Genomic DNA, 57,671 nt, shown 5'->3' on the forward strand with positions numbered 1-57,671 from the left:
GCGCAAAGCGAATCAAATTGCGATAGCTTTGCATCATTGCATCTAATAACTCGTTATGCGCTTCACGCACACGTTCAATCTTCCAGTTCGCGCGGTTATCCAACACGGCCAAATTCTCGTCACTCCATCCCCACTCGCTGACCAGTTGACTAAGAATTTCACGCCGCCACCCCACGCTCGCTGGAGTACGGGATAATTTCTCACACACTTTCAGATAGAAACAACGGCGCACCAAGTTCAACCGGGTTGTGTCGTTGATCTGGGTAAGATAACGGGTAACGCGATCGAGCATCATGCAGTAAGCATCTAGACCAAACGCCACGATTTCACCGGCATGCAGACGCTGCTTGATTTCCATCGCTAACAATTGAGAGTTTGGGTACTCCCAAGAGTAGGCTTCGAGCAATACAGTTTTCAATACCGCCTTATAAGGCGAATCGATACTCTTGTACAACTGCCACAAACTGGCACCGAAATACTCTTCGGCTGACAGGGTGCTCAAACCACCCAGATCCAGCCACTCATTCGGTGTTAATACGCCCTGCGCATAGAGCGACAGCACGTAATCATCGTAATTATCTTCTTCTTCAACGGGCACCATATTCCACAGAATACGTTTTCCCGCTAGGCGAACCGCACTACGGTAAAATTCATCCAGCAATAGAATATGTTGGGTTGAACCACAATCTTCACCGCCCAGACTGCCGCTGGCATTGTGACGAAAACGGTTTTCATCTATTAAGAAGAAGCTGACCTCAACACCCATCGATGCAGCCCATTTTTCCAACAGGCTACATTTTTTTTGCAAGCGGTTACGCTCTTCTGAATCCAGCCAGGCTTGGTGACATACCCAGATGTCCAGATCGGATGTATGGCACTGACCAATAGATGAAGTGCTCCCCATAGAGTAAACGCCGGTAATTGGCAGTTCGCCACCGACACTTTGCTCTAAAGGCTGACCCCATTTGGCTTCAACTTCAGATAGATAATCTTGCTGCGTTTCATTAGGCGTGAAAAGGCAGATGCCATGGGGAACGTTACCATCAAGGTAACCCGGCATCAGTGGGTGATGACAATGTAGTAGGGTCGGTAGCAGACTGTAGACTTTTTGGAAGGCTGGCCCCATCGCCGCCAAAGCGCGATCGACTCGTAATTGGTTGATCGCATCCAGTCGCTGTTTCAGTGTCTCGATGTAGAGGTACAAGACGTCTCGCCTGATTGTTCCGGTGCTTAGAAAGAAACCCGCGTTCCAGGTTCGTTTATTGTTTATTTGGCCTTCATCGAAACAACAATGTACTTTTTGTTGAAATGACCAAAAAACATTTTGTTTGAAGAATATTTAACGAATTATTGCTGGAAACGTGATCAATCTAACACCTTGCCGATTGACCGTAAAGAAAGTAAAGCTATCCCAACAATTATAATGCCTATCTCTAGCCAAAGTCATCGACGTTGTTGTGCGGTCACAAGCTAAGGTATAAACCGCTTATCTCGTCGTACATTTGTTACACTAGCTGCTTTCTTATGCACTTAACCGCCCTGCTCTTGTGGCTACTGCACTGACACTCTTCATCGGTCAATGGTAGGATGGGCCATAAAATATAAAACGGTAACAAGCAATGTTAGACAAAATTATTCGAATTGCTACGCGACAAAGCCCACTTGCCCTGTGGCAAGCACATTATGTTCAACATTTACTGCAAGCTAATCATCCCGGCTTGCAAGTCGAATTAGTTCCGATGGTAACCCGCGGGGATATCATTCTAGACACACCGCTAGCGAAAGTAGGCGGTAAAGGCTTGTTCGTTAAGGAGTTAGAGTTGGCCTTATTAGAAGGCCGGGCAGATATTGCTGTGCATTCTATGAAAGATGTCCCTATTGCCTTCCCTGAAGGGCTGGGTTTGGTCACTATTTGTGAGCGCGATGATCCGCGCGATGCTTTCGTTTCACCACATTACGCACATTTGGATGACCTGCCCGCAGGTAGCATTGTCGGGACGTCAAGCCTGCGCCGCCAGTGTCAATTGCGTGAACGTCGCCCGGACCTGATTGTCCGCGATTTGCGAGGTAACGTCGGTACTCGTCTTGCCAAGCTGGATAACGGTGATTATCACGCGATTATTTTGGCTGTTGCTGGACTCAAACGTCTCGGGCTGGAGACTCGTATTCGCTATGCAATGCCGGCGGAAGAATCATTACCCGCGGTTGGTCAAGGTGCCGTCGGTATCGAATGCCGTCTGGATGATGATTTTACTCGTCAATTGCTCATCCCGCTAAATCATCGCGAGACCGAGTTAAGGGTTTGTGCAGAACGCGCCATGAATACACGCCTTGAAGGCGGTTGTCAGGTGCCCATCGGCAGCTATGCCGAATTGGCAGGCGATACATTGTGGCTTCGTGCATTGGTGGGCGCACCAGACGGTAGTGAGATTATTCGCGGCGAACGCCGAGGGCCGGCTGAAAATGCAGAACAAATGGGTATTGAGCTGGCTGATGAACTCCTGTCGCGAGGCGCGCGAGAAATACTGGCTGAAGTTTATCAGGACAACGCACCACTATGACGATTCTGGTTACCCGCCCATCCCCTTCTGGAGAGCAGTTAGTCAGCCGCCTGCGTGCGCTGGGCCGGGTTGCCTATCATGCACCGTTGATTGATTTCTCACCCGGAGATGACCTGTTCAAGTTACCTGAGTTGCTGCAAGAAATGCAGGCGGGTGACTTGGTTTTTGCGTTATCTCAGAACGCGGTGCGCTACGCTAACTCGCTGTTAAAAAGAAATAACCTGTCATGGCCCGCACAGTTATCTTATTATGCTATTGGCCGTAGCACGGCATTAGCACTGCATACTGCCAGCCGCTTGCACGTGACTTTCCCCCCCACAGGGGAAACCAGCGAGATGCTGCTGTCATTGCCCGACCTGCAAAAGCTGTCGGGTAAAAAAGTAGTGCTATTGCGCGGTAATGGCGGGCGAGAACTTCTCGGTGAAACTCTTGTAGAACGAGGAGCCACAGTCACTTTTTGTGAGTGTTATCAACGTAGCCCTATTTTTTATGATGGCAGTGAACAAAGTGCGCATTGGCAACGCTCTGGGATTGATATTCTGGTCGTCACCAGCGGCGAAATGTTACAACAGATCTATACTTTAGTTCCTGATTACTATCGTTCTTCTTGGTTACTACGTTGCCGCTTGGTCGTGGTGAGCGATCGTTTGGCCGCCTTAGCGGCTCAAATGGGCTGGAGTGATATCCGGATAGCAGAGAATGCTGATAATGACGCACTGATCCGCGCGCTACAAGAATTTCAATAAACCTGAAACCTGACTATGGGATGCCCAATATGACGGAACAAAATACCCCATCCGCACCAGTGGAAGAGACAACCACCGCGGCTGAGAGGCACCAACAGCCAGCACCAGAAGTTCGCCGGGAGAAACGAACCGGTCCAATTCTGGGTGCCATTGCTATTGCACTGGCTATCGCGCTCGGTGCTGGGCTTTATTATCACGGACACCAGCAGGCCCAGTTACAAGATGCGGCGAATATCGCGCTGCAAGAGCAGTTGGCTGAACTTAAACAGAGCCAATTGCAGGAAAAACAGCAACTTGAATCATTATTGCAACAGCAAGGCAAAGCGCTGGAAGCCGCTGACCGCCAACAGACGTCACTGACTCGCCAACTTAATGAGTTGCAAGAGAAAGTTGCGACCATATCTGGCAGTGATGCCAAGACTTGGTTACTGGCACAAGCTGATTTTCTGGTGAAAATGGCAGGGCGTAAACTGTGGAGCGATCAAGATGTCACTACCGCTGCCACCTTACTGAAAAGTGCCGACGCCAGTCTGGCTGATATGAATGACCCTAGTCTTATTGAGGTTCGTCGCGCGTTGACCGAAGACATCAGCGCCCTTTCTGCGGTCAGTCAGGTTGATTTTGACGGTATCATCCTCAAACTGAACCAACTGTCCAATCAGGTGGATAATCTGCGCCTGGCTGATAACAATATTGATGACTCACCCATGGATGCCAATAGCGATGAATTATCCAGTTCGTTATCTGAATGGCGCCAAAATCTGAGCAAGAGCTGGCACAGTTTTATCTCTGATTTCATTACGATTCGCCGCCGTGATAGTAGTGCGGAGCCTCTGTTGGCACCAAATCAGGATGTTTACTTGCGTGAAAATATCCGCTCACGTCTACTGGTTGCCGCTCAAGCAGTACCACGCCATCAGGATGAAGTGTACAAACAGTCACTGGAGACCATCTCCACTTGGGTTCGTGCTTACTTTGATGTGAATGATCCGAATACCAAGGCATTTCTGGATGAACTGGAGAGTTTGAGTCAGCAATCCATCTCAATGGACGTACCTGATCAATTGAAGAGCCAGCCAATGCTGGAAAAATTGATGCAAACTCGGGTTCGTAACCTACTGGCACAAACGCCAGCTGCCACTCAGGGGGAATAAGTATGCTACGCGTATTATTGTTATTCCTCATTTTGACTGCAGGTATCGTACTTGGCCCCATGTTGGCTGGGCATCAAGGTTATGTATTGATCCAAACCGACAACTATAACGTCGAAACCAGTGTCACCGGTTTGGTCATTATGTTGGTATTGATACTGGTCGCTTTCCTGATAATTGAATGGATATTGCGCCGCATTTTTCGTACCGGCGCACGCACCCGTGGTTGGTTTATGGGCCGCAAACGCACCCGTGCGCGTAAACAAACCAAGGCTGCCTTGATCAAACTGGCTGAGGGTGATTTCAAGCAGGTTGAGAAATTACTGACCCGCAATGCTGATCATGCTGAACAACCGATGGTGAACTATCTGCTGGCGGCAGAAGCAGCCCAGCAGCGTGGTGATGAATTCCGCACCAACCAATATCTTGAACGGGCAGCAGAAGTGGCCGACACTGAGCAATTGCCAGTAGATATTACCCGAGTGCGTATCCAATTAGCACAAGGGCACATTCATGCTGCTCGTCATGGGGTTGATCGTCTATTAGATCAAGCGCCACGCCATCCTGAAGTCCTGCGTCTGGCCGAGCTGGCTTACTTGCGCTCTGGCGCTTATAGCTCATTGTTGGAAATTCTCCCCGCGATGAGCAAAGTTCAGGTACATACCCAGGATGAGATCGCCGCACTGGAGCAGCAAGCCTACATTGGCATTATGAATCAATGTATGGCTGAAGAAGGTAGCGAAGGTCTAAAACGCTGGTGGAAAGATCAAAGTCGTAAAGTGCGTAATGAGATCCCACTGCAAGTCGCCTTGGCAGAGCATTTAATTGAATGTGATGATCATGAAGTGGCCCAGCAAATTATTTTGGACAGTCTAAAGCGTCAGTACGATGAACGCTTAGTGCTATTGATCCCGCGCTTACAATCGGGAAATCCAGATCCATTAGAGAAATCATTGCGCCAGCAAATCAAACAGCATGGTGCAACTCCGTTACTCAACAGCACCTTAGGTCAGCTCATGCTAAAACATGGTGAGTGGGAGAAAGCCAGTGAAGCCTTCAAAGCTGCGCTGGCACAGCGGCCAGACGGATATGATTATGCATGGCTGGCTGATGCATTGGATAAACTACACCGCCCTGAGGATGCCGCACAGGCTCGTCGCGAAGGGTTATTGCTGACGCTGAAGCAGAACGGTGAATCTCTTTGATTGCTAACCTGCGTTGAGCAGCCTAGGGCACTCCGGCGGCTTACGCCGGCACGTATCCCCTTGGTTCAACTTAAACTGCAACATAAAGGCTCCTTCGGGGGCCTTTATGTTATTTATTTTTTGCAAAAAAAAACGCTTGCCGATAGGGGCAAGCGTCTAAAATTTTCAGGTCTACAGACAACAATGTCGGTGCCTCACTCAACGTTATGCCCGGTATGTGATGAAGATATACAACATCGTTTACATGGACAATAGGCACCCTAAAATCGGCTCTGCATCATCCCTGGGTTTATGAAGCACAATTGGCGATAAAACCAGGCAGTCATAATAAGTGGGATGAGCATCTACATAAGAGATATTGCACTTAGCGTGCCAAATCGTGCAATGGATTGTCATTTCATTCAATTATTAATTTAATTACATGATAAATAATGGTTTTATTTTTACATCCCCCTATATCCTTATCCTATTCACCTACAGCACTCAGATATATATCGTCAGAGTGATCTGTCGCTACAAAACGACGCTATAAACGAACGTTAATTTTATTAATAATTATCAAATAGTTATATGTCACCTTTCAGAGACAATGCATTCGCCTTTTGTCGCAAAAAGCCAACACCCATACTCTGGCCGAATAATTCCCAATTCTGCTCCCGCCATTTGGCGAATTTGATCAAAGAGTGCCAATAAGAGTTTCAGAGGCATAAGGAAAGGTAATTGCAAAGGGCGAGTAGCCACTCATCAGGCTGAAGCTTAAGGTGGGATATGACGTAAGAATTGAGGCAAGACAGATAAAATACAGACGAAAAAAAACCCCGCATTGCGGGGTTTCTTCGAAATTGGTCGGCGAGAGAGGATTCGAACCTCCGACCCACTGGTCCCAAACCAGTTGCGCTACCAAGCTGCGCTACTCGCCGATTTCTTACTGCTCACTCTACATGGTCTTTCGACCTATGTCCATGTAAATCTTAATAAAATCTACACGTTTTGTGTGGTGCGAAGGGAGGGACTTGAACCCTCACGTCCGTAAGGACACTAACACCTGAAGCTAGCGCGTCTACCAATTCCGCCACCATCGCATGTTCCACAAAATTTGGGGTGGCTAATGGGACTCGAACCCACGACAACTGGAATCACAATCCAGGGCTCTACCAACTGAGCTATAGCCACCATCACTTCATACAGCTTACTTCGTCCTACGCGGCAATCTTACCACCGCAGCTCTTGCACACAAAATTAATGGTGCGCCCGACAGGATTCGAACCTGAGACCTCTGCCTCCGGAGGGCAGCGCTCTATCCAGCTGAGCTACGGGCGCTTAGCGCCGTTGCGGGTGGGGATACTACGGTTTTAATGCTTGGCTGTCTAGTGCTTTTTTAGAAGAAATGATGCGTTTGCTTACGCTTTGCTCACTCTGCCACAAAAGTCAGCGCTTAATAGCCCCCACTCCGCCTTGTTCGCTGGTTTTATAGGCGTTTCACTTCGGCTGGCGTCTTTTTATGCATACCCAAGCCAAAATAGCACACGGTGACCAATCCAAGGAAAATCATCCCCACGAATAAAGATAAGCGAGTATCCGGGTTGATCCCCATCCCCACCAACACACAAATCAGGAAAGCGATAGTGAGGTAGTTTACATACGGGAACATGATGGATTTGAAAGGATGCTGCTTCAATGCTTCTTTATGCACCTGACGAAAACGCAGCTGGCTCACCAACACCACAAACCACGGCACCATACCCGGTAATACGCTGGCACTATAAACGTACACGAATACCTGCTGTGGATTGGGGATGATGTAATTGAGGCTAGAGCCCACCATCAAGCACAAAATCGTAACGGCAATACAATACACCGGAACACCACTGGCAGACAATTTGGTCAGGCAAGCAGGGAGCTGACGGTTTTTCGCTAAGGCATATAACATGCGCCCACCACTGTACATGCCGCTATTACAACCCGACAGCGCAGCGGTAAGCACCACAAAGTTGATAATGCCCGCCGCTGAAATGATACCTATCTTGGCAAAGGTCAGGACAAACGGACTGCCCGTCGTACCAATGCCATCCCACGGGAAGATAGTCACGATGACGAAAATAGCCCCAACATAGAAGATCAGAATACGCCATAAAATGTTATTGATAGCGCGCTTTAGCGTGACCTGAGGATTTCGAGCTTCACCCGCCGTAATGCCCACCAGTTCAACGCCCTGATAAGAGGCCACCACAATACACAGCGCAAACATAAAACCTTTCCAACCCCCAGCAAAAAAGCCGCCGTGAGCTGTCAGGTTATCAAAACCAATAGGCTGGCCATGATTACCAAAGCCAAAGAAGATGACGCCCAGCCCTACCAGAATCATCACAATGATGGTTGTCACTTTGATCATCGCAAACCAGAACTCCAGTTCGCCATATAATCTGACTGCGGCCAGATTCGCCAGCGCCACAATGGCTACTCCGGCAATAGCCGGCAACCATTGGGGAATCTCCGGGAACCAGAATTGGACATACACGCCAATAGCGGTAATTTCAGATATCCCCACCGCTATCCACATAAACCAATAGCCCCAAGCGGTCAGATAGCCGAAATAGGGGCTAAGATATTTATGCGCATATACAGCAAAAGAACCGGCAACCGGCTCCAGATACAGCATTTCGCCCATTGCCCGCATAATAAAAAATACAAACAAACCTGCAATAATATATGCCAGTAATACTGACGGCCCTGCCCACTTTAAGGTACTGGCAGAACCCATAAATAGCCCAACACCAATTGTCCCGCCTAATGCTATTAGCTCGATATGCCGGGCTTCCAGCCCACGGTGTAATCCTTTTTTCTCTTCGTTCCCTGCCATATATCCTCTATCAACTTACTGGTGTATGTCTGTTCCGGATTCCGGTTGTTTTTTTATGAATAAAACATGGTGATGAAAAAAATAAAGGCTGAATTTAAGTATTCAGCCTAATCATTAATACATTAGTGGATGCAAGCTAAAGAATAGGGAAACAGCCCACCACAAAACTCCGTTTTTGGGTGATGATTACAGACGTCCGCTGTAATAGTAACCAACAAACTTGAGCAACTTGAATTGGCGACGAATACGGCTTGGTTGCGCCAGTAAGCGATAAAGCCACTCCAGCCCCATGTTCTGCCATATTTTAGGCGCACGTTTGACATGCCCGGTAAAGACGTCGTAAGTGCCGCCAACACCCATATACAACGCATTAGGATGGACTTTACGACAATCACGCATAAACATTTCCTGTTTTGGCGACCCCATCGCTACCGTCACTATCGCCGCGCCACTGGCGGCAATCCGAGCAAACAAAGCTTCGCGCTGATCCGGCGTGAAATAGCCGTCCTGACTCCCCACTAGGTTAACATTCCATTGCGCACGCAACTTGGCCTCGGTTTCAGCTAACACCTCGGGCTTGCCACCGACTAAAAATACGGGTGTCCCTTGTTGGCCCGCACGCTGCATCAATGCTTCCCACAGATCAGCACCCGCAACCCTTGAAATTTTCGCTTGCGGATATTTCCGGCGAATGGCGCGCACCATACTGATCCCATCGGCATACAGATATTCGGCCTCACAGATCAATTCACGCAATGCAGCATCATCTTCGGCTTTCATCAGCTTTTCGGCGTTCATTGCAACCAATGTGCCCGTCTTCACTGGGCCGCTACTCAGCAGATGATCCAGCGTCTGAGTCATGTCACGAAAACCCCAAATCTCGAAGCCACGGACAGTGTATTTTGGAATGGCGATATCTTTAGAAATAACAGTATTTTTGGGAGTAGCAGTATTCTGTTCCATTACGATCCTTACGGTTGGCTGCCCGCTTGCGGCGCAGATAGACCCTTAGGCTTACCAGCTCGACGCTGTACCCGTTGTGTTATCAAGCCCGCGGTGTCAAACAGCCAATACAACAATTTCGCCAGTACCAGGCAGGCCCCAAAAATCACGCAGAAAAATACCACGCGTGAAACAAAGGAGTCCAACCCCTCGCGCGCCAGTACGATGATGTTAAATACCGCGCCAAAACAGAAACTTTGCAAAATAGCCGCTTTGTAGCGATTACTTTCTGCTTTGCCTTGTTCGTACAACCAATCGAACCATTTAATGATTAACCCCACCACGATGGCCCCGAGTGGGATAAACAGCACCCCGCCCATCACCACCAAAGATCCAATCAGCGTTGGCGAGATAGCAAGCCCGGAGTGGTTATCCAGCACATCCCACGTAAAGTAATTGGCCGTATTGAGAACCAAGTCAGGGCGAGCAGGCCACAAAGAGCTAGGAATAAAGACATAAAAATCACGGATAATCGGTGCCAATCCCTGAAAATCTATTTTGTCGTAATTTTGCAGCAGCAACCCCAGATTTTCCCATGGTGAGAATGTGTCTCGCGTCAGGTAAAGGAAGGTATAAAACGCCTCTGCGCCGTTAACATCCAGACCATAGCGTTTCAGGGCCAGCCAGAACATGCCCACAATCCCAAAGACGCCCGCGGCCGCCAACATCCACAGAGTTATCCAACCGCGCACAATACCAATAAACAGGAATAATGAGAACGCGATGATGATATTCGCGCGAGTCCCGCCGACGATAACGTAGGTTAGGATGCCAAACGCCACGGTACTGGCCAGAAAGAAAAACCAAGCCCGCATATCCTGTTTTAGGAAATAGACCACTAACATGGCGGGAATGAAGAAGTAGAAAAAGCGCTTCAGTGCCACACCAGAGACATCACTGGAGAAAATTTTACTGTAAGAATCTAGCTTAAATAGCAGAAAACCATTCTGCATGAAGAAGATACCGACAGTACCAATAGCCACCAGCGCTAATAATACCCAAGTCAGGTTAGTTTCCACCCGATTCATCGTGAAGATGGGAGCTCGTGGCTGGCTACGCGGCTTACTCAAGCGAGTTTTATAACTCACATAGTAAATACCATAGAATGCCGTGGCTGACAGTATGGCATAGAGTAGATACTCAACCGGCACGATCCCGACCCCAAACTGAAACACCAACATGCAGGTGAGTGGGAAGCCAAAATAGAACGTCAATAAATAGAGCATTGAAAACAGCACGTTGAAATTAAAGCGAACGCGCCGAAACTCCTGATACGTTAGCGTCAGGATAAAAATCACTGCTATCAGATAGACACAGAAAAGACCACCAAACTGCCCCAGCGTCATGGGTGTTCTCCTGCGGCAAGTGCCAGCGCCTGCTGCCAGCCCTCAATATAATTGGGGTTAAAGAACGCAATATTGTGTTTATCTAACCCAGCTAATTGACGCTGTGCTTCACGAATCAATGGCTCATCCAATGAATCACCATAGAAAAGTACCGGAATATGCTGTTCGGCCAAGTCTTGCCAGAATGGATTCTTCCGGCTTAAAACAAAAGGCACACCAAATTGGGTTAACAGGCACAAGGTGCCAATACCTTGCTGGCGATTAAAAATAAAGTAGCCTAAATCGCATTCACGCAAGATATTCAGATAGTCATCAAATGGAATTTGTTCTGTCAGAATACGTAGATTCTCTGGCGCAAATAGCGCCAAGCCGGCCTGCCTAACCTGCTCAATATAGAGCTGATTATTCGCAGGATACCCCATTGGCAAAATCACTCGGACATCAGGGCCAAATTGCTCATGAATAGATTTGAGTGCTTCGATATGGCGGTTGGTGGTGTCTCCAGAGTTCCCGACCAAAATCGTCATTGGCCCAGCAAGCGGTTTTTCGATGTGAATGCCTGTTAAGGCTGGGTCCATTCGGGTTGGAAAATAGAGCAATGATGCGGGTACTCGAGGGTGCCGCTGCTGGAAATGAATTAAATCGCCACGGGTGGCAAAGACATGGCCGACTCGCCCCTGAGCGATGCGGCGCAGCAGATAAAACAGGCGGAATTTCCAGTTTTTAGCATCTTCATATAAGTCAGCGCCCCAAACATGCCAATAGACTTGATGGCGCTTGATTTTTCCGCTCAGTAAAGCCAGCCACAACGTGGCATTAAATTGCCCATGCCAGAAAAACCGCGTGCTGCGATCTGCCTGCGCGCGAGCAATAACCGCCTCAGCCAACGTTTTTTTATTGCTGTGCGTCTCGATATCCAATTGAGGGAATGCCGAAAAAGCCGTCGTCTCTTTTGCCGCCACCATAAAATGCCGCACCTGCTCTGCTGGCACACGAGTGGCCAGCACGTCATTAAAGAAGCGCAGCACAGTCAGATTATGGTGCGGGATATCAGATCCCAGTACATGAATCAGGGTTGTCATTTTTTTCTACTGTAAAGAGTGTTTACGGTGATGAATGTCTACGATACATAAGGAATACGCAGCTACAGAGCGCGAAATAGACGATATAGGTGGCCATATAGGCCTGTGCCGCCCCCAAAGAGCCATTCATTGGAATTAACCAATGGGCAAACCCGGTTAACAGTAAAAACTGGCTGACTTCCGTCAGAATGTAAAAGCGTAAAGAGGCTTTGGCGATTACCAAATAACCAAACACATATGACCCGACTTTCAACACATCGCCCACGAGCTGCCAAGCAAAAAGGTCACGCATGGCCGTAAACTGGTGAGAGAACAGCAACCAGATAGCGAAATCACGTAACAACCAGACTATCAGGCTGGCGGTCGCCACTGCTGGTAAGACAAACTTCAGTGAGCGCAGGATTTCACGCGAAATCGCCGCTTTCTCTTTCAGTCTCGACAGCGTGGGCAGCAAATAGACGGTAAATGATGCTGTGATAAATTGTAGATAAGCATCTGAAATACTGCTCACCCCTTGCCAGATCCCCACCGCATCCCAACCATAGCGGTCAGCCAGTAAGTTACGCATCATCACATAAGCGACCGGTAGGGTCACCGAAGTAATCAACGCCATAATGGTAAACTTACCCAAATGGCTTGCCAACGCTTTATCCCAGCTAAGTTTAAGATAACTTAAGGGAATAGTCTTGCGCCGAATAAGCATTGCCCCCGCTGGGATAACCACCAGCGCAGGAACCAATGCCAACCCCACTAAGGCTCCGGGATAGCCCCCAATCTGGAAGCAAATATAGTACGCCACCACACCGATCAGGCTACCGCCAATCACGGCCAGCGCATTCCCCATGGCATCGCGATAACCTTTAAGGATAGCCAAAAACAGGTTGGCGTAAGCTATTCCCATCTGGATAAGCGCGACTGCGCGCACCACATTCTGGTAATCACTATGACCGAATAACGCAATACTAACGGGCTTTGCCGCCAACAGGAAAATCAATGCCAGCAACGTTGAGAACCCCAGAACAATCGCTGATGAGGTTCCTAAAACAGCCCGAAGACGTTCAGGTTGCTGATGGTATTCAGCAACATATTTAGTAATACCGTTGAAGATACCCGCGCCGGAGAGCACGCCTAATACCGTAATTAGCTGGCGAAAGTTACCCGCCTGCCCAACACCACTAGGGCCAAAGGTCACCGCCAGCAGTTTAACCACTAACAGCCCTACGCCAATCTTAATCAGCGTAGAGCCAGCAGTCCAAATCGATGCTTTTGCCAGAGACATATCAGGCGAAGAAACTGAGAACAGTATTAATAACCGTGCTCTGATTAACATCAGTCAGGTTGTAGAAGATTGGCAAGCGAACCAGGCGTTCACTTTCCTTAGTAGTAAAACGGTCTTCGCCATCCATACGGCCAAATTCCTCACCTGCCGGACAAGCATGCAACGGAATATAATGGAACACCGCCATGATCTCAGCTTCTTTTAAGTAGCTGATGAACGCCGAACGCTCTTCGATATCACGCAGTTTGATGTAAAACATATGCGCGTTCTGTGCCAGATTGTCAGGAATAACAGGTAAATCAATGCGCCCAGCCTCAGCCAAGGGTTTGAAAGCATCATAATAGTTATGCCACAACGCCAGACGGCGTTTATTGATTTGTTCTGCCGCTTCCAACTGGCCCCACAGATAAGCTGCCTGTAAGTCAGACATCAAATAGCTGGAGCCGATATCGCGCCACGTATACTTATCAACCTGACCACGGAAGAACTGGCTACGGTTGGTGCCTTTTTCACGGATGATTTCTGCGCGGTCAATCAGTGACGGGTCATTGATTAGTGTTGCACCGCCCTCACCACCCGCGGTGTAGTTTTTGGTTTCATGAAAACTAAAGCAACCGATATGGCCGATAGTCCCCAACGCTTTGCCTTTGTAAGTCGACATTACGCCTTGAGCTGCATCTTCGACCACAAACAAATTATGCTTTTGCGCCAACGCCATAATAGTGTCCATCTCACAAGCCACACCGGCATAGTGGACTGGCACGATAGCTCTGGTTTTGTCAGTGATCGCCGCTTCAATTTTGGTTTCATCAATGTTCATAGTATCTGGACGAATATCAACAAACACCATTTTCGCACCGCGCAGCACAAAGGCATTGGCAGTCGAGACGAAAGTAAAGCTTGGCATAATCACTTCATCACCAGGCTTGATATCCAGCAGCAATGCGGCCATTTCCAGTGATGCAGTACAAGACGGGGTCAGTAACACTTTCGGGCACTCAAAGTGCTTCTCCATCCACTGCTGACAGCGACGGGTAAACCCACCATCGCCGCATAATTTGCCGCTGGTGATTGCTGCTTGCATATAACCCAGTTCAGTGCCGACTACCGGTGGAGCGTTAAATGGAATCATCTCATCCCCTGCATAACCAATACGCGGTGCTTTCAATCGAAGCACCACTGCGAATATAAAGACGTAAAGCAGCAATATTGCTCATTTGTGTGGCCACCCGTAACCGGTGTAATCCATGACTCTGGCACCACTGCTTTGCCGCCGACATTAATGATAAACCGATGCCTTTACCCTGTGCATTAGGGAATACAGCCAACAAGCCAATGCGCGCGCTACCCTCGTGCAAATCACGGAGTGTGACAAACCCCGCAGGTTGCCCCGACGAATCCATCACCAACAGACATTGATGGTCGAATGTGCCCAGCACCGCTTTTTCAGCCCATAAAGCATAAAATCGCCCACTGTCTTGTGGGTCATACCATGGGGCACGAAAGCGGCTCAATGCAAAGGCATTAGCAGCAACACTGCGTAACAGTGGGATATCTGCTATGGCAGCGACCCGCTGTTGATAAGTTCCAACATCGGCCCTAACTGAAGCATTTTCCATGCCAACCGCGTCGTCTACTGACAGCGCCAGATCAATCTCCCCTTCGACGAGCTTAAAACCAAGCAGTCCAAGGGAATCAATAAGATCAAGACGATGGGTAGGGACTTTGGCTTGGACAAGGGTAAAAGCATCCAACTCAGCCGGATTAACTTGCGGGGCTGAGTCGGAGAAAATTAGTTTTGCGCTTGGTCGCTGGAAAAATTCACTTTCCCAGTCCAGTGGCTCAATACTGGCGTGGACGGGCATGGAGCAAGTCCAATAGATATTTGCCATAACCGGTTTTAGCCAACGCAGTGGCCGCACGTTTTACGCCATCGTCATCCAGCCAGCCATTACGCCATGAGATCTCTTCCAGACAAGCAATTTTGAAACCTTGCCGTTTTTCAACGGTTTGTACAAAAGTACTGGCTTCAATCAAGCTGTCATGAGTGCCGGTATCCAACCAAGCAAAACCGCGGCCTAACAATTCAACGGTTAGCTCACCGCGCTCTAAATACATCTGGTTAATACTGGTAATTTCCAGTTCACCACGAGAAGATGGCTTAACTTTCTTAGCAAAATCAACAACTTGATTGTCATAGAAATAAAGCCCAGTCACTGCCCAATTAGACTTAGGCTGACTTGGTTTCTCTTCAATAGATAACGCGCGGAAGTTGTCATCAAACTCCACCACGCCAAAGCGCTCTGGATCCATGACTTGATAGCCAAAGACAGTTGCCCCCTTCTGACGCGCAGCAACGGCTTTCAGTTTCGGACTAAAGCCCTGACCGAAGTAAATGTTATCGCCAAGCACCAAGCAACAAGGCTCATGACCAATAAACTCTTCACCGATGATAAATGCTTGTGCCAGCCCATCCGGACTGGGCTGCGCGGCATAACTCAGCTTGATACCAAACTCATCACCATTGCCCAACAGACGCTGGAATGACGGCAAATCTTCTGGGGTAGAGATAATCAGGATATCGCGGATCCCTGCCAGCATCAGCACGGACAGCGGATAATAAATCATCGGTTTATCATAAACGGGAAGCAGTTGCTTAGAGACACCACGGGTGATGGGGTGCAACCTTGTGCCGGAGCCACCAGCCAGAATTATGCCTTTCATACTTACTCCTGAAACCATCAAGCAAGACGCCATTAATATCAATCAATAGCGCCGTCCTGATGATGAATCGATTTTTTAGCCTATGGCGGGGTGCCCTACAATAGGCAAGAGACTACTAAATCAGTCACTTAAACCCAAACGTTCACCGGCGTAAGAGCCATCCTGAACACGACGCCACCAAGATTCGTTATGCAAATACCATAATACGGTTTTGCGAATGCCGCTTTCGAACGTTTCCTGTGGCTTCCAACCCAGCTCCCGCTCAATTTTGCTGGCATCAATGGCATAGCGCATATCGTGGCCGGGCCGGTCTTTGACATAAGTAATCAAGTCACGATAGTGAGCAATTCCCGTTGGTTTTTCAGGAACCAGTTCATCTAATAAGCTGCAAATAGTTTCAACCACTTCAATATTCTTGCGCTCATTATGACCGCCGATATTGTACGTTTCGCCTACCACACCTTCGGTAACCACCTGATACAAAGCTCTGGCATGGTCTTCAACATACAACCAATCGCGAACCTGAGCGCCATTGCCATAGACTGGCAGTGGTTTGCCTGCCAACGCATTCAAAATAACCAGCGGTATCAATTTCTCAGGGAAATGGTACGGTCCGTAGTTATTTGAGCAATTCGTCACTAACGTGGGTAAGCCATAGGTTCGCAGCCAAGCGCGCACTAAATGGTCACTGGAGGCTTTGGACGCTGAATAAGGGCTACTGGGCGCATAAGGCGTAGTTTCAGTAAAGAGATCATCTGTACCATGCAGATCACCATAGACCTCATCCGTTGAGATATGGTGAAAGCGAAACGCCAGTTTTTCCTCAGCACCGAGTGGCTGCCAGTAATGGCGCGCCGCTTCCAACATCTGGTAAGTACCCATGACGTTAGTTTCGATAAAGGCAGCCGGGCCATCAATAGAGCGGTCAACATGGCTTTCTGCCGCCAGATGCATCACAACATCCGGTTGGTATTGTGCAAAAACCCGATCCAGCTCAGCGCGATCGCAAATATCAACCTGCTCAAAAGCGTAACGCTCACTGTCAGCAACCACCGCCAGTGATTCCAAATTGCCCGCGTAGGTGAGTTTATCAACCACCACCACGCTATCTGAGGTGCCATTGATAATATGTCTTACCACTGCGGAGCCGATAAAGCCGGCCCCACCGGTGACTAGAATACGTCTCAACGCCATACTCCTTTAGTGTCCACAATCCATGATTGCTTCACATCTTCAGGTTTAATCGCCTTAAATTGGCTGTGATCCACTAACATCACCAGCACATCGGCTTGCTGTAAGGCCGTCGCGGTATCTTTCAAGGTAACGTGACCCGCCAGAGACTTCGGCAACTGCTCAACATTAGGCTCAACCACCAATGTTTCACCAACGTGCCATTGGGCGATCAAATGAGCAATTTCAACTGCTGGGCTTTCACGCAGGTCATCGATATTTGGCTTAAATGCTAGGCCGAAACAGGCAATTTTCACTTCAGAGGCCCGTTTATCAGTCGCCGCTAGACAATCCGCCACAGCCGCTTTCACCCGGTCAACAACCCACAGTGGTTTGCCATCATTCACCAACCGTGCGGTATGAATCAGACGGGCCAGTTGTGGATTTTGAGAAACGATAAACCAAGGGTCTACAGCAATACAATGGCCGCCAACACCCGGGCCTGGCTGCAAGATATTCACACGTGGGTGACGATTCGCCAGACGAATCAGCTCCCATACATTGATCCCCTGCTCAGCACAAATCAGTGACAGCTCATTGGCAAAGGCAATATTCACGTCACGGAAGCTGTTTTCAGTCAGCTTGCACATTTCAGCGGTGCGGGAGTTCGTCACCACACACTCACCTTCTAGGAAAATTTTATACAGCTCACTGGCGCGGGCAGAACATTTTGGCGTCATACCACCGATAACACGGTCATTTTGAATCAGTTCGACCATCACCTGCCCCGGCAACACACGCTCAGGGCAATAAGCGATATTAATATCTGCCTCTTCACCTGCTTGTTGCGGGAAACTTAAATCAGGGCGAGCTTCTGCTAACCATTGTGCCATTTGTTCAGTGGCACCCACTGGAGATGTAGACTCCAGAATCACCAAATCGCCTTTTTTCAGTACAGGGGCAATAGATTTAGCGGCTGATTCGACAAAAACCATATCGGGTTCATGATCGCCTTTAAACGGTGTCGGCACGGCAATGAGAAACGCATCTGCTGGCAGTGGTTTGGTTACTGCCTGCAGGTAACCCCCTTCGACAGCAATTTTTACCACTTTATCTAAATCCGGCTCCACGATATGGATAGCACCGCGATTAATAGTTTCAACGGCATGGGCGTTAACATCAACACCAATCACTTTCTTCTTGCGCGACGCGAAAGCAGCAGCAGTTGGCAGACCAATATACCCAAGACCGATAACAGAAATAGTTTCAAAACTCATAGCGTCACCTGATGATTCTTTAAAGCTTCAAGGATGCGTTGACAGGCGTGCCCGTCACCGTAAGGATTATGTGCCCGTGTCATTTGATGATAGGCAGTTTCATCAGTCAGTAAGCGGGTCACTGCATCGACAATCTTATTAATATTAGTGCCTACCAACAAAACAGTACCGGAATCGACAGCTTCTGGACGCTCTGTTGTATCGCGCATCACCAGTACTGGCTTACCTAATGAAGGCGCTTCTTCCTGAATACCACCGGAATCTGTCAAAATGAGATACGCGTGGTTCATCAAATAAACAAATGGCAGATAATCTTGCGGGTCGATCAGAATAATATTATCAATCCCTTTCAAGATACGGTTAACCGGCTCACTGACATTTGGATTGAGATGTACGGGGTAGACAACCTGAACATCAGGGTGTTTACGGGCGATTTCAGCCAATGCACTACAGATACGCTCAAACCCGCCACCAAAACTCTCACGACGGTGGCCTGTGACCAAAATCATCTTCTTATTGGCATCAAGGAATGGATAGCGATCAGCCAAACTGGCTCGCAGCTCTGGATTATTCATCACCCGATCCCGAACCCAGAACAGCGCATCAATCACGGTATTGCCCGTCACAAAAATACGATTTTCTGGCACCATTTCACGTAACAGATTCTGTCGGGAGTTTTCCGTCGGCGCAAAATGATACATGGCAAGATGACCCGTCAATTGACGGTTGGCTTCTTCCGGCCATGGAGAATAGAGGTTCCCGGTACGTAAGCCAGCTTCGACATGGCCAACAGGGATACGATGATAAAATGCAGCAAGGCTGGTCGACAGGGTTGTCGTGGTGTCACCATGCACGAGGATAACGTCTGGCTTAAACTCCGCCAGCACGGGTTTTAACCCCTCCAGAATTCGGCAGGTTATTTCCGTTAATCCCTGACCCGGTTTCATGATATTCAAATCATAATCCGGTTGAATCTCAAATAAACGTAACACTTGATCCAACATCTCACGATGTTGGGCAGTGACACAAACTCTTGATTCAAAGGCTTCATCCTGAGCCAAGGCATGCACCAGAGGAGCCATTTTAATGGCTTCAGGCCGGGTGCCAAAAACAGTCAACACTTTCACAGTGAATCTCTTTAAGGTCAGTTAGCCGCAGACAGCGCCTGCAAGTTGGGTGCACAATGCACCCATTAACGATTTATACTCTTCTACAGCAAAGACTTATGCTTGCGTACTGGTACGGCGAACCAATACCACACCCGCGCCAACCAATGCACCGATGGCACCCCACATTATCAGTAGGAATACACGACGTGGGCTATCACGGGTTACCGGATCTTCAGGGGTACGTAAGTAACGGTATGCCTGGAATGTTTTATCCAGTGTTGGCCCAACATTTAATGTTGCCAGCATTGCACGATTCTGATCGTAATCAATATCAAAACTTGGGCCGGTAGCTTGCAAGGTTTCCAAACGAGCCTCGAGCATTGGCTTGCCTAGCATAAACATCTTGGAGTCCGGTAATTGCTCCGCTGGGGTATCTGTTTGATTACGATTAATCCCTTGCTGGTCTGCAACTTTTAATGCTTGCTTGACCGCAGCAACTTCACGGTCGAACACCGCTTGAGCCACGGCTTCTTGCCGTTGAACTTGTGCTTTCATTGATTGAGTTCGAGCCGCCCAAGCGCCCTGAATTTCATCATTTAAATGGCTGGCCGCACGTTGGCTGGCAAAATCAATGTAACTACGCAGTAATTTATTGGAATCGCTGGCGGTTTCAGCCGTCAATTTAATACTGTCATTCAGTATTTTTTTGTCATCACGTGGGGTGAAAACAATATTATTGACTAACTCATCCAACAATGCGGCATCCGCTTTGGCATCACCTTCCAGGCGCTGCTTGTAGTAATCACTTTGCAGCCAGAAATCACGACGGGTATCGTAAGCTGCCAACTGAGTAATAAACTCACCGTATGCTTCGTCAGAGATGCCCGGCTGCTCACTGGCAACACCACTGTTGATGCGAGTATCCAGATTGCGTAAAAATTGCTGCTGGGAATAGTAACCGCCCAGATTATTGACTGTTGGCCGGTCAGTAATTGCCGTCGCACTCCACTGCTGTTTCACCATATAGGAGACACCCAGCGCTATTGCAGCAAAGAGAATTGCCATACCGATAATCCACACTTTACCGCGCCAAAGAGTGCGGCACAGGCTGCGGATGTCTAACTCGTTATCCACAGCAAGCTCATTATTGGTAGATCCTGTTTTATCAGTCGACATAGATTCTGGTTTCATCACTGCCTAAAAGCCTCTGGTTAAGATTCATGCTTATTTTGCGATGCACGGCGCATACGACGCTTGATGCGCTTGATAAAACGCGCCACTCGCCATGCCCGTTTAATGCAGTAGCCATATAACAGAAATGCAAGCAAGAATAATGCCAACATGACCCATTCAGGTACAAATGTTAGCCGTTCTCCGATAACACCCACCGCAGCTAACAGTGCCGCAGCCAATGTGATTAAGACAAAAGCCTGCCGAGAAGTAAAACCGGCACGCATAATTAAGTGATGGATATGTTGACGGTCTGGGGAGAACGGACTCATGCCTTTGCGTAAGCGCCGATACATGATGGCAATCATATCCATCAATGGAATGGCAATAATCCATAATGCGGTGACAGGATTAATCGGGTGTGCGTTACCTTGCGTACTTTGTAACAGCATCCAAATTGCAGTGAAACCAATCAGAGTACTGCCAGCATCACCCATAAAAACTTTATAGCGACGGCCTAATAATCCAAGGTTGAGCAAGATATAAGGCAGAATGGCCGCGATCATTGCAAAACACCACAGTGCTAATGCCATCTGCCCACTTTGATACAGCAGAATCCCCATTGCGCCAAAAGAGACACAGGATAGACCGCCCAGCAAACCATCAATGCCATCCACCATATTGAACGCATTTATCGCCGCCCATACTGCAAACAGTGTCACAACATAACCAAACGGCCCTAACACCATTTCCCATGGGCCAAAAGCATGCCCCAGGCTGCGCAAATAAAGCCCGGCGAAAACCATCATAGCAATACCAACCAACGCCTGAACAAAGGCGCGGATTTTCACACTAATATCGAATCGGTCATCTAAAGCACCAACAAACACCAATAAACCGGCGCAACCGAGATATAAGCGGAAATGGGGGATCTGCTGGTTAGTAATCAGGAAGGTAAAGCAAATACCTGCAAACACAGATATTCCGCCCACTAATGGGATCAACCCTTGGTGGCGCTTACGATAATTGGGCTTATCAACTAATCCAATTTTCTTGGCAACTTTGCGAGCAACAAATAAAAATGCCAGAGAAAACAGGAAAATAACAAATATTTCAGTACTCATAGTGAGTAAGTTCACGTTTAACCGCTCTCTGCAAAAAGATACGACAGCTTAACATGTGGCTTGGCGTATACCATGCCAGCCCCATGCTTTCAGTTATTTCTGAATATGATGACAGCCTTGCTTGTTATTCCCAACTCTATTTTTGGTATTTTCTCGCCAATAATGACAATTAAGAGCAAAAATAGAGACAGGTTCAATTGATTCATCCACATCATGGATAACAATCCCGGCTATCCTATATTCCAAATGCAAAAAACGCCACGACTGAGCGTGGCGTTTTGATAGAACAGGCGAAACTTACGAACGTCTCATGTTATCAAAGAACTGATCGTTAGTTTTTGCTGTTGCCAATTTGCTGATGAGGAACTCCATGGCATCGATCTCACCCATTGGATGAAGGATGCGACGTAAGATCCACATTTTTTGCAGCTCTTCAGTGGTCGTCAACAGCTCTTCTTTACGAGTACCTGAACGGTTGAAGTCAATCGCTGGGAACACACGTTTCTCGGCAATTTTGCGCGATAAATGCAGTTCCATGTTGCCGGTACCTTTAAATTCTTCATAGATAACTTCATCCATTTTAGAACCGGTATCAACCAACGCAGTAGCAATGATGGTCAGGCTACCGCCCTCTTCAACATTACGTGCGGCACCAAAGAAACGTTTAGGGCGATGCAAGGCATTTGCATCCACACCACCGGTCAGCACTTTGCCTGAAGCAGGAACCACGGTGTTGTAGGCACGGGCTAAACGAGTAATCGAGTCCAGTAAAATGATAACGTCTTTTTTATGCTCAACCAGACGTTTCGCTTTCTCGATAACCATTTCAGCCACTTGCACGTGGCGAGACGCTGGCTCGTCAAAAGTAGAAGCAATAACTTCACCTTTCACCAAACGTTGCATCTCGGTCACTTCTTCCGGACGCTCGTCAATCAGCAATACCATTAAGACGCAATCAGGGTGGTTATAAGCAATGCTGGTTGCAATGTTTTGCAACAGCATGGTTTTACCCGCCTTTGGCGGAGCCACAATCAGACCACGTTGGCCGCGACCAATTGGTGATGCCAAATCCAGTACACGAGCAGTTAAATCTTCAGTCGAACCATTCCCTCGTTCCATGCGCAGACGAGAATTGGCATGTAATGGAGTTAAGTTTTCGAACAGGATTTTGTTACGGGCGTTTTCCGGTTTGTCATAGTTAACTTCGTTAACTTTCAACAGTGCAAAATAACGCTCACCTTCTTTCGGTGGACGAATCTTACCGGCAACGGTATCACCAGTGCGGAGGTTGAAACGGCGAATTTGGCTTGGGGATACATAGATGTCGTCGGGACCGGCGAGGTAGGAGCTGTCTGCTGAACGGAGGAAACCAAATCCATCCTGCAATATCTCCAACACGCCATCACCGAAGATATCTTCTCCACTTTTCGCATGCTGCTTAAGAATAGAGAAAATAATATCTTGTTTACGCATCCGGGCCAGGTTTTCCAGCCCCATATTTTCGCCAAGTGTTATCAGATCAGAAACCGGCGTGTTCTTTAATTCGGTAAGATTCATAATGGTGGGTTCTTAAACTCGGGGTATGTCTCGAACTATGGTCGTGAATGGTATGGCAGCGTCATCCGTGCCTGTTTAACGGGACATTCAATCACCGGCCTTGGGACAAACTACGCAAGTAATGACTTACGCAAGATTTGCGCGACACAACGGTATAAAGATTGAAGGTGCCTTAGACTGATTTTGTAAAACCACTAGACTGTCAAAAACTGATTGAGTTCATACATATTCTCAACACAAATTATTTCGACATAGAGTAAAACTTTAGATTCAAACTATTTAGATGCTACAGACTATTTCTTAGATACTAAAGAATAAGCTAGATGCTACAAACCCGGACTCAATACACAGGAATGTTCTATACGCAGTGAGGTAAACTTAACACGCTTCTTTGCAGGCGTCTAGCGGTCAGTGTGAGAAATCACAACTGCCGCTAAACACACCCTACAGCCTTGAAGCCACAGCGGTGTTAGCGACACTCACTTGCGGCAATCCGTGACCTGAGTCAACGCATTGGAACTTGCTTGTGTGCGACCTTGCTGCAACATCAATGGCATTGGGTGCTGGCGATTTAACGCCGCTTACAGATTTGCATCCAAGAAGGCTTTAAGCTGACCTTTAGACAAGGCGCCCACCTTGGTGGCGACAACTTCACCGTCGCGGAACAGCAACAGCGTAGGAATGCCACGGATACCATATTTTGGTGCCGTACCCTGATTGTCATCAATATTCAATTTAGTGACGGTCAGTCTACCTTCATACTCTTCAGCAATTTCATCCAAAATCGGAGCAATCATCTTGCACGGACCACACCATTCTGCCCAGAAATCGACCAGAACCAGGCCGCTGGCTTTCAGCACGTCAGTGTCGAAGCTGTCGTCACTCAGGTGAATAATTTTATCGCTCATGTTCTACTCCAAAGGATTGTGTCTACCTCGTTGGTGTAGCATTAACCAACAATAGGATGACTTTATTTCACCGGATACGCTTTCGTAAAGCAATAGTTAGCTGATATTCTACCACACTATGAGCAAAACACACTTGACCGAACAGAAGTTTTCCGACTTCGCCCTGCACCCGCTAGTTATTGAAGCCCTTGAAAACAAAGGATTTCAATATTGTACGCCGATTCAGGCGTTAGCATTGCCACTCACCCTATCCGGGCGTGATGTAGCGGGTCAGGCGCAAACAGGAACCGGCAAGACGCTGGCATTCTTAGCGTCTACTTTCCATTATTTGCTTTCTCACCCGGCAGAAGAGGGTCGCCAGACTAATCAACCACGCGCATTGATTATGGCACCAACGCGTGAATTAGCAGTGCAAATTCACTCCGATGCAGAATCACTTTCCCAGATGACCGGGCTGAAATTAGGCTTGGCTTATGGTGGTGACGGCTACGACAAACAGCTTAAAGTGCTGGAGAGTGGCGTTGATATTCTGATCGGCACCACTGGCCGTTTAATCGACTACGCAAAACAAAATTACATTAACCTTGGCGCCATTCAGGTGGTGGTATTGGATGAAGCGGATCGGATGTACGATCTGGGCTTTATCAAAGATATCCGCTGGCTATTCCGCCGTATGCCTTCTGTTGATAAGCGTTTAAACATGTTGTTCTCTGCCACTCTCTCGTATCGGGTACGTGAATTGGCCTTTGAACAGATGAATAATGCAGAATATATTGAAGTGGAACCGTTACAAAAAACCGGTCACCGCATCAAAGAAGAGCTGTTCTACCCTTCAAATGAAGAAAAAATGCGTCTGCTTCAGACGTTGATTGAAGAAGAATGGCCAGACCGCTGTATTATTTTTGCTAATACCAAGCATCGTTGTGAAGAAATCTGGGGCCATTTAGCGGCTGACGGTCATCGTGTCGGTCTATTGACTGGTGATGTGGCACAGAAAAAACGCCTGCGAATTCTGGAAGATTTTACCAAAGGTGATTTGGATATTCTGGTTGCAACCGATGTTGCTGCCCGCGGTCTGCATATTCCACTGGTCACCCATGTCTTCAACTATGACTTACCAGATGACTGTGAAGACTATGTTCACCGCATTGGCCGTACCGGTCGTGCTGGCGAAAGTGGTCATTCCATTAGCTTGGCATGTGAAGAGTACGCATTAAACTTACCGGCTATTGAGACCTATACCGGTCATAGCATTCCGGTAAGCAAATATAATAGCGATGCGCTATTAACCGATTTGCCGGCGCCAAAACGTCTGGCCCGTACCCGTACAGGGAATGGCCCACGCCGTAACTCTGCCCCACGCCGTAATAGTGGTGTACCGCGGAATAACCGTAAGCGACCGAGCTGATAAATGATGCTAAGTTCCACCTCACTTTATGCTGCCATCGATCTTGGCTCCAACAGTTTTCATATGTTGGTGGTACGTGAGGTGGCAGGCAGTATCCAAACTCTGGCTAGAATCAAACGGAAAGTCCGTCTGGCCGCGGGCTTGGATACGCAAAATCACCTATCGCAAGAAGCCATGGAACGTGGCTGGCAATGTCTGAAGTTATTTTCAGAGCGTTTGCAGGACATTCCTCTGGATCAGATCCGCGTGGTGGCGACAGCGACTCTGCGCTTGGCCTCAAATGCGGAAGAGTTTTTGCAAACTGCGACAGAGATCCTCGGTTGTCCCATTCAGGTCATCAGTGGGGAAGAAGAAGCCCGCCTGATTTATCACGGTGTGGCACATACCACCGGTGGGCCGGAGCAGCGTCTGGTGGTGGATATTGGCGGTGGCAGCACCGAGCTGGTAACAGGCAGTGGCGCTCAGGCCAATATTCTGGTTAGTTTATCAATGGGTTGTGTTACTTGGCTAGAGCGTTACTTTAGTGACCGCAATCTGGCTAAAGATAATTTTGAACGCGCTGAACTGGCTGCTCGCGAGATGCTCAAACCCATCGCCGAACGTTTTCGTCATCATGGTTGGCAAATTTGTGTCGGCGCTTCTGGTACCGTTCAAGCATTGCAAGAGATCATGGTTGCGCAGGGGATGGATGAACTGATCACCTTAGCCAAATTGCAACAACTTAAGCAACGAGCCATTCAGTGCGGCAAGCTAGAAGAGCTGGAAATCCCCGGTTTAACACTGGAGCGAGCGCTGGTTTTTCCTAGCGGGTTATCTATTTTAATCGCGATATTCCAAGAACTGGCGATTGAGAGCATGACACTGGCTGGCGGTGCACTGCGTGAAGGTTTAGTCTACGGTATGCTTCATTTGCCGGTAGAGCAGGATATTCGCAGCCGAACGGTGCGAAATTTGCAACGCCGCTATTTCCTTGATACCGAGCAAGCCAAGCGTGTCAGCAAACTGGCTGATAGTTTTTTAATTCAGGTAGAAAAAGAGTGGCATCTTGATGGCCGATGTCGTGAGTTATTGCAAAATGCCTGTTTGATTCATGAAATTGGTCTAAGCGTCGATTTTAAACGCGCTCCCCAACATGCTGCTTACCTGATTCGCAATCTGGATTTACCCGGTTTTACCCCTGCTCAAAAACTTCTGCTTTCTGCTTTGCTACAAAACCAGTGTGATACCCTCGATTTGTCACTGCTCAATCAGCAAAATGCATTGCCGGTAGATATGGCACAACATCTGTGCCGCTTGCTGCGTCTGGCGATTATTTTCTCCAGCCGTCGGCGGGATGACACCTTACCAGCCGTTAGATTGCGCGCTAATGGCGAGGCACTTTATGTACTGCTGCCTCAGGGCTGGCTGCAACAACATCCTTACCGAGCAGAAGCATTAGAACAAGAAAGTCATTGGCAGAGCTATGTTCAATGGCCCCTATTGTTAGAAGAACTCAATTAAGTTTCCATTCTGTGGGGTGGCCGTTGGTCGCCCTACTTTCCCACTATTTTACCTCCCAAACGTGCATCTCTTACCTGTTACCCCTTACAAAATAAAGCAAAACTATCAGAATGTGATCGTCGCCAGCTTAAAATAGAAACAATGTGTGTATTTTTATAAAACAGCGTTTCTTTATTGTATTCAATGTTTCATTCGCCACCTCTAGGGAAGAACGCTGCATCCTAATTGCAAGCCAAAATGCTTAATCTCATTAATGAGGAACAAAAATGCGAGCACAGCTTCAACGCCCTCATGCCATTGGTACACTGGTGATTATCTCCAGTCTGATGGTCGGCGCCCCTATGGCAATGGCAGCCAAATCAAGTCATCATGACGCCCCGCAGCAGTTACAGGTTCCTACCCTTGCTTATGACGAAAGCAGCATTGTTCTGGTGTGGAAAGCACCGGAAGATACTCGCAAAATTGTCGATTATCAGATTTACTCTGCCGGGAAATTGCTAGGTAAAGCCAGCGATAACAATGATAAATTCTCACCGGCCAAGCCCTATATTGATCACTTCTATACCAATGACAAAGATAATTTCCAGCATAAAATCGTGATGCAAAACTTTACGGTAACGGGGCTGAAACCTGAAACCCGCTATCAATTTACGGTGAAAGCACAATACGCCGATGGCTCCTTATCTGCGGCAAGTTCCCCCATTACGGCAAAAACCACGGCCAAACCCCAGATTGTGAATGTACGCGATTTCGGCGCAGTAGATGATGGTAAGACGTTGAATACCAAAGCGATACAACAGGCAATTGATAGCTGCAAGCCAGGCTGTCGCGTTGATATCCCTGCGGGTACCTACAAAAGCGGCGCATTGTGGCTGAAGAGTGATATGACCCTCAACCTCCTCGCAGGCGCAACATTACTCGGCTCGGAGAATCCCGAAGATTATCCAGCAGGTTACCGCCTGTATCCTTATTCCACCATTGAACGCCCTGCTTCACTGATCAATGCCATCGATCCCAATAACAGTAAGCCCGGTACATTCCGTAATATTCGGATTACCGGTTCAGGGGTAATTGATGGCAATGGTTGGTTAAGAGCGAAAACCGCTGAGATTACTGATGAGCTAGGCCACCCATTACCGCAATATGTGGCGAGTAAGAACAGTAAAGTGCATGAAGATGGCATTCTGGCCAAAAATCAGGTTGAGAAGGCTGTTTCTGAAGGTATGGATTTAAAAAATGCCTATGGTCAGCGCCGCTCTAGCCTGATGACATTGCGTGGGGTAGAGAATGTGTATCTGGCGGGCTTTACGGTTCGTAACCCGGCATTCCACGGCATCATGAATTTGGAAAACCATAATGTTGTTGCTAACGGATTAATTCACCAAACATATGATGCAAATAACGGCGACGGCATCGAGTTTGGTAATAGCCAGAATGTCATGGTGTTTAACAACTTCTTTGATACTGGCGATGATTGCATCAACTTTGCGGCTGGTACAGGGGAAAAGGCACAGCAACAAGAACCAATGAAAGGTGCATGGCTATTTAATAACTATTTCCGAATGGGGCATGGTGCCATCGTCACGGGCAGTCATACCGGTGCTTGGATTGAGGATATTTTGGCTGAAAATAACGTTATGTTCCTGACGGATATCGGCTTACGCGCCAAGAGCACCAGTACCATTGGTGGCGGAGCACGTAATGTAACGTTTCGAAATAATGCGATGCGCGACTTAGCTAAACAGGTGATGGTTATGACATTGGATTATGCTGATAGCAATGCCAATATTGATTATCCACCGGCCAAGATACCTGCTCAGTTCTATGATTTCACAGTAAAAAATGTGACGGTGGATAATACTACCGGCAAAAATGCATCCATTGAAATCAAAGGGGATAGTGCTAATCAAGCTTGGCATCGCTTGGTACACGTTAATAATGTGCAATTTAACAATGTCACACCGACCGCCATCAGTGATTTACGTGACAGCGAATTTAATAAAGTCACCTTTACTGAATTGCGCGGTGATACACCGTGGCACTTCCGTGATATAAAAAATGTCACAGTGGATGGCAAGCCTGTCACGCCGTAATGCACATTGCATGTAAATAGATAAAAAATGGGCGGTTATTTATCCATGATAAAAAACCGCCCATTGCTGTTCTTTGTATCTACTCCCTACTACGATTTTTTGGCTTTCTCTAGCTGGGCACGAATATTAGCCAAATGGCTCTGCCCTTTTTGCATCCGCTCTTGTGGGCTAACCACTTTACGTTCATTTTCCCATTTCAAATCGTCCTGCGGTAATTCCATCAAGAAACGGCTGGGTTCCGGCCGAATCAATTCACCATACTGACGCCGCTCTTTGCATAAGGTGAAAAACAGCTCGCGCTGCGCACGGGTGATGCCCACATAGGCCAACCGCCGTTCTTCATCCACATTATCTTCATCAATGCTACTTTGGTGTGGTAACAACCCTTCTTCCATACCGACCAAAAATACATAAGGGAATTCCAACCCTTTTGAAGCATGTAACGTCATCAGTTGTACTTGATCCAACTCCTCGTCACTCTCTCCACGTTCCATCATGTCGCGCAGGGTAAAGCGCGTGACAACTTGGGTCAGTGTCATCGGCTCATTCAGTTCTGAGCCTTCCAACATTTCGGTCATCCAACTGAATAATAAATTGACGTTTTTCATCCTCATTTCAGCCGCTTTTGGGCTGGGAGAGGTTTCAAAGAGCCAACTCTCATAATCGATGCCGTGGATTAAATCCCGCACTGCTGCCACGGGTTCGCGATCCACCAGCCGGATAATACCGTCGATCCAATGCGTGAAACGCTGTAATGACTCCAGACCTCGGCCCTTTAAGTGCTCGCCAAGCCCTATATCAAAACTGGCACGGAACAATCTCTTATTACGCAAATTAGCCCATTCACCCAACTTTTGAATGGTCGCTGAACCTATTTCACGTTTTGGCGTATTCACAATACGCAAAAATGCACTGTCATCATCCTGATTGGTCAATACCCGTAGATAAGCCAGTAAATCCTTGATCTCTGGGCGAGAGAAAAACGAATCCCCCCCTGAAATACGATAGGGGATACGGTTCTGCATCAGCAGCTTTTCAAACAGCCGTGACTGGTGATTGCCGCGATACAAAATGGCATAATCGCTGTACTGCGTCTTTTTGACAAAGTGATGAGCAATAAGCTCGCCAACCACCCTCTCAGCCTCATGATCTTCATTGTTGGCAGTAATGACTTTCAGCTCATCACCATATCCCAGCTCAGAAAACAGTCGTTTTTCAAAAACATGGGGGTTGTTGGCAATCAAGATATTCGCCGCTTTTAGAATTCGGCCAGAAGAACGGTAATTCTGCTCCAGTTTGATCACCTGCAGCTGTGGGAAATCTTCATTCAACAAGACTAAATTCTGTGGTCGTGCACCGCGCCATGAATAGATAGATTGATCATCATCACCCACCACAGTAAAACGTGCCCGGCTACCCACCAATAATTTAACCATCTGATATTGGCTAGTGTTAGTGTCTTGGTATTCATCGACTAACAGATAACGCAGACGGTTTTGCCAACGCTCGCGCACTTCCAAATTATTTTGCAGCAACAACGTCGGTAAAGAGATCAAGTCATCAAAGTCCAGCACGTTGCAGGCTTTCAAATGGGCGTCATATAAGCCATAGCAATGGACAAATAGCTTATCGCGCTCAGATCGTGCCCGTGCCGCCGCAGCCATTGGCGAGAGCAAATCGTTTTTCCAGTTAGATATCTGAGATATCAACTGTTGTAACAATGTTTTGTCGTCCTCCAACCACTTATGGGTCAGGTCTTTTAGTAGCCCCAACTGATCTTGTGCATCGAACAGCGAGAAGTTCGATTTCATCCCCAGCGCGGCATACTCTTTTTTGATAATTTCTAGCCCCAACGTATGGAACGTCGCAATCATCAATCCCCGCGCCTCTTTACGCCCCAACGTTTGAGCCACGCGTTCTTTCATCTCACGTGCGGCTTTGTTGGTGAAGGTCACCGCAGCAATATGTTTGGGCTGATAACCACACTGGCGAATCAAATGGGCAATCTTGTTTGTAATGACTCGAGTTTTGCCCGATCCCGCACCGGCCAACACCAGACAGGGTCCAGTGACGAATTCGACAGCTTGTTGTTGGCTGGGATTTAATTGCATGGCACTCAGAAGCTCTTGGGTTTACGGGGGTACAGGATTGTAGCAGAAAGTGGTTGATGAAAAAAAACCGCCTGAGGTTTTTGATTTGTAAAACCCAGCCCACAAAGACCCCATCACCGTCAAAATAGGCTACACTGGCGCGCTTCAAAACCCGATTGAAGATAACCTTCGTCCAAGACCCTATAAATTGATGGTGATTGTTACTATGGCAAACAAAGCTTCCGCGCTGCACATTCTGGTTGATGATGAAAAGCAGGCAAACGATATTCTGGCACAGTTGAATAATGGTGCGAACTTCCAGGAGTTAGCGAAAAAATTCTCTAACTGCCCGTCAAAACGTAACGGCGGTGATTTGGGCGAGTTTAATAAAGGGGATATGGTTCCTGCATTTGATAAAGCGGTATTTAGCTGCGAATTATTGCAACCTTATGGCCCGGTTAAAACCCAATTCGGTTATCACATTATTAAAGTGTTATATCGTAATTAAATTGCTCGCGCGCCACTTTATCGGTGGCGCAAATAATACTTATCGTCTCTCCATCCCCCACTGATGTAGCAGTGATAACAATACTTTTAATAACAATGCTGAAGTCATATTAGCCTAGATAGCTGTATCTAGCATGACAGTAAAGTGCGAATTTAACGTTTAAAAAGGCATTTTAATTACATCCACAATGTCATTCTTAGTGGGAAAAACAGCCAAAAAATGAATTTAACGACAAAAACAACAAGAAAGATCTTATTAATTATTTTTTGGCGAATGGAAAAAACACTTTAAATACATAATGTTATATTGAATTAACTTGCAATTTAACCCATGTAGGAACTTTCTCACATAAATTGGTTCGTTTGTCTTATGTCCAGCCCTGATTACTTTCTATATTATTCTCCTCATCAAGTAATCGACGTGAACAGAATAACACTCACTAAATTACTTAAATTAAAGCATGTGGAAACTTGGCGAGTATAGTCGAATAGTATTCGTACATATAGTCATTAACCCACTTCATATTATTAAATTAAATACTCACTCATATTTTAAACCCGAGTGAAGGTTTGATTCATATCTAATTACTGTACTGGAGTTTTAAATGAATAAGATTACTTTGGCTATTGCATTATTCTCTGCGTCTGCAACTGTTGCTATGGCAGCCAGTAATAATACTATTACTTTCCAAGGGGAAGTCACAGCACAAACCTGTTCAGTTACTGTCAACGGGGCTGATGCAAACCCAATGGTATTGTTGCCAACAGTATCAAGCAGCGATTTAGATACATCTGGTAAAACTGCCGGTAAAACTGCCTTTACACTGGGTGTTACAGGTTGTGCTCCTGGGGTTGATGACGTTAATATCAAAACTGTTTTCCTCGGCAACCAAGTTTCAGCTTCAGGTAACTTAAAGAATACAGGTACCGCATCAAACGTTGAGCTTCAATTGTTGAAAGACACCACCACAACAACAGGTATCGATCTAAATAGTGGTTTGGCACAAGATGGTATAGTGTTAAAAGCAGGTGAGACTTCAGCAGAACATGATTTTGCCGTTCAATATTATGCAACTGGTCAAGCAGCTCCTGGTTCTGTGATTGCATCCGTACAATATGCCGTTTCTTACCTGTAATATCTGTATTACTGGATAGGATATCCTCAAAGTAAATTGGCGTTGCAGGAAGTCGCAAGCACAAAGATCCCGAAACACTTAGCAGTAAGTGATTCGGGTGAATGTGCGCAGCGTCTTTTCTGCTGTGCCAAATACCGCCACCAATATAACTATTTCCCAGTCTTTTTCAGAGGGTATCCCCATGACGCTTAATACACATAGCTACCGTTATCTGTTTATCGCTTTATTAATTTTTATGGGTATATCTTTTGCTAACGCCAGTGTAGTCATGAATGGTAGTCGCATTATATATTCGGCAGGCGAGAAAGAGCACAGTGTGCAATTAACTAATAATGATAACTTTCCTAATGCTGTTCAGGTTTGGCTAGACAGCGGTGATGATAAGTCAACACCAGAAACGGGCAAGGCACCTTTTATTGTTACACCTCCGTTCTTTCGTATGGAAGCACATGCCGGTCAAACATTACGACTGAAATATACAGGCAGCGGCTTACCGACAGACAGAGAATCCGTTTTCTACCTTAACTTTTTACAAGTTCCTCCCGTCAATAAAGCAGAAAAAAATAATAAAATGTTAGTGTTGATGCGTAACCGCATTAAAGTATTTTATCGACCAGACAGCATTGTTGGCCAGGTTGATAAGGTCTCCAGCGCACTGACTTTTACTCTTCGTCAACAAGGTAAAGATGTCGTTGTGACGGGGAAAAACCCAACCGGCTTCTATGCCACTATTGCCAGCGGTGAAATTGTTGGTGGGGGTAAAAAACTGAAAATGAAATCAGAGATGATCCCACCTATGTCTCAAGCTCAATGGGTTATCCCAAATTCATCTGCACCTTCTAATGCCACGGTTAATTTCCTGATAGTCAATGATTTCGGCGGGCAAGATACCGGCAGTTATAAAATTAAGTAGTACCTTTCCGGCGAAGGAATATTTATGAGAGTTACTCAGGTTAATCTAAAAAAGACGTTCTCTGGCCGTAAGAAAGCATTAACGTTATGTATGACTTTAGTCTTACATGTTGATGCAGTATTGGCCCAAGAAGAATCACAAAATCTTGAATTTGATGAGTCTCTCTTTTTAGGTACAAAATTCGCATCAGGTTTGGATCAACTGAATAAAGAAAATTCTGTCACCGCCGGAAGTTACGATGCAGTCGATGTTTTAGTGAATAACAGACCATTAAAGCGTACGACAATTAAATTTGTTAAGAATGCTGACTCATCAGAAGTTTACCCCTGCCTGAGTGATGAATTTTTAACTGCGGCAGGTATTGAGCTAACCAATAAAGATAATATTGCGCCTCAAAAATCACCTACGGCTGAGGTAGAATCCATTCCCTCAGATTCGGAGGCTTCCTCAACAGAGCAATGCGTACCACTCGCCGAAAGGATAAAGGGAGCCTCTTTCCATTTTGATCAGGCTAAATTACGTTTAGAGCTGTCAATTCCACAGGCCTTATTACAAAAACGGCCTCGCGGTTTTATTGAGCGAAGCGAGTGGGAAGAAGGCGAAAAACTCGCATTCGTTAATTACAGCGCTAACTTTTATCGCAGCGACACAAAATCCCAATTGCAAAATAGCACTTCTGATTATGGATTTCTGGGTTTAAAAAGTGGCCTGAATTTAGGATTGTGGCAAATACGCCAACAATCAAACGTGCGTTATTCCGATAATAATAATGGCAGCGATACTCAGTGGAATAATATTCGTACCTACCTGCAACGCCCTATCCCACAACTGGATAGCCAGTTAACGCTGGGTGAAACATTTACCGACAGTACGTTATTCGGCACCATGTCTTTCCGTGGGGCGAAAATGGCGACCGACCAACGCATGTGGCCTGAGTCAATGCGCGGCTTTGCTCCTGAAGTCCGTGGTGTTGCCAGTACCAATGCGCGGGTGATTATTCGCCAGAATGGGCGTGAAATTTATGAAACTAACGTCGCTCCCGGCCCCTTTGTTATTAATGATTTGTATAGCACCACCAGCCAGGGTGATCTCAATGTTGAGGTAATAGAGGCCAATGGTAGCCGCTCGACATTTACTGTGCCATTCAGCGCAGTACCTGATTCAATGCGCCCGGGAGTGAGCCGTTATAGTGCCGTTGTTGGCGAGTCCCGCGACTTCAGCGATATCGATAACTATTTCACCGACTTTACCTATGAGCGCGGCCTGACTAACCAGCTAACAGCCAACAGTGGCCTACGTTTAGCAAAAGATTACACTGCCGTCCTGGCCGGTGGGGTACTCGGTACGCCAATTGGGGCCTTTGGCCTTAATACCACATACTCTCACGCCAAAGTTGAAGATGATCAGACTCAGGATGGCTGGCGGATGCAGGCAACGTATAGCCAGACATTCAGTGAAACGGGGACGACATTCTCATTGGCGGGATATCGCTATTCAACCAAAGGGTATCGTGATTTAAACGATGTGTTCGGTGTTCGTTCCGTGCAAAAAAATGGCGGGACATGGGACTCATCTACCTATAAACAACGCAGCCAATTTACCACCACAATCAACCAGAACTTGGGGCGATTTGGTCAACTGTTCGCCTCTGCCTCGACCAGTGATTATTATAACGATACGCAGAGAGACACCCAATTACAGTTAGGTTATTCAAATAGTTATCGGGATATCAGTTACAACGTGGCCATCAGTCGTCAGCGCAGTGTGTATACCTCAACAATGTTTGATTGGGAGAATGATGACACCAATGAGAACACAACAACAACGCGCTACGGCAATACTGAAAATATTGCGACGTTAACGGTGTCTATTCCGCTAAATATAGGTAATCGAAATCAATATTTATCTATGTCCGCCAATCGTAATCCGAAAAGTGGTAATAACTACCAGACGTCATTATCGGGGGCTGCTGGCGAACGCAATAGTTTTAACTATTCCGTCAATGCAGGCTACGACGACAGTAATATCAGCAGCAGCTCGACAAGTTGGGGGGCCAATGTGCAACAACAATTCCCTAATGCGACAGTTAATGGCAGTTATTCACGTGGCAGTAATTACACCCAATATGGTGCAGGGGCTCGTGGCGCGGCAGTAATACATAGCAAGGGTGTGACACTTGGGCCTTATCTGGGTGAAACCTTTGGCTTAATTGAAGCTGATGGTGCCCAAGGGGCGACGGTTCGTAATGCGCAAGGGGCAAGAATTGATAATAACGGTTTTGCTCTGGTCCCAGCGTTAACGCCGTATAATTACAATACAATCGCTTTAGATACCAAAGGTATTAATCGCAACACTGAGCTAAAAGAAAATCAAGGCCGCGTTGTGCCATATGCAGGGGCCGCAGTAAAAGTAAAATTCGAAACATTGACGGGTTATGCGGTATTAATTCAAACCCAAACCGCTAATGACGAAGGATTACCTCTGGGTGCAGATGTGTATAACAGCGAAGATGAAATTGTCGGTATGGTAGGTCAAGGCAACCAGATCTATGCACGTGTAAAAGATAATAAGGGTTCACTTTATGTCCGCTGGGGTGAAAACAGCGGTGAGCAATGTGAATTGCCTTATGCTTTTGGTCGCCAAGATACCGAGCAAGATATTATCCATATAACAGGCAGTTGCCGCCGTTAACAATTATGAGAAAAATAATGTTAAGACCAACAAAGCAGTTAATATCTTGCGAAGTCTCACGGCCAGCTACCGCAGTCAGTCATCGTTATCCGCCCCTACTGGCGGGTGTGATGCTATTTATTGGCCTCTGCAGTACATCGGCATGGTCTGCCTGCACCAAAATTACCCTGCAAAGCCAGCTTGGGGCTGGTGATGGTACAGCAAGTGCGTGGGCCGGTTCTCTGGATTACAATAATGGGTCACTCGGTTTGCCGGGGGTTATTGACCTTAGCACCAATGCCAACTTTCAACCGGATGGCACACTATTAGCAGCTGCCACATCAAACTTTACGACCTTTGCTTTAAATACCGGTTATGACCCTGAGCGGGTGCTATTCCGCTGTGAGGCGGCCGATGTTGATCAGCTCTTTGAAATGTATGCCACTAACGGCGATAACGATTTTGGCGGCAAGAATGAAGATGGAAATATTGCAGGCAACGTTCCTTCTGGTTTTGCCACCTATGTCCGCAATGTTGTTATCAGACTTACAAACTTATCCACCGGTGAGTATTACTCCCGGTTATGGAAAGGCCGTCGCTTAACGGATCTTGATACGGATAGCTCTGGGCGTATCTTGGTCAAAGCCAAGAATTTCAGTAACTTGTATACTGAGCTATTTCGCGTTGACTATGCCCGAGCCTCAACAAATAATGCGGCCTCTTATGCCTACGCCTATACCCAGCCCAATGCCTATATCGCGTTTAAAGGACCGGGCATCAGTGGCCCAATTGAAGGCACTGACTCGGTAGCTAACTGGCCCGGTTGGTATGGTACTTGGCCGGCATCCATAGGGCTGTATAATTATGTGACTTTCCGCCGAACTACAATTTGTGCCGTCACCAATTTTACACCGACAGTAATATTGCCCCGTATCTCGGTGGCAGAACTCAATGGCGGTAATACCAGTTCGGCTGAATTTAGTGTGGACTTTCAGTGCCAGACCGGTATTACCTCTGGAGTTACCGCAGGTACAGTCGCAATGGGCTTTCTGGTACCCGCAGCAAATGCAGCGAAAGCCCAAGCATTGGGGTTAATGAATGGTAGCGGCGGGATCAGCCATTTAGTTTCTGATAATTATGGCACCTCTGGAACCGCAAGCGGTGTTGGGATCCGTATTTACCGTAATAATAATCCGATCAATCTGTTATCAAAAAATGTCACATTAACCGGCAACGATGGTGGCTGGTATGGCATTTTCCAAGGCGCACAAGAAGTCACTGGCGCCGTGACCGGAGGCAATAGTTACACTGAGAATTTTCGGGCTGAGTTAAGCAAAATCAGCGGACAAACTGTGACGCCAGGAGCTGTGAATGCGCATGCGCAAGTGGTTATCCGTATCCAATAATATCCTTTTCAAACGCGTAAATAGTGGGATTGCAAGTTTGCTGTTCTTGCTTATGGTGACTTGGAGCCTGCCCACCATGGCAAGCGTGATTGCAGAAAAGACCCGTATTATCTTCAGCGGAGGCAGCACTGAAGAGTCACTGCAACTGGTTAACAGCAATAACTATCCGGTAGCAGTTCAGGTTTGGGTGGATGATGGTAATTTGATGGCAACACCGGAGAAAGCCATTTCCCCTGTATTGGTGCTCCCACCGCTGTTTCGGCTACAACCACAGGCGCAACGCAGCCTGCGGCTGATTTTATCCGGGGCCAGTAAATTACCGACGGATAGGGAATCTGCATTTTGGCTCAATGTTTACGAAATCCCTCCCAAAACCGTGACTAAAGTTGAAGATGAATCTTTCGTCACCTTGGCTTTGCGCATGCAATATAAAGTATTTTATCGGCCAAATAATTTATCTGCGCCGGGGGATACACTGAGTAAAGCATTAACCTTTACTTTGGTGCGTAATGATAATACTGCTTTGGTTAAAGTTAATAACCCGACGCCTTATTATGCGTCATTAGCTTCTCTGACATTAGGTTCGGCAGAAAGTCTACCGGATATGATAGCGCCTTTTTCAACGCTCGATTTTCCACTCAACCGCGCACCACTCGCCGGCAGTAATACCGTCAATTTCGTCTTAATTGATGATTTAGGTAACTCGAAAGTATTCAGTAGCCATTTGAAGTAAAGCAGTGAGTTCGGATTAATCAGCGCCCCAATGTTGGATAGCCATCTGGCATTGGGGTTAGTGAGTTAAAATAAATACGCTAATATTATCTCCTACACATTTCCAGTGAAACTTTCGATTGCGTTATACAACCATCAATAAATCTCTCAGCAATTTGTAATTGACTTCTTATTTCGCGCTCATCACATTTCTTTAATCTGGCAATAGCACATTTGGATTGGCCATAAACATAATGACGAAGAATAAGCTCTAATCCGCTTTCTTTGGAAGCATGCTGTAAGTTACCAAGAATATTATCTATTATAAGCCCGTCATTATCGCAGCAAGGCTCAATTTTTCGCCGTATCGCAGTCGCGCCCTTAAATCCACTCGCAATATGTGGATAATCAAGATAAGAATGATCTCTGGCCCAGACGCCCCAACGTGCCAGAACAGTTTTAATATCATTCATAACTTATCTCCTTAATATATTTTAAAATTAGAATTAACAGTCTATATAAATAAACAATCATTACTAAATAGCGAAGAAGCTTACTATAATAAAATTAACATATTAGTTTTGAGACCTATGCAAAAAAAACCAGGCAATAGCATTAGTAAAAAATAGTATTTATTTACTGGCGACATATTTAAATTATGTTTTGCATAGTTGTATAAAAATAATTCATTATAAAAGTAAATTGATGATTGAGTAATTAATCACTATAAAATATGCAAGCCAATCAAAGCAGTGGCTTGCATTATAACTTAATGACCGAGTTTACTCTTTAAAGCCTGACTTGCCATTTTCGTCTCGCCATTTTTTAACCTCTGCCAAAATTCCCTTAGGACTATTATCAGCCCCATTATCGGGGTAAAAAAGAATTCCATTACCTTGGGGATGCTCTGTAACCTTCACAAAATGACGAATAAGTTCATCATGTTCATTCTCAGGAACATCTACAACCCAAATTTTATTTAGAAAATCTAAAAATTCACTTTCAGTATATTCCGTTATACTATTTTTTAATTCCATTATTCACCTCATTTTTTTGAATGAACATCAATATGTCGTTTTGGTGTCATTATTCTTAGATTTTCAATATCATAAACAGCCCCATCATCCCTAATAAATTTGATATGATGAAGTTCAAACTTCTCTCTTCCTCCAACTTGTTCGGTTGGTATTGGATAAGGAGCATAACCCTGTTTCATTCTGTTTAGGTTCAGAGGTGAAAACTGCCCAGCCAGTTCAGGATCTTGACTCACCTCTTCCCAAAACGCGGCCCGAAATTTATCAAAGCTACTGAATTCTTGGCCTCGTAATTTATCCGCAATTTGTGATGGGATCCGTGCTCCCAGACCTTTACCCGCCTCACTCCTTGGACTATTAAGATAAATATACACCGGTTGTCATCCCGAGTCTGCTGGGAACCAGATGATGTAATAATGAAATTATTATTCATAAAGTTAATACTTCATAAACTAATTTATTAGAAGTAATATAAACCGCCATAACTAAAGACGGCTTATATTATTTTAGCTATATGAGTTACTCTTTAAAGCCTGGCTTGCCATTTTCGGCTAACCATTTTTTTATTTCATCCACGACACCTTCAGGGCTATCCTCTCTATTATCATCTGGGTAATAGAGAAGATCAGAACCTGAAGGATGTTCACACAATCGTTTAAATTCGAGTAAATTTTTAATATCCTCCTCTTCAGAGGAGCTTTCCACATTAAAAAACGTCCTTACAAACGCTAAGAACTCAGATTCAGTGTAGTCAGAAATAGTTTTCTTTTTCATTTTATTTTACCTCTTTGTGAATCTCTATATGTCTTTTAGGCGTCAATACCTTAATATTATCAATGTCGTAAACAGCACCATTATCACTAATAGGCTTTACATGATGAAGTTCATATTTTACTCGACTACCTATCTGCTCACTTTCTCTTGGTGATGGAGCTTTACCATTTTTAATATTCCCTAAATTACCAGACTTACATTGTATAGCTAAGCTCGGCTCCTTACTCACCTCTTCCCAAAACGCGGCCCGAAATTTATCAAAGCTACTAAATTCTTGGCCTCGTAATTTATCCGCAATTTGTGATGGGATCGGTGCTCCCAGACTTTTACCCGCCTCACTCCTTGGACTATTAAGATAAATATACACCGGTTGTCATCCCGAGTCTGCTGGGAACCAGATGATGTAATAATGAAATTATTATTCATAAAGTTAATACTTCATAAACTAATTTATTAGAAGTAATATAAACCGCCATAACTAAAGACGGCTTATATTATTTTTAGCTATATGAGTTACTCTTTAAAGCCTGGTTTGCCATTTTCGGCTAACCATTTTTTAATAAAATTAAGGACACCTTCAGGACTATCCTCTCCATCATCTGAAGGATAAAAAAGAATATCTGTTCCATCAGGATGGTCAACTGCGACAACAATTTCGTGAACTACTGAATCAAGCTCTTCCTCTGACTTAAAATCCCCATCAAAAAGGGATTTAATCAGTTCAAGAAATTCGCTCTCAGTATATTCTGATAACTTCTTAATGGTCATCGTTACACTCCATTTCTTGTATGTATTTCAATATGTCGCTTCGGTGTGACCACTCGCAGATTATCTATATCATAAACTGCACCACCACCATTAATTGGATTGACGTGATGAATTTCATATTTTTCTCTTCCTCCAACATGTTCTTTTTTAGGAGGGATGGGCCATATTTAATTGATGTTGAGCAGAATTTAAAGCCGTCTGAGCCACATGAATCTTGGCCTGATGCGCTAACAAAAAAACCTCGCTAATTAGCAAGGTTGATTCATCAAAATAATGTTATGTTTTATGAAATCAAAAATAGAGATTAGTGGCGATGTATTTAACCACGACTGACACCTTACAAGAGTTTTTACGGGCCGCGATAGCATTAATTTATTAAATTTTTATAGCGTCGAAATACATAAAATCCGAGATAAAAAAAAGCCTCTCTTTGCGGAGAGGCTTTCATAATGATTTATTACTGGATACTGCGACCGAGAATTATACTCTTCAATCACTGCCCAAGCCTGAAATGACCAGTAGATAGCATCAAGCGTTATCGTCGCAGGCAGTTCAGGTACGGACAGCGCACAGTGACCGGAGCGTATATTAATACGTGAGGATCACGAGCACTGCCCAAGCCTGAAATGGCCAGTAAGATAGCTTGATTAGCCCGCAACCGCGATACGTTTCATATCGGTCATATACCCACGCAGCTTATGGCCTACAGCTTCAATTGGGTGATTACGAATAGCTTCGTTTACGTCGCGCAGTTGAGCATTATCTACTGCTGTCCCGGCAACGCTTTTACCCAAGTCGCCAGCTTGCAGAGAATCCATGAACTTACCTTTCAGTAATGGCACCGCTGCGTTAGCGAACAGGTAGTTACCGTATTCTGCGGTATCTGAGATAACCACGTTCATTTCATACAGACGCTTACGGGCAATCGTGTTCGCGATCAGTGGCAGTTCATGCAAAGATTCGTAGTAAGCAGATTCTTCAATGATGCCAGAAGCCACCATTGTTTCGAATGCCAGCTCAACCCCGGCTTTCACCATCGCAATCATCAACACGCCGTGGTCGAAATATTCTTGCTCGGAGATTTTGCCTTCATACTGTGGCGCATTCTCAAATGCTGTTCTGCCGGTCTCTTCACGCCAGTTAAGCAATTTAACGTCGTCTTCAGCCCAGTCAGCCATCATTCCGCTGGAGAACGCACCAGAAATGATATCGTCCATATGTTTTTGGAACAGCGGTGCCATGATCTCTTTCAGTTGTTCAGACAGTGCATAAGCGCGCAGTTTAGCCGGATTGGACAGACGGTCCATCATCAGCGTAATCCCGCCTTGTTTCAGTGCTTCAGTGATGGTTTCCCAACCGAATTGAATCAGTTTTTCAGCATAAGCGGCATCAGTACCTTCAGAAACCAGCTTGTCGAAGCACAGCAGTGAACCGGCCTGCAACATACCACACAGGATAGTTTGCTCACCCATCAAGTCAGACTTCACTTCAGCAACGAAAGAAGATTCCAGCACACCGGCACGATGACCGCCTGTTGCTGCTGCCCATGCTTTGGCAATCGCCATGCCTTCGCCTTTCGGGTCATTTTCTGGGTGAACGGCAATCAATGTCGGCACACCAAAACCACGTTTGTATTCTTCGCGAACTTCGGTGCCTGGGCATTTCGGCGCAACCATCACAACCGTGATGTCTTTACGCACTTGTTCGCCCACTTCTACAATGTTGAAACCATGAGAATAACCCAGTGCTGCGCCCTCTTTCATCAGAGGCTGAATAGCCTGAACTACCGCAGAATGCTGTTTGTCTGGTGTCAGGTTAACCACTAAATCTGCTTGCGGAATCAACTCTTCGTAGGTACCGACTTTAAAGCCGTTTTCGGTCGCTTTACGCCATGAAGCACGTTTCTCGGCGATCGCTTCTTTGCGCAGGGCATAAGCCACATCCAAACCGGAGTCACGCATGTTCAAGCCTTGGTTCAGGCCCTGCGCGCCACAGCCGACAATCACCACTTTTTTCCCTTTCAGGTAGCCTGCTTCATCGGCGAATTCATCTCGTGCCATAAAGCGACACTTACCTAATTGCGCCAACTGCTGACGCAGGTTCAATGTGTTGAAATAGTTAGCCATGGTATTACTCCGTTCGGGTTCTGTTTTGTGGGTGCAGCTATTTTTCTACTTACTGCAAACGAATGTCGTGTTTGTGTACTGAATATTTTCACATCCCCTGTCTTTGCTGGGGATTCGCGTGAATTCACTATATGACAGGAAATCCATTGCGGAAATTGATATATTGACAATGTCACATTGCAATTATTGCAACGTTCTTATTACATGACCCGTGAGGGCAAGCGGCTATGGATTTACGCGACCTAAAATTATTCCTGCATTTGGCTGAAAGCCGCCATTTTGGCCGCACAGCGAAGGCCATGCACGTGAGTCCATCCACCTTGTCGCGTCAGATTCAGCGGTTGGAAGAGACTATCGGCCAGCCACTTTTTTTACGAGATAACCGCACAGTGCAACTGACTGACGCTGGCACCCAGTTGAAGGCTTTTGCTCAACAAACCTTGCTGCAATATCAGCAATTGCGCCATGCATTAGGCCAGCACGGGCCATCATTGAGTGGCGAACTACGGCTATTTTGCTCAGTCACTGCGGCATATAGCCATTTACCGCCAATTCTCGACCGCTTCCGTGCTCGCCATCCACTGGTTGAAATCAAACTCACCACTGGTGATGCCGCCGATGCCGTCGATAAAGTGCAGTCTAATGAGGCTGACTTGGGGATTGCTGGCCGCCCTGAAGTCCTACCCAGCAGCGTGGCCTTTACCCAAATTGGCGAGATTCCATTGGTACTCATTGCCCCAGCACTCCCTTGTGCGGTGCGAGAATTAGTATCAGTTGAGCAACCTGATTGGGCGAATATTCCCTTTATTTTGCCGGAACACGGTCCATCACGAAAACGTATTGATTTGTGGTTTCGCCGCCAACGCATCACTAACCCATTGATATACGCTACGGTTTCCGGTCATGAGGCGATTGTGTCGATGGTGGCGTTAGGATGTGGTGTGGCATTGATCCCATCGGTGGTGGTCGATAACAGCCCAGAGCCGGTACGTAACCGAATCTCTCTGCTAGATGATGTCTCGCTGGTAGAACCTTTTGAATTGGGTGTTTGCGTCCCCAAAAAGCGGCTCAATGAACCGCTGATTGAAGCATTTTGGGGGCTGCTTTAGTCTTTAGCGCCTAAAGCAGCGGTGTTACTCGCTCAAAAACTTAACCTGCTAAAAAGAATTTAAACGCCGGGTTATCTGTTTCATCATGGCAATCGTAGCCCAGTGCAGTCAGATGTTGTTCAAATTGCGGCTCAGTTGCCGATAATTCAAACCCCGCCAAAACGCGGCCAAAATCAGTGCCATGGCTACGATAATGGAACAGAGAAATATTCCAATGAGTGCCCAAGGTGTGCAGGAATTTCAGCAATGCGCCGGGTGATTCCGGGAACTCAAAGCTGAATAAGCGCTCACGCAATGGTTTGGAAGGTCGCCCCCCAACCATATAGCGCACATGTAACTTCGCCATTTCATCATCGGACAAATCGACAACTTGGTAACCTTTCTCCTGCAACTCGGATAGAATCTCTGCCCGCTCTGCATAACCGCGGGTCAAACGTACCCCGACGAAAATGCAGGCATTATCTGCATCAGCATAGCGGTAGTTAAACTCCGTCACTGAGCGCCCGCCCAGCAATTCACAAAAACGCAGGAAACTGCCCTTTTGTTCTGGGATGGTCACCGCTAACAAGGCTTCACGCTGCTCGCCCAGTTCACAACGTTCTGACACATAGCGTAACCCATGGAAGTTAACATTCGCGCCGGAAAGAATGTGGGCCAAACGCTCGCCTTGAATATTATGCTGCTGAACATACTTTTTCAGCCCTGCCAACGCCAAGGCGCCTGAAGGCTCGGCAATAGCGCGCACGTCTTCAAATAAGTCTTTTACCGCAGCACAGATGGCATCACTGTCGACAGTAATAACTTCATCCAGATATTCCTGACATAACCGAAAAGGCTCATCACCAATGCGCTTAACGGCTACACCTTCGGCAAATAACCCGACACGAGCCAGATCAACAGGTTGACCTGCCTTTAGTGCAGCATGCAAACAGGCTGAGTCTTCTGCTTCAACCCCGATCACTTTAATCTGCGGCATCAATTGTTTGATAAGCACTGCCACACCGGCCACCAGCCCACCGCCACCGACCGGAACAAACACCCGATCAATATGTGCGTCTTGCTGGAGCAATTCCATCGCCAGCGTTCCCTGCCCGGCAATCACGGCCGGATGGTCAAACGGAGGCACAAAGGTATATCCCTGTTGCTGGGAAAGCGCGATAGCTTTGGCTTTGGCTTCATCAAAGTTGGCACCAAATAACAGCACTTCACCACCAAAACCACGTACTGCATCCACTTTAATGTCCGCAGTCGCTACCGGCATGACAATCAGCGCTTTAATACCCAGCTTACTGGCCGAGAGCGCCACACCTTGGGCATGATTACCTGCCGATGCACTTATCACGCCACACGCTTTTTGCTCTTCAGTCAGCCCCGCCAACATGGCATAGGCCCCGCGCAGTTTAAAACTGTGCACGGGTTGCCGGTCTTCTCTCTTCACCAAAATGGTATTACCCAAGCGGGAGGAGATTTTTTCCATCACTTGCAGCGGGGTGACTTGCGCCACCTCATACACTGGCGCGCGAAGTATCGCCCGCAGATATTCTGCCCCACAGGGGGCAGCGGATAAGGGTTGTGAAACCGCCATGGGGATTAGCCTCCCAGCTTACTTTTGTCGCGCACTGCACCTTTGTCGGCGCTGGTTGCCAGTAGGGCGTAAGCGCGCAGTGCATAAGAAACCTGACGTTCGCGGGCTTTAGGTGACCATGCGGCATCACCACGGGCCTCTTCAGTTTCACGACGAGCAGCCAGCTCAGACTCACTCACATCCAATTGAATGCCACGATTCGGGATATCGATATCAATAAAATCGCCATCCTGTACCAAACCAATCAGACCACCACTGGCCGCTTCTGGAGAAACGTGACCAATTGACAAACCAGAGGTCCCGCCAGAGAACCGGCCATCCGTCAGCAAGGCACAGCTTTTACCCAATCCCATGGATTTCAAATAAGTGGTCGGGTACAGCATTTCCTGCATCCCCGGCCCGCCTTTCGGTCCTTCGTAACGGATAACAACCACATCACCGGCAACCACTTTGCCGCCCAGAATAGCGGCTACCGCATCATCCTGGCTTTCGTACACTTTAGCCGGACCACGGAAGGTCAAACTGTCTTTATCCACACCCGCAGTTTTCACAATACAACCGTCAGCGGCAATATTGCCGTACAACACAGCCAAACCACCGTCTTGGCTATAAGCATGTTCACGTGTGCGGATACAACCCTCTTTGCGATCGGTATCCAGTGACGGGAAACGGCAATCCTGAGAGAAGGCTTTGGTCGTACGGATACCCGCAGGACCTGCGGAATACATGCTTTTGACCTTTTCATCACCGGTCAGCATGACGTCATAGGCTGCCAAAGTTTGTGGCAGATCCAACCCCAACACGTTACGAACATTGCGATTAAGCAACCCAGCGCGATCTAACTCGCCTAAAATACCAATAACGCCACCAGCACGGTGCACATCTTCCATATGGTATTTCTGAGTGCTCGGGGCCACTTTACACAAGTGAGGCACCTGACGAGATAAACGGTCGATATCACTGATATCGAAATCAATATCCCCTTCCTGTGCCGCGGCCAGCAAATGCAACACCGTATTGGTGGAGCCACCCATGGCAATATCGAGTGTCATGGCATTTTCAAATGCGGCTTTGTTGGCAATGCTGCGTGGTAAAGCGCTGACATCATCTTGCTCATAATAACGCTTGGTCAGCTCGACAATATGCTTACCTGCATCCAAGAAAAGCTGCTTACGATCCGCATGAGTTGCCAGCAATGAGCCGTTACCCGGCAGAGCCAGGCCCAGTGCTTCATTCAGGCAGTTCATCGAGTTGGCAGTAAACATCCCAGAACAAGAGCCACAAGTTGGGCAGGCTGAGCGCTCAATCTGCTCACTGTCAGCGTCGCTGACATTCGGGTTCGCACCCTGAATCATGGCATCGACCAGATCCAGCTTGATGATTTTATCGGACAGCTTAGTTTTACCGGCTTCCATCGGGCCACCGGACACAAAGATCACCGGAATATTCAGGCGCAGAGACGCCATCAACATCCCAGGGGTAATTTTGTCGCAGTTTGAAATGCAGACCATGGCATCCGCACAGTGGGCGTTCACCATGTACTCAACAGAGTCGGCAATCAATTCGCGTGAAGGCAATGAATAGAGCATGCCGCCATGGCCCATCGCGATCCCATCATCCACCGCAATCGTGTTGAACTCTTTAGCCACACCGCCAGAGGCTTCAATTTGCTCCGCTACCAGTTTTCCTAAGTCGCGCAAATGAACGTGGCCCGGTACAAACTGGGTAAATGAGTTAACTACCGCAATAATCGGTTTGCCGAAGTCATCATCGGTCATACCGGTAGCGCGCCACAGTGCGCGGGCGCCAGCCATATTGCGGCCATGGGTGGTGGTATGGGAACGGTACTTAGGCATTGTCTCTTCACTCCAGGTTATTCTGTATTGCAGGTGGCGAACGAACCACCTGCTGATTCTGTCTGTCTATTTTTATTGCGGATTGATTGGATCCAACCAACCGTATTTATCTTCGGTTTCACCGGTGAACAAGCCGAAGAAGGCTTGCTGAATTTTGCCGGTAATCGGGCCGCGTTTACCAATACCAACCTGAATGCCATCCACGCTACGAACTGGGGTAATTTCTGCCGCAGTACCTGACATAAACACTTCGTCAGCCAAATAGAGAGATTCACGTGACAAGACTTGCTCACGGACTTCCAGACCCATATCTTTCGCCAATTTGATGATAGCGTCGCGCGTGATACCCGGCAGAGCAGAAGAGGTAAATGGTGGGGTGAACAGAATGCCATCTTTTACTTCAAACAGGTTTTCACCGGCACCTTCAGACAGGTAGCCATGAACATCCAGTGCAATTCCTTCCTGATAACCGTGGCGGCGTGCTTCACTGCCCACCAGCAAGGAAGACAAATAGTTGCCCCCAGCCTTAGCCGCGGTTGGAATGGTGTTTGGCGCCACACGGTTCCATGAAGAAACCATGGCATCAATCCCTTGTTCCAGCGCTTCTGCACCCAAATAGGCACCCCATGGGAAGGCCGCAATGATGACATCCGTCTTATAGCCATCTGGCGGATTAACACCCATGCCAACATCACCAATAAACACCAATGGGCGGATATAAGCGCTGGTCAGATTATTTTTACGCAGTGTCTCGCGGCAAGCTTCCATCAGCTCATCAACGGTCTGAGAAACCGGCATACGGTAAATTTTGGCAGAATCATGCAAGCGCTGCATGTGTTCGCGGTGGCGGAAAACGACCGGCCCTTTATGGGATTCGTAGCAACGAACACCTTCGAAGACTGACGTGCCGTAGTGTAACGCGTGAGACATCACGTGAACTTTAGCCTCTGCCCACGGAGTCATTTCGCCGTTAAACCAAATGTAATCAGCTTTCTTCGTCATTCTTTTCTTTCCTTGTGGCGCATCAGGCGCGTATCTGTAATGTATTAGGTTGTAGGATCTCGACGCAGGCGACATCCATAAGCTTACTCAGCTGAGAAGACAGTAAATCGACAGGTCGCCCGCTGGCAACGGTCAATTCAATATTAATATTCTCGGCATTAATCATTGGCGACATATTCATAGCACAAACCTGAAAGCCGCGGTGCCGCACAACCCGCAATACGCGCTCTAACATCTCAGGGCGGAAGCGGGCTTGGATAGAGAGTTGGTGTTGCATCATGAGATTTTCTCCAGCATGGTTTCATTACCTGCGCCTGGCGGCACTAACGGCCAAACGTTTTCGAGTTCGTCGATGGAAACCTGGAGCAGATAAGGGCCTTCGCTGTTAAACAGCGCATCCAGAGCGGCGTCGACTTGGTCTTTACGGGTGATACGTTGGCCGGGGATATTGAAAGCACTGGCCAGAGTGATGAAATCGGGGTTATCAGAAAGGTTGGTTTCACTGTAACGCCCATCAAAAAACAGTTGCTGCCACTGTCGAACCATACCTAATCGCTGGTTATCCAACAAAACGATTTTCAGCGGCAACTGTTTTCGTTTAATCGTGCCCAACTCCTGAACATTCATCATAAACGAGCCATCACCGGAGACACAGATAACCATGTCATCAGGGCGGGCCATTTGCGCACCAACGGCGGCAGGAACGCCAAAACCCATCGTGCCCAAACCGCTTGAAGTGATGAAATTCTCAGGGCGGGTAAAGTTCATATGCTGCGCAGTCCACATCTGGTGCTGACCCACATCGGTGGTCACGACTGTCTGCGGGGTTTTGCGCTCAGAAATTTGCTTAAGCAATAATGGAGCATAAATCGCCTGTCCGGGATGATCGTAACGCCAGCTATGCTGTTGTTTTAATGCCATAACCTCATCACGCCACGGCTGAATATTTAACGGCTGCTGCAGCGCGGGCAATAATACGTTCAAATCCCCCTGCAACGCGACGTGCGCCTGACGCAATTTGCCCAGCTCCGCCGGGTCGATATCCATATGGATAACTTTTGCTTTCGCAGCGAATGTATTCAGTTTCCCGGTTACGCGGTCATCAAAGCGGGCACCTACAGCAATTAATAAATCACAGCCTTGTACAGCAAAGTTCGCTGCTTTAGTGCCGTGCATGCCTAACATACCCAGATAACAAGGATGCTCACTATCGGGAGCGCCCAAACCTTTCAACGTTGCGACCGTAGGTACACCGGTTACTTCGATAAACTGGCGTAAAGCGGGAACCGCCTGCGCCATGCCGACACCACCACCGACATACAGCATCGGCTTTTCCGCTGTCGCCAACATATTCCAAGCTTGTTGTAACTCCGCAGCAGAATCCACCGGATGTTCTTCAACTGGCATCAAATGCGGGGTCAACTCGCCCACAGCTAACTGAATGTCTTTTGGAATATCGATTAAAACCGGCCCAGGGCGGCCGCTGGTAGCAATAGCAAAGGCTTCAGCCATAATGCCCGGCAAAGCATCCAGTGATTCCACCAAGAAGCTGTGTTTGGTACAGGCCAGAGACAGCCCCAGAACATCAATCTCCTGAAATGCATCGGTTCCAATTAAGCCGGAACCCACCTGACCCGTGATAGCGATAACGGGCACGGAATCTAACAACGCATCAGCCAAACCGGTGATCAGATTAGTGGCTCCGGGGCCGGAAGTCGCAATGCACACCCCGACTTTACCGGTGGCACGTGCATAACCGATAGCAGCAATGGCAGCGCCCTGCTCGTGGCGGCAGAGCAAATGCTCGACACCGCCATCATACAAAGCATCGTAGACAGGCATAATCGCCCCACCCGGATAGCCGAATACCGTATCAACACCCTGTGCACGCAACGCTTGAACCACCCACTGAGCACCATTCATAGTTATTTCCCCGACCTTTTGCGGAAGGAACAGAATTTTATTCTGTTGTGCATTTTATGTTCCTCGCGTCTTTTAACGTACCAATAAAAAAACCCCCGGACCTTTCGGTGCGGGGGTTCTCTTGAGATTAAGGCTTGATTTTTATGCCTTTATTCGTCCAAGTGCTGCCCCGCACGGTGGGATAATAATCACCACCACGCTAATTAGGACTAGGTTAATCACTTGGACAATCGCTTTCATAATTAGGTTGTTCATCTATCTAGTGTCGAACGAATGCCTACAGAGTTATCACAGTTATCGGTTACATGACAATATTTATTTAAATTATTATTTTGTGAGCAGAGCCGCGAAATACAATAAACACATTAGTTATCAATCAGTAAAAGCCTCATCGAGAGTTTGGTCTTTTTTTTGCTCCCTGCATCGCAATGTTTGATTTTCATATCACCATTGCAACGAAACTTTTCGTGAAGTTTTGCAAAAATACTCTTTTTCAGTGCGCCGAAAAAAAACCTGAGTCACTCTATTACGACGCCCAAACTCTCAGGACGCACTACGGCGAAGGAAAGCATCATGTCATTAGCCATTATTCACACCCGCGCCACATTAGGTATTCAGGCCCCCTCAGTCACGGTTGAAGTCCATATCAGCAATGGCTTGCCAGGGCTAACCTTGGTTGGATTACCAGAGACAACGGTAAAAGAGGCTCGGGACCGCGTTCGAAGCGCACTGATCAACAGCGGTTTCACCTTTCCCGCCAAACGGATCACTGTCAGTTTAGCCCCAGCAGATTTACCCAAAGAGGGCGGTCGCTATGACCTGCCTATTGCTTTAGCGATATTGGCCGCTTCAGAGCAGATTCCTGCGGATAAATTAACGCACTATGAGTTCTTGGGTGAATTAGCCCTATCAGGAGCACTAAGGCGGGTTAACGGCGCAATTCCGGCGGCAATTGCCAGCAACCTAGCACATCGACAATTAATTCTGCCCGGCGCAAATAGCCATGAAATTGGGCTTATTCCACAAGGTAACAGTTGGGTCGCGGATCACTTACTCGCTGTCTGCGGATTTTTGCAAGGTGAAACTACACTTGAGAAAGGCCAATCCATTGAATATAAGACAAATTCTGATAAAAGCCTTGATCTGCAAGACATCATTGGTCAATCACAAGCGAAGCGCGCGCTAGAGATAACGGCTGCCGGTGGGCATAACTTGCTGTTACTCGGGCCACCGGGCACGGGTAAAACCATGTTAGCCAATCGATTAACCGGCTTGCTGCCCCCACTCACAGATCAAGAAGCGCTGGAGGCCGCTGCTATTAATGGCCTATTACACAGTAATGAATTACCTACTCTGTGGCGCAGCCGAGCTTTTCGTGCCCCACATCATAGTACCTCAATGGCCGCACTGATTGGCGGAGGCTCTATTCCCCGCCCTGGTGAAATATCACTGGCACATAATGGCGTACTTTTTCTAGACGAGTTGCCGGAATTTGAGCGCCGGGTGCTGGATTCGCTGCGTGAACCTCTTGAGTCTGGTGAAATTATCATTTCCCGTGCGGCAGCTAAAGTGCGTTTCCCGGCTAAAGTACAACTCATAGCCGCGATGAATCCCAGCCCCAGTGGTCATTATCAAGGTATCCATAACCGAACACCGCCACAACAGATACTGCGCTATCTGGCAAAACTGTCAGGCCCGTTTTTGGACAGATTCGATTTATCAATAGAAGTGCCATTACTGCCAGCTGGTATGTTAGGTACGCAAAAACATCAGGGGGAAAATAGCGAAACCGTCAGGCAACGAGTATTACGGGCAAGAGAAAAACAACTGGGCAGAGCGGGGAAGATAAATTCAGAACTTAATAGCCAAGAAATATCCGAATACTGCTGTCTAGCGCCGGAGAATGCGGTATTTCTGGAGCAAGTTCTGCTGACTCTAGGGCTGTCAGTGCGTGCCTGGCACCATATTTTGAAAGTTGCGCGGACTATCGCTGATCTGGCTCTGGAAGATAATATCCAAAAAAAGCATCTTTCCGAGGCGCTAAGCTACCGTTGTATGGACCGACTGCTCTTGCAGTTGCATAAGAGCCTAATGTGAAAATAGAAGGGGGACAAAGCCCCCTATTCTTAATACTTAAAATCATGAGGGCGCAGCTAGCGCCCATACACCATCAAGTACCAAGGGTATTATTAATCGTCGCTATCGGTATAGTCTTCCACGGCATCCATCTGCGGTTTACCGCCAGACAGTGTGTGGAAACGTTTAGGACGACGAGTCCGGGTCACATATTTAGACCAGACTTTTTCCTCGGCACTGACAGGCTCACGTTCGCCGCGACAAACAGCCACAAACGAATGCTCTTCTTCCGTTGCTGGTTCGCGTTTCCCGAGATCGAGTTCATTGAAAGCATGGCCGTGGCGCTCTAGTAATTGCGCCTCTTTAATGGTGAAATCGCCGTGACGCGAGAACCCGCGAGGATAATGTTTATTATCAAAAAAACGATTGGTCGTGATGAAGCTATCCGCCATCTGACTCGCTCCTAATTCTCTCATGGTCGTGCTGTTTATGGCGCGGAGTATTAGATAGGCTTGACAGCGTGTAAAACAAAACATTTAAATCTTAACGACAAAAAAAATTGGAGATAGGTGTGGATACCGAATTACTGAAAACCTTTTTGGAGGTCAGTAGAACTCGCCACTTTGGTCGCGCAGCTGAATCTTTGTACTTAACACAGTCGGCGGTAAGTTTTCGTATCCGTCAGTTGGAAAATCAATTAGGTGCAAATTTATTCACTCGCCATCGCAATAATATTCGTCTGACCCCTGCGGGCGAAAGACTGGTGCCGTATGCCGAAACACTGATGAGCACTTGGCAGCTAGCCAAAAAAGAGGTCGTTCATTCGCTGCAACACACTGAGTTGTCTATTGGTGCAACCGCATCACTTTGGGAGGCTTACCTCACGCCTTGGTTGCAACAGTTATATAAACAACGGGAAGCATTGCGCCTTGAGGCTCGAATTGCACTAAGGCAATCGCTGGTGAAGCAGTTGCACGAACGGCAACTGGATTTATTGATAACAACTGAACCCCCTAAAATGGACGAATTGGCCAGTTTGTTATTAGGGCATTTTTCACTGCGGTTGTTCTCATCGGTTCCCCTTGTTCTGGCAGAAAAAACTGACAGTGAAACCGAGCATAAAAATGCAAATGAAGCGCCTTATATAAAACTTGAGTGGGGGGCAGATTTCCATCAGCAAGAAAGTCGATTACTCAATAGTGAGCAAATGCCGGTACTGACCACCACTTCAGCCCATCTAACCCGCCAACTACTGGAGACTACCGGTGGCTGCGCTTTTCTACCTGAGCATTGGCAGAAAGAGTATCCACAATTGTCTATTAATGCGGATATCCCGCCGATCGTGCGGCCACTGTATGCCGTTTGGTTGCAAAACAGTGACCAGCAAACATTGATTCGACAGCTATTAAAAACACCAATGAATAACGCCGCTCAAAGCGCTATACAGGATTAAGTGGTGGCGGCTGAGGGCGAGCACGACGATTTAAGTAAAAAGCACTCATCGCCTTCTGGATAGCAATAAAGCTAAATAACAAGATCCCGATGACAATCTTGGTCCACCATGAACTGAGTGTGCCATCAAATGTAATGTAACTCTGGATCAGGCCCTGAATCAGGACACCAAACAGAGTACCAAAGACGGTGCCGATACCACCGGTCAGCAATGTACCACCGATAACAACGGCCGCAATCGCATCTAGTTCAACACCACTGGCTGCCAAAGCATAGCCAGCAGAGGTGTAAAGAGAGAAAACAATCCCTGATAGTGCCGCTAAAGTGCTCGATAACATGTAGATTTTAATCGTAGTCTGTCTGACAGGAACCCCCATCAGAGCGGCTGAAACACTGTTGCCACCGATAGCATAGACGTTATGACCAAAACGGGTTCGATGTGCCAACAAAATACCCAATGCGACAACTAAGAGCATGATGAGGGCGAGCAGGGTAAATCGCCCACCTCCGGGGACTTTCCAAGCATAATTCGCCAACGTGGCATAAAGCGGATGATTAATCGGGATAGACTCTTCAGACACAATAAAGCTCATCCCGCGAACAAAAAACATCCCGGCAAGCGTGATAATAAAGGCTGGGAGTTTCAAAGAATCAATAATCCAGCCCATCAGTGCGCCAAACATTGCTCCCATGACTAATACGATGGCAAAAGCATACATTGGGTGAATACCGTAGGTTCCGATTAACTTCGCTAATAGCACACCAGTAAAAGCGATAACTGAACCTACAGATAAATCTATACCCCCAGATAAAATAACAAAGGTCATCCCCACAGCTACAATGCCCAAGAAGGCGTTATCAGTCAGTAAATCGCACCATACCCGGGTGGACGAAAAGCTGGGGAACTGACTAAGACAAAATGCATATCCCAGAATAAAAACGGCGATAGTCATCAGCAAAGGAATATTGCGCTTTAACATTATTTTCGCCTCCGGAAGATATGGCTCAATGAAATCATGGGTGACTGCACCACCAATACGGCTAATACGACGATGGCTTTAAGAACCAGATTAAATTCAGGTTGATAACCTGAGAGTAGAATCCCTGTATTCATTCCCTGGATAATCAAAGCGCCAATCACTGAAAGTAAAAGGTTAAAGCGCCCCCCCATTAACGATGCACCGCCAATGACTACGGCAAGAATGGCATCTAACTCCAGCCATAAACCTGCATTGTTAGCATCCGCCCCTCGGATATCTGCGGTCACAATAATGCCCGCGACAGCTGCACAGATCCCACAAATCACGTACACCGCAATGAGCACCAACCGCGTACTCACACCTGCATTACGTGCAGAACGTAAGTTGATACCAACCGACTCAATAAATAGCCCCAGTGCTGTTTTACGTGTCAATAACCACACAATTATCAGCATGCCCAATGCAATAACGACCGACATCGGCATATACATCAAAGTGCTACTACCTAACTTTGCCAACCCCCCACTATCAAATGTGACAATCTGCCCTTCGGTAATCAGTTGGGCTATTCCTCGCCCCGCAACCATTAACATCAATGTGGCGACAATTGGCTGAATTTGTAATACCGCCACTAAAAAGCCATTCCATAACCCACACAGAGCACCAACAACAAGTGCAGCGACTAAGACTGTCGGTAAAGCATATCCGGCACTGGTTAGGGTCGCGGCTGTCGCTCCCGCAATAGCCATCACGGCGCCAACGGATAAATCAATGCCCCCGGTCGCAATAACCAATGTCATTCCCAATGCCAATAAAGCAACAGGAGCACCTCGGTTTAAAATATCAATGACACTGCCAAACAGCCGCCCATCCTGAATATGAATTGAGAAAAAGTGTGGGGCGACCAAACTATCAATCAGTAAAATGACTGCTAAAGCGCCAAATTGAGTGGCACCTTTCGGCAAAACCCATTTAACTTTGCGCGGCCTTTGCGTCATTGACAGACTCCTGTTTCCCATGAGGTAACTCCTTATTGCACCGCGATCGCCTGCATAATGGCAGGAACAGAGATCTCATCGTGACCGAGTTGTGCAATATGCCGACGATCACGTAAAACAATGACGCGATCAGCATAACCTGCCAATTCCTCTAATTCGGAAGAGATGATTAACAGTGCCAACCCTTCGTCGCACAGCTTCTCAATCAGCCGAATAATCTCAGCATGGGCCCCCACATCAATACCGCGCGTTGGCTCATCTAAAATTAAAAATCGGGGTTTTGTGGCCAGCCAGCGGGCTAGTAATACTTTTTGCTGGTTTCCACCGGAGAGATACTGAATTTGCTGCTCAGGGCCAGGAGTCCGAATACCCAATTGCTGGATAAAATCTTCCGCAATTTGAGTCTGTTCACGCATAGAAATTGGCCTTAGCCACCCACGTTGGGCTTGCAGAGCCAAAATAATGTTCTCACGCACTGTGGCGGCCCCCACAATACCATCTGTTTTGCGATCTTCTGGGCAATAGCCAAAACCTAGTTTTGATGCTTTACGTGGCGTTCTGATTTTTACCGGTTTGCCTTGTATCTGGGCCTCACCATTATCGGGAGTAGTGACACCAAAAATTAATTGCGCGGTTTCGGTTCGACCTGACCCCAATAATCCGGCAAGCCCAACTATTTCACCGGGGGAAACCGATAAATCAAAGTTCTCAACCACACCTCGTCGACCATAATTTTTAAATTCAACCAGAGGGTTGCTCGCCGTAATATTGTGTTCACCACGTTTAAGCAATTGTTCATCAAAGCTATGGCCCAACATCATCTGAACTAATTCAAGCCGAGGAAGCTCTGCGGTAGTTTTCGTGCCAACAAGTTTGCCATTGCGCAAGACCGTTATACGATCACTGATCCGATAAACCTGATCCAAGAAATGGGTGACGAAAACCATACCAATTCCCTGATCACGCAACTGGCGAAGAATATCCAACAACATACTGACTTCTTTAGCATCCAGACTTGCTGTCGGCTCATCAAGAATCAGTACCTTTGCTGATAAATCAACTGCTCGAGCAATGGCAACAATCTGCTGTATTGCAATGGAGAAATCGGCTAACGGCCGCTGAACATCTAATGCTAAACCGTAACCTTTTAGTAATTTTTCCGCCTGTTGGTTCATTGTTCGATGATCAATAAGCCCCCAATGCAATGGCTCGCGACCAATGAAGAGATTTGCTGCAATAGAGATATTCGGGAGTAAATTGACCTCTTGGTAGACTGTACCGAT

Annotated in this window: 51 protein-coding genes and 4 tRNA genes (2 of these 55 cut by a window edge); 16 read left to right on the top strand and 39 right to left on the bottom strand. The window is 47.1% G+C overall.

The window, feature by feature from the left end:
- Nucleotides 1-1,204, bottom strand: partial view of a class I adenylate cyclase gene (locus ACIOG0_RS20800; RefSeq protein WP_050100954.1) — the start only. The gene continues 1,349 nt to the left of window position 1, outside the view; 1,204 of the gene's 2,553 nt are visible here — the first part of the coding sequence; it begins with the start codon at nt 1,202-1,204; its stop codon lies beyond the left edge, outside the window.
- A 415-nt stretch (nt 1,205-1,619) separates the two neighbouring features.
- On the opposite strand from ACIOG0_RS20800, the gene hemC reads away from it, so the two are divergent.
- Genes hemC through hemY form a run of 4 tightly spaced genes read left to right on the top strand, consistent with a single transcriptional unit; the run spans nt 1,620 to nt 5,663 of the window.
- Nucleotides 1,620-2,561: a hydroxymethylbilane synthase gene (gene hemC / locus ACIOG0_RS20805; protein ID WP_050140306.1), complete on the top strand. Its 942-nt coding sequence runs from the start codon at nt 1,620-1,622 to the stop codon at nt 2,559-2,561.
- The gene (gene hemD, locus ACIOG0_RS20810) at nt 2,558-3,307 is read left to right on the top strand and encodes a uroporphyrinogen-III synthase (RefSeq protein WP_128451659.1); all 750 of its coding nucleotides are present in this window, start codon (nt 2,558-2,560) and stop codon (nt 3,305-3,307) included. The genes hemC and hemD overlap by 4 nt, the downstream gene beginning before the upstream one ends.
- Before the next feature lie 29 nt (nt 3,308-3,336).
- Nucleotides 3,337-4,461: a uroporphyrinogen-III C-methyltransferase gene (hemX, locus tag ACIOG0_RS20815; RefSeq protein ID WP_050100951.1), complete on the top strand. Its 1,125-nt coding sequence runs from the start codon at nt 3,337-3,339 to the stop codon at nt 4,459-4,461.
- A gap of 2 nt (nt 4,462-4,463) precedes the next feature.
- The gene (gene hemY / locus ACIOG0_RS20820) at nt 4,464-5,663 is read left to right on the top strand and encodes a protoheme IX biogenesis protein HemY (protein ID WP_050100950.1); all 1,200 of its coding nucleotides are present in this window, start codon (nt 4,464-4,466) and stop codon (nt 5,661-5,663) included.
- A gap of 843 nt (nt 5,664-6,506) precedes the next feature.
- Here hemY and ACIOG0_RS20825 read toward each other — a convergent pair.
- The 19 genes from ACIOG0_RS20825 to trxA form a co-directional block, all read right to left on the bottom strand.
- Nucleotides 6,507-6,583 (bottom strand) — tRNA-Pro (locus ACIOG0_RS20825).
- A gap of 75 nt (nt 6,584-6,658) precedes the next feature.
- Nucleotides 6,659-6,745, bottom strand: a tRNA-Leu gene (locus tag ACIOG0_RS20830).
- A gap of 15 nt (nt 6,746-6,760) precedes the next feature.
- Nucleotides 6,761-6,836: transfer RNA gene (locus ACIOG0_RS20835), tRNA-His, on the bottom strand.
- 70 nt (nt 6,837-6,906) lie between these two features.
- Nucleotides 6,907-6,983 (bottom strand) — tRNA-Arg (locus ACIOG0_RS20840).
- Between the two features lie 148 nt (nt 6,984-7,131).
- Nucleotides 7,132-8,523 carry a bifunctional threonine/serine APC transporter ThrP gene (locus tag ACIOG0_RS20845; RefSeq protein WP_050100949.1) on the bottom strand — a complete coding sequence of 464 codons (1,392 nt, stop codon included), beginning with the start codon at nt 8,521-8,523 and terminating at the stop codon, nt 7,132-7,134.
- Between the two features lie 186 nt (nt 8,524-8,709).
- Nucleotides 8,710-9,486 (bottom strand): lipopolysaccharide N-acetylmannosaminouronosyltransferase, encoded by a 777-nt coding sequence (gene wecG, locus ACIOG0_RS20850; RefSeq protein ID WP_050100948.1) that lies wholly within the window; start codon nt 9,484-9,486, stop codon nt 8,710-8,712.
- 8 nt (nt 9,487-9,494) lie between these two features.
- A complete protein-coding gene (gene wzyE / locus ACIOG0_RS20855; RefSeq protein ID WP_050100947.1) occupies nt 9,495-10,871 on the bottom strand; it encodes an ECA oligosaccharide polymerase in 1,377 nt (458 codons plus the stop codon).
- Nucleotides 10,868-11,953, bottom strand: coding sequence for a TDP-N-acetylfucosamine:lipid II N-acetylfucosaminyltransferase (locus tag ACIOG0_RS20860; RefSeq protein WP_050100946.1), 1,086 nt, complete (start codon nt 11,951-11,953; stop codon nt 10,868-10,870). The genes wzyE and ACIOG0_RS20860 overlap by 4 nt, the downstream gene beginning before the upstream one ends.
- Before the next feature lie 22 nt (nt 11,954-11,975).
- Nucleotides 11,976-13,232, bottom strand: coding sequence for a lipid III flippase WzxE (wzxE, locus tag ACIOG0_RS20865; RefSeq protein WP_050100945.1), 1,257 nt, complete (start codon nt 13,230-13,232; stop codon nt 11,976-11,978).
- A gap of 1 nt (nt 13,233) precedes the next feature.
- Nucleotides 13,234-14,364, bottom strand: a complete 1,131-nt coding sequence (gene rffA / locus ACIOG0_RS20870; protein ID WP_050100944.1) for a dTDP-4-amino-4,6-dideoxygalactose transaminase — start codon at nt 14,362-14,364, stop codon at nt 13,234-13,236.
- Between the two features lies 1 nt (nt 14,365).
- A complete protein-coding gene (gene rffC, locus ACIOG0_RS20875) occupies nt 14,366-15,097 on the bottom strand; it encodes a dTDP-4-amino-4,6-dideoxy-D-galactose acyltransferase (protein WP_128451675.1) in 732 nt (243 codons plus the stop codon).
- Nucleotides 15,075-15,956 carry a glucose-1-phosphate thymidylyltransferase RfbA gene (gene rfbA, locus ACIOG0_RS20880; RefSeq protein WP_128451660.1) on the bottom strand — a complete coding sequence of 294 codons (882 nt, stop codon included), beginning with the start codon at nt 15,954-15,956 and terminating at the stop codon, nt 15,075-15,077. The genes rffC and rfbA overlap by 23 nt, the downstream gene beginning before the upstream one ends.
- A 120-nt stretch (nt 15,957-16,076) precedes the next feature.
- Nucleotides 16,077-17,150, bottom strand: coding sequence for a dTDP-glucose 4,6-dehydratase (gene rffG / locus ACIOG0_RS20885; RefSeq protein ID WP_174846863.1), 1,074 nt, complete (start codon nt 17,148-17,150; stop codon nt 16,077-16,079).
- On the bottom strand, nt 17,141-18,403 hold the full coding sequence (wecC, locus tag ACIOG0_RS20890; RefSeq protein ID WP_050100941.1) for a UDP-N-acetyl-D-mannosamine dehydrogenase: 1,263 nt from the start codon (nt 18,401-18,403) through the stop codon (nt 17,141-17,143). Before wecC ends, rffG begins: the two co-directional genes overlap by 10 nt.
- The gene (gene wecB, locus ACIOG0_RS20895; RefSeq protein WP_050100940.1) at nt 18,400-19,530 is read right to left on the bottom strand and encodes a non-hydrolyzing UDP-N-acetylglucosamine 2-epimerase; all 1,131 of its coding nucleotides are present in this window, start codon (nt 19,528-19,530) and stop codon (nt 18,400-18,402) included. Before wecB ends, wecC begins: the two co-directional genes overlap by 4 nt.
- 96 nt (nt 19,531-19,626) lie before the next feature.
- Complete coding sequence (gene wzzE, locus ACIOG0_RS20900; protein ID WP_050100939.1) at nt 19,627-20,703, bottom strand: ECA polysaccharide chain length modulation protein; 1,077 nt, start codon at nt 20,701-20,703, stop codon at nt 19,627-19,629.
- 20 nt (nt 20,704-20,723) lie between these two features.
- Nucleotides 20,724-21,821: a UDP-N-acetylglucosamine--undecaprenyl-phosphate N-acetylglucosaminephosphotransferase gene (wecA, locus tag ACIOG0_RS20905; protein WP_072086707.1), complete on the bottom strand. Its 1,098-nt coding sequence runs from the start codon at nt 21,819-21,821 to the stop codon at nt 20,724-20,726.
- A gap of 282 nt (nt 21,822-22,103) precedes the next feature.
- Nucleotides 22,104-23,363, bottom strand: a complete 1,260-nt coding sequence (gene rho / locus ACIOG0_RS20910; protein WP_004704159.1) for a transcription termination factor Rho — start codon at nt 23,361-23,363, stop codon at nt 22,104-22,106.
- Between the two features lie 581 nt (nt 23,364-23,944).
- Nucleotides 23,945-24,271 carry a thioredoxin TrxA gene (gene trxA / locus ACIOG0_RS20915; RefSeq protein WP_050100937.1) on the bottom strand — a complete coding sequence of 109 codons (327 nt, stop codon included), beginning with the start codon at nt 24,269-24,271 and terminating at the stop codon, nt 23,945-23,947.
- A gap of 118 nt (nt 24,272-24,389) precedes the next feature.
- Between trxA and rhlB the strand changes: the two genes are divergently transcribed.
- The 3 genes from rhlB to ACIOG0_RS20930 all read left to right on the top strand — a co-directional run bounded on the left by rhlB (nt 24,390) and on the right by ACIOG0_RS20930 (nt 29,272).
- A complete protein-coding gene (gene rhlB / locus ACIOG0_RS20920) occupies nt 24,390-25,679 on the top strand; it encodes an ATP-dependent RNA helicase RhlB (RefSeq protein ID WP_128451663.1) in 1,290 nt (429 codons plus the stop codon).
- Between the two features lie 6 nt (nt 25,680-25,685).
- Complete coding sequence (gene ppx, locus ACIOG0_RS20925; protein ID WP_050140312.1) at nt 25,686-27,179, top strand: exopolyphosphatase; 1,494 nt, start codon at nt 25,686-25,688, stop codon at nt 27,177-27,179.
- Between the two features lie 266 nt (nt 27,180-27,445).
- The gene (locus tag ACIOG0_RS20930; protein ID WP_128451664.1) at nt 27,446-29,272 is read left to right on the top strand and encodes a glycosyl hydrolase family 28 protein; all 1,827 of its coding nucleotides are present in this window, start codon (nt 27,446-27,448) and stop codon (nt 29,270-29,272) included.
- Nucleotides 29,273-29,361: 89 nt separating this feature from the next.
- Here ACIOG0_RS20930 and rep read toward each other — a convergent pair whose 3' ends face one another.
- Nucleotides 29,362-31,383, bottom strand: coding sequence for a DNA helicase Rep (rep, locus tag ACIOG0_RS20935; RefSeq protein WP_128451665.1), 2,022 nt, complete (start codon nt 31,381-31,383; stop codon nt 29,362-29,364).
- A gap of 205 nt (nt 31,384-31,588) precedes the next feature.
- On the opposite strand from rep, the gene ppiC reads away from it, so the two are divergent.
- The 6 genes from ppiC to ACIOG0_RS20965 all read left to right on the top strand — a co-directional run bounded on the left by ppiC (nt 31,589) and on the right by ACIOG0_RS20965 (nt 38,727).
- The gene (gene ppiC / locus ACIOG0_RS20940) at nt 31,589-31,870 is read left to right on the top strand and encodes a peptidylprolyl isomerase PpiC (RefSeq protein ID WP_004704164.1); all 282 of its coding nucleotides are present in this window, start codon (nt 31,589-31,591) and stop codon (nt 31,868-31,870) included.
- Nucleotides 31,871-32,474: 604 nt separating this feature from the next.
- A complete protein-coding gene (locus ACIOG0_RS20945) occupies nt 32,475-33,005 on the top strand; it encodes a fimbrial protein (protein ID WP_050100933.1) in 531 nt (176 codons plus the stop codon).
- A 181-nt stretch (nt 33,006-33,186) separates the two neighbouring features.
- Nucleotides 33,187-33,918 carry a molecular chaperone gene (locus tag ACIOG0_RS20950; protein WP_050100932.1) on the top strand — a complete coding sequence of 244 codons (732 nt, stop codon included), beginning with the start codon at nt 33,187-33,189 and terminating at the stop codon, nt 33,916-33,918.
- Between the two features lie 24 nt (nt 33,919-33,942).
- Complete coding sequence (locus ACIOG0_RS20955) at nt 33,943-36,609, top strand: fimbria/pilus outer membrane usher protein (protein WP_050140302.1); 2,667 nt, start codon at nt 33,943-33,945, stop codon at nt 36,607-36,609.
- Nucleotides 36,610-36,719: 110 nt separating this feature from the next.
- On the top strand, nt 36,720-37,994 hold the full coding sequence (gene stbD, locus ACIOG0_RS20960; RefSeq protein WP_050100930.1) for a fimbrial usher protein StbD: 1,275 nt from the start codon (nt 36,720-36,722) through the stop codon (nt 37,992-37,994).
- Nucleotides 37,995-38,046: 52 nt separating this feature from the next.
- A complete protein-coding gene (locus ACIOG0_RS20965; protein WP_072086709.1) occupies nt 38,047-38,727 on the top strand; it encodes a molecular chaperone in 681 nt (226 codons plus the stop codon).
- 85 nt (nt 38,728-38,812) lie between these two features.
- On the opposite strand, the gene ACIOG0_RS20970 is transcribed toward ACIOG0_RS20965, so the two are convergent.
- The 8 genes from ACIOG0_RS20970 to ilvC all read right to left on the bottom strand — a co-directional run bounded on the left by ACIOG0_RS20970 (nt 38,813) and on the right by ilvC (nt 43,407).
- Complete coding sequence (locus ACIOG0_RS20970; protein ID WP_128451666.1) at nt 38,813-39,178, bottom strand: antiterminator Q family protein; 366 nt, start codon at nt 39,176-39,178, stop codon at nt 38,813-38,815.
- A 309-nt stretch (nt 39,179-39,487) separates the two neighbouring features.
- Nucleotides 39,488-39,742, bottom strand: a complete 255-nt coding sequence (locus ACIOG0_RS20975; RefSeq protein WP_128451667.1) for a bacteriocin immunity protein — start codon at nt 39,740-39,742, stop codon at nt 39,488-39,490.
- Nucleotides 39,743-39,750: 8 nt separating this feature from the next.
- A complete protein-coding gene (locus ACIOG0_RS20980) occupies nt 39,751-40,113 on the bottom strand; it encodes an HNH endonuclease signature motif containing protein (RefSeq protein ID WP_241652279.1) in 363 nt (120 codons plus the stop codon).
- Nucleotides 40,114-40,258: 145 nt separating this feature from the next.
- Entirely contained in the window at nt 40,259-40,513 is a 255-nt protein-coding gene (locus tag ACIOG0_RS20985) for a bacteriocin immunity protein (RefSeq protein ID WP_128451668.1), read from the bottom strand.
- 1 nt (nt 40,514) lies between these two features.
- A complete protein-coding gene (locus ACIOG0_RS20990) occupies nt 40,515-40,880 on the bottom strand; it encodes an HNH endonuclease signature motif containing protein (protein ID WP_241652280.1) in 366 nt (121 codons plus the stop codon).
- A 146-nt stretch (nt 40,881-41,026) separates the two neighbouring features.
- Complete coding sequence (locus tag ACIOG0_RS20995; protein WP_050296241.1) at nt 41,027-41,281, bottom strand: bacteriocin immunity protein; 255 nt, start codon at nt 41,279-41,281, stop codon at nt 41,027-41,029.
- Between the two features lie 2 nt (nt 41,282-41,283).
- Nucleotides 41,284-41,448 (bottom strand): HNH endonuclease signature motif containing protein, encoded by a 165-nt coding sequence (locus tag ACIOG0_RS21000; protein ID WP_328591097.1) that lies wholly within the window; start codon nt 41,446-41,448, stop codon nt 41,284-41,286.
- Between the two features lie 480 nt (nt 41,449-41,928).
- Complete coding sequence (ilvC, locus tag ACIOG0_RS21005; protein ID WP_050101925.1) at nt 41,929-43,407, bottom strand: ketol-acid reductoisomerase; 1,479 nt, start codon at nt 43,405-43,407, stop codon at nt 41,929-41,931.
- Nucleotides 43,408-43,634: 227 nt separating this feature from the next.
- Between ilvC and ilvY the strand changes: the two genes are divergently transcribed.
- The gene (gene ilvY, locus ACIOG0_RS21010; RefSeq protein WP_050101926.1) at nt 43,635-44,516 is read left to right on the top strand and encodes an HTH-type transcriptional activator IlvY; all 882 of its coding nucleotides are present in this window, start codon (nt 43,635-43,637) and stop codon (nt 44,514-44,516) included.
- 40 nt (nt 44,517-44,556) lie between these two features.
- On the opposite strand, the gene ilvA is transcribed toward ilvY, so the two are convergent.
- The 6 genes from ilvA to ilvL form a co-directional block, all read right to left on the bottom strand.
- Nucleotides 44,557-46,101, bottom strand: coding sequence for a threonine ammonia-lyase, biosynthetic (ilvA, locus tag ACIOG0_RS21015; RefSeq protein WP_050101927.1), 1,545 nt, complete (start codon nt 46,099-46,101; stop codon nt 44,557-44,559).
- Between the two features lie 5 nt (nt 46,102-46,106).
- Nucleotides 46,107-47,957, bottom strand: coding sequence for a dihydroxy-acid dehydratase (ilvD, locus tag ACIOG0_RS21020; protein ID WP_050101928.1), 1,851 nt, complete (start codon nt 47,955-47,957; stop codon nt 46,107-46,109).
- A 72-nt stretch (nt 47,958-48,029) separates the two neighbouring features.
- Nucleotides 48,030-48,959, bottom strand: a complete 930-nt coding sequence (locus ACIOG0_RS21025) for a branched-chain amino acid transaminase (protein WP_050101929.1) — start codon at nt 48,957-48,959, stop codon at nt 48,030-48,032.
- 22 nt (nt 48,960-48,981) lie between these two features.
- Nucleotides 48,982-49,239 (bottom strand): acetolactate synthase 2 small subunit, encoded by a 258-nt coding sequence (ilvM, locus tag ACIOG0_RS21030; protein WP_025379943.1) that lies wholly within the window; start codon nt 49,237-49,239, stop codon nt 48,982-48,984.
- Nucleotides 49,236-50,882 (bottom strand): acetolactate synthase 2 catalytic subunit, encoded by a 1,647-nt coding sequence (gene ilvG / locus ACIOG0_RS21035; protein WP_050101930.1) that lies wholly within the window; start codon nt 50,880-50,882, stop codon nt 49,236-49,238. Before ilvG ends, ilvM begins: the two co-directional genes overlap by 4 nt.
- Before the next feature lie 141 nt (nt 50,883-51,023).
- A complete protein-coding gene (ilvL, locus tag ACIOG0_RS21040) occupies nt 51,024-51,122 on the bottom strand; it encodes an ilv operon leader peptide (RefSeq protein WP_071817873.1) in 99 nt (32 codons plus the stop codon).
- A gap of 333 nt (nt 51,123-51,455) precedes the next feature.
- Here ilvL and ACIOG0_RS21045 point away from each other — a divergent pair, with 333 nt between their 5' ends.
- Nucleotides 51,456-52,979, top strand: coding sequence for a YifB family Mg chelatase-like AAA ATPase (locus tag ACIOG0_RS21045; RefSeq protein ID WP_128451670.1), 1,524 nt, complete (start codon nt 51,456-51,458; stop codon nt 52,977-52,979).
- A 92-nt stretch (nt 52,980-53,071) separates the two neighbouring features.
- On the opposite strand, the gene ACIOG0_RS21050 is transcribed toward ACIOG0_RS21045, so the two are convergent.
- On the bottom strand, nt 53,072-53,410 hold the full coding sequence (locus ACIOG0_RS21050; RefSeq protein ID WP_050101932.1) for a DUF413 domain-containing protein: 339 nt from the start codon (nt 53,408-53,410) through the stop codon (nt 53,072-53,074).
- A 119-nt stretch (nt 53,411-53,529) separates the two neighbouring features.
- On the opposite strand from ACIOG0_RS21050, the gene hdfR reads away from it, so the two are divergent.
- The gene (hdfR, locus tag ACIOG0_RS21055) at nt 53,530-54,411 is read left to right on the top strand and encodes an HTH-type transcriptional regulator HdfR (RefSeq protein ID WP_050101933.1); all 882 of its coding nucleotides are present in this window, start codon (nt 53,530-53,532) and stop codon (nt 54,409-54,411) included.
- On the opposite strand, the gene yjfF is transcribed toward hdfR, so the two are convergent.
- The 3 genes in view from yjfF to ytfR are tightly spaced (at most 32 nt apart) and all read right to left on the bottom strand, a layout consistent with a single transcriptional unit that may run on beyond the window.
- Nucleotides 54,398-55,390: a galactofuranose ABC transporter, permease protein YjfF gene (gene yjfF / locus ACIOG0_RS21060; protein ID WP_050101934.1), complete on the bottom strand. Its 993-nt coding sequence runs from the start codon at nt 55,388-55,390 to the stop codon at nt 54,398-54,400. The two genes, hdfR and yjfF, sit on opposite strands and share 14 nt — an antisense overlap.
- A complete protein-coding gene (gene ytfT / locus ACIOG0_RS21065; protein WP_050101935.1) occupies nt 55,390-56,388 on the bottom strand; it encodes a galactofuranose ABC transporter, ATP-binding protein YtfT in 999 nt (332 codons plus the stop codon). Before ytfT ends, yjfF begins: the two co-directional genes overlap by 1 nt.
- Nucleotides 56,389-56,420: 32 nt before the next feature.
- On the bottom strand, nt 56,421-57,671 hold the 3' portion of the coding sequence (ytfR, locus tag ACIOG0_RS21070) for a galactofuranose ABC transporter, ATP-binding protein YtfR (RefSeq protein ID WP_050101936.1). The gene runs 240 nt beyond the window's last position; only the last 1,251 of its 1,491 coding nucleotides appear in the window; its start codon lies beyond the right edge, outside the window — the gene reads right to left on this strand; it ends in the stop codon at nt 56,421-56,423.

The organism is Yersinia vastinensis, from assembly GCF_044905075.1.
GTDB lineage: Bacteria > Pseudomonadota > Gammaproteobacteria > Enterobacterales > Enterobacteriaceae > Yersinia > Yersinia vastinensis.

Coding starts and splice junctions, on each gene's coding strand:
- hemC (WP_050140306.1), top strand. CDS start 1,620: ATGTTAGACAAAATTATTCGAATTGCTACGCGACAAAGCCCACTTGCC.
- hemD (WP_128451659.1), top strand. CDS start 2,558: ATGACGATTCTGGTTACCCGCCCATCCCCTTCTGGAGAGCAGTTAGTC.
- hemX (WP_050100951.1), top strand. CDS start 3,337: ATGACGGAACAAAATACCCCATCCGCACCAGTGGAAGAGACAACCACC.
- hemY (WP_050100950.1), top strand. CDS start 4,464: ATGCTACGCGTATTATTGTTATTCCTCATTTTGACTGCAGGTATCGTA.
- ACIOG0_RS20845 (WP_050100949.1), bottom strand. CDS start 8,523: ATGGCAGGGAACGAAGAGAAAAAAGGATTACACCGTGGGCTGGAAGCC.
- wecG (WP_050100948.1), bottom strand. CDS start 9,486: ATGGAACAGAATACTGCTACTCCCAAAAATACTGTTATTTCTAAAGAT.
- wzyE (WP_050100947.1), bottom strand. CDS start 10,871: ATGACGCTGGGGCAGTTTGGTGGTCTTTTCTGTGTCTATCTGATAGCA.
- ACIOG0_RS20860 (WP_050100946.1), bottom strand. CDS start 11,953: ATGACAACCCTGATTCATGTACTGGGATCTGATATCCCGCACCATAAT.
- wzxE (WP_050100945.1), bottom strand. CDS start 13,232: ATGTCTCTGGCAAAAGCATCGATTTGGACTGCTGGCTCTACGCTGATT.
- rffA (WP_050100944.1), bottom strand. CDS start 14,364: ATGATTCCATTTAACGCTCCACCGGTAGTCGGCACTGAACTGGGTTAT.
- rffC (WP_128451675.1), bottom strand. CDS start 15,097: ATGCCCGTCCACGCCAGTATTGAGCCACTGGACTGGGAAAGTGAATTT.
- rfbA (WP_128451660.1), bottom strand. CDS start 15,956: ATGAAAGGCATAATTCTGGCTGGTGGCTCCGGCACAAGGTTGCACCCC.
- rffG (WP_174846863.1), bottom strand. CDS start 17,150: ATGGCGTTGAGACGTATTCTAGTCACCGGTGGGGCCGGCTTTATCGGC.
- wecC (WP_050100941.1), bottom strand. CDS start 18,403: ATGAGTTTTGAAACTATTTCTGTTATCGGTCTTGGGTATATTGGTCTG.
- wzzE (WP_050100939.1), bottom strand. CDS start 20,703: ATGAAACCAGAATCTATGTCGACTGATAAAACAGGATCTACCAATAAT.
- rho (WP_004704159.1), bottom strand. CDS start 23,363: ATGAATCTTACCGAATTAAAGAACACGCCGGTTTCTGATCTGATAACA.
- trxA (WP_050100937.1), bottom strand. CDS start 24,271: ATGAGCGATAAAATTATTCACCTGAGTGACGACAGCTTCGACACTGAC.
- rhlB (WP_128451663.1), top strand. CDS start 24,390: ATGAGCAAAACACACTTGACCGAACAGAAGTTTTCCGACTTCGCCCTG.
- ppx (WP_050140312.1), top strand. CDS start 25,686: ATGCTAAGTTCCACCTCACTTTATGCTGCCATCGATCTTGGCTCCAAC.
- ACIOG0_RS20930 (WP_128451664.1), top strand. CDS start 27,446: ATGCGAGCACAGCTTCAACGCCCTCATGCCATTGGTACACTGGTGATT.
- rep (WP_128451665.1), bottom strand. CDS start 31,383: ATGCAATTAAATCCCAGCCAACAACAAGCTGTCGAATTCGTCACTGGA.
- ppiC (WP_004704164.1), top strand. CDS start 31,589: ATGGCAAACAAAGCTTCCGCGCTGCACATTCTGGTTGATGATGAAAAG.
- ACIOG0_RS20945 (WP_050100933.1), top strand. CDS start 32,475: ATGAATAAGATTACTTTGGCTATTGCATTATTCTCTGCGTCTGCAACT.
- ACIOG0_RS20950 (WP_050100932.1), top strand. CDS start 33,187: ATGACGCTTAATACACATAGCTACCGTTATCTGTTTATCGCTTTATTA.
- ACIOG0_RS20955 (WP_050140302.1), top strand. CDS start 33,943: ATGAGAGTTACTCAGGTTAATCTAAAAAAGACGTTCTCTGGCCGTAAG.
- stbD (WP_050100930.1), top strand. CDS start 36,720: ATGCTATTTATTGGCCTCTGCAGTACATCGGCATGGTCTGCCTGCACC.
- ACIOG0_RS20965 (WP_072086709.1), top strand. CDS start 38,047: ATGGTGACTTGGAGCCTGCCCACCATGGCAAGCGTGATTGCAGAAAAG.
- ACIOG0_RS20970 (WP_128451666.1), bottom strand. CDS start 39,178: ATGAATGATATTAAAACTGTTCTGGCACGTTGGGGCGTCTGGGCCAGA.
- ACIOG0_RS20975 (WP_128451667.1), bottom strand. CDS start 39,742: ATGGAATTAAAAAATAGTATAACGGAATATACTGAAAGTGAATTTTTA.
- ACIOG0_RS20985 (WP_128451668.1), bottom strand. CDS start 40,513: ATGAAAAAGAAAACTATTTCTGACTACACTGAATCTGAGTTCTTAGCG.
- ACIOG0_RS20995 (WP_050296241.1), bottom strand. CDS start 41,281: ATGACCATTAAGAAGTTATCAGAATATACTGAGAGCGAATTTCTTGAA.
- ilvC (WP_050101925.1), bottom strand. CDS start 43,407: ATGGCTAACTATTTCAACACATTGAACCTGCGTCAGCAGTTGGCGCAA.
- ilvY (WP_050101926.1), top strand. CDS start 43,635: ATGGATTTACGCGACCTAAAATTATTCCTGCATTTGGCTGAAAGCCGC.
- ilvA (WP_050101927.1), bottom strand. CDS start 46,101: ATGGCGGTTTCACAACCCTTATCCGCTGCCCCCTGTGGGGCAGAATAT.
- ilvD (WP_050101928.1), bottom strand. CDS start 47,957: ATGCCTAAGTACCGTTCCCATACCACCACCCATGGCCGCAATATGGCT.
- ACIOG0_RS21025 (WP_050101929.1), bottom strand. CDS start 48,959: ATGACGAAGAAAGCTGATTACATTTGGTTTAACGGCGAAATGACTCCG.
- ilvM (WP_025379943.1), bottom strand. CDS start 49,239: ATGATGCAACACCAACTCTCTATCCAAGCCCGCTTCCGCCCTGAGATG.
- ilvG (WP_050101930.1), bottom strand. CDS start 50,882: ATGAATGGTGCTCAGTGGGTGGTTCAAGCGTTGCGTGCACAGGGTGTT.
- ilvL (WP_071817873.1), bottom strand. CDS start 51,122: ATGAAAGCGATTGTCCAAGTGATTAACCTAGTCCTAATTAGCGTGGTG.
- ACIOG0_RS21045 (WP_128451670.1), top strand. CDS start 51,456: ATGTCATTAGCCATTATTCACACCCGCGCCACATTAGGTATTCAGGCC.
- ACIOG0_RS21050 (WP_050101932.1), bottom strand. CDS start 53,410: ATGGCGGATAGCTTCATCACGACCAATCGTTTTTTTGATAATAAACAT.
- yjfF (WP_050101934.1), bottom strand. CDS start 55,390: ATGTTAAAGCGCAATATTCCTTTGCTGATGACTATCGCCGTTTTTATT.
- ytfT (WP_050101935.1), bottom strand. CDS start 56,388: ATGACGCAAAGGCCGCGCAAAGTTAAATGGGTTTTGCCGAAAGGTGCC.